This is a genomic window from Nocardia sp. NPDC004568 (assembly GCF_040609955.1).
GTDB lineage: Bacteria > Actinomycetota > Actinomycetes > Mycobacteriales > Mycobacteriaceae > Nocardia.
On the sequence record NZ_JBEXLL010000048.1, the window covers coordinates 1 to 53,008 of the forward strand.

At 69.2% G+C, this 53,008-nt stretch carries 50 protein-coding genes and 2 pseudogenes; 24 read left to right on the plus strand and 28 right to left on the minus strand.

Going from position 1 to position 53,008, the window contains the following annotated elements; translation table 11 throughout:
• Window positions 1–336 precede the first annotated feature (336 nt).
• Window positions 337–1,518, plus strand: a complete 1,182-nt coding sequence (locus ABZV91_RS20885) for a GuaB3 family IMP dehydrogenase-related protein (protein ID WP_355244089.1) — start codon at window positions 337–339, stop codon at window positions 1,516–1,518.
• A gap of 213 nt (window positions 1,519–1,731) precedes the next feature.
• Window positions 1,732–3,303 (plus strand): glutamine-hydrolyzing GMP synthase, encoded by a 1,572-nt coding sequence (guaA, locus tag ABZV91_RS20890; protein ID WP_355244092.1) that lies wholly within the window; start codon window positions 1,732–1,734, stop codon window positions 3,301–3,303.
• Between the two features lie 57 nt (window positions 3,304–3,360).
• Here guaA and ABZV91_RS20895 read toward each other — a convergent pair whose 3' ends face one another.
• Complete coding sequence (locus ABZV91_RS20895) at window positions 3,361–3,606, minus strand: hypothetical protein (RefSeq protein WP_355244095.1); 246 nt, start codon at window positions 3,604–3,606, stop codon at window positions 3,361–3,363.
• Window positions 3,599–5,182, minus strand: a complete 1,584-nt coding sequence (locus ABZV91_RS20900; protein ID WP_355244098.1) for a PspC domain-containing protein — start codon at window positions 5,180–5,182, stop codon at window positions 3,599–3,601. Before ABZV91_RS20900 ends, ABZV91_RS20895 begins: the two co-directional genes overlap by 8 nt.
• A gap of 160 nt (window positions 5,183–5,342) precedes the next feature.
• Between ABZV91_RS20900 and ABZV91_RS20905 the strand changes: the two genes are divergently transcribed.
• Entirely contained in the window at window positions 5,343–6,812 is a 1,470-nt protein-coding gene (locus tag ABZV91_RS20905) for a PspC domain-containing protein (RefSeq protein ID WP_355244100.1), read from the plus strand.
• A 586-nt stretch (window positions 6,813–7,398) separates the two neighbouring features.
• Window positions 7,399–8,055 (plus strand): response regulator transcription factor, encoded by a 657-nt coding sequence (locus tag ABZV91_RS20910; RefSeq protein WP_355244103.1) that lies wholly within the window; start codon window positions 7,399–7,401, stop codon window positions 8,053–8,055.
• Window positions 8,056–8,061: 6 nt separating this feature from the next.
• Here the strand turns inward: ABZV91_RS20910 and ABZV91_RS20915 are convergent, their stop codons facing one another.
• A complete protein-coding gene (locus ABZV91_RS20915) occupies window positions 8,062–9,219 on the minus strand; it encodes a methyltransferase (RefSeq protein ID WP_355244106.1) in 1,158 nt (385 codons plus the stop codon).
• A 169-nt stretch (window positions 9,220–9,388) separates the two neighbouring features.
• Here ABZV91_RS20915 and ABZV91_RS20920 point away from each other — a divergent pair, with 169 nt between their 5' ends.
• Both ABZV91_RS20920 and ABZV91_RS20925 read left to right on the plus strand, forming a co-directional pair.
• Complete coding sequence (locus tag ABZV91_RS20920) at window positions 9,389–10,012, plus strand: hypothetical protein (RefSeq protein WP_355244108.1); 624 nt, start codon at window positions 9,389–9,391, stop codon at window positions 10,010–10,012.
• Between the two features lie 158 nt (window positions 10,013–10,170).
• Window positions 10,171–10,701 carry a hypothetical protein gene (locus tag ABZV91_RS20925; protein ID WP_355244110.1) on the plus strand — a complete coding sequence of 177 codons (531 nt, stop codon included), beginning with the start codon at window positions 10,171–10,173 and terminating at the stop codon, window positions 10,699–10,701.
• Window positions 10,702–10,761: 60 nt separating this feature from the next.
• On the opposite strand, the gene ABZV91_RS20930 is transcribed toward ABZV91_RS20925, so the two are convergent.
• Together ABZV91_RS20930 and ABZV91_RS20935 are read right to left on the minus strand one after the other, a co-directional pair.
• Window positions 10,762–12,300 carry a DNA polymerase Y family protein gene (locus ABZV91_RS20930; RefSeq protein ID WP_355244206.1) on the minus strand — a complete coding sequence of 513 codons (1,539 nt, stop codon included), beginning with the start codon at window positions 12,298–12,300 and terminating at the stop codon, window positions 10,762–10,764.
• Between the two features lie 40 nt (window positions 12,301–12,340).
• The gene (locus ABZV91_RS20935) at window positions 12,341–13,132 is read right to left on the minus strand and encodes a hypothetical protein (RefSeq protein ID WP_355244113.1); all 792 of its coding nucleotides are present in this window, start codon (window positions 13,130–13,132) and stop codon (window positions 12,341–12,343) included.
• A 235-nt stretch (window positions 13,133–13,367) separates the two neighbouring features.
• Here ABZV91_RS20935 and ABZV91_RS20940 point away from each other — a divergent pair, with 235 nt between their 5' ends.
• The gene (locus tag ABZV91_RS20940; protein WP_355244116.1) at window positions 13,368–14,492 is read left to right on the plus strand and encodes a protein kinase; all 1,125 of its coding nucleotides are present in this window, start codon (window positions 13,368–13,370) and stop codon (window positions 14,490–14,492) included.
• Window positions 14,493–14,816: 324 nt separating this feature from the next.
• On the plus strand, window positions 14,817–15,671 hold the full coding sequence (locus ABZV91_RS20945; protein ID WP_030522203.1) for a Bax inhibitor-1/YccA family protein: 855 nt from the start codon (window positions 14,817–14,819) through the stop codon (window positions 15,669–15,671).
• Window positions 15,672–15,761: 90 nt separating this feature from the next.
• Here ABZV91_RS20945 and ABZV91_RS20950 read toward each other — a convergent pair whose 3' ends face one another.
• Window positions 15,762–16,394, minus strand: coding sequence for a PAS and ANTAR domain-containing protein (locus ABZV91_RS20950; protein WP_355244209.1), 633 nt, complete (start codon window positions 16,392–16,394; stop codon window positions 15,762–15,764).
• A 150-nt stretch (window positions 16,395–16,544) separates the two neighbouring features.
• Window positions 16,545–17,400: pseudogene (locus tag ABZV91_RS20955) on the minus strand (helix-turn-helix transcriptional regulator).
• A 2-nt stretch (window positions 17,401–17,402) separates the two neighbouring features.
• Here ABZV91_RS20955 and ABZV91_RS20960 point away from each other — a divergent pair.
• Complete coding sequence (locus tag ABZV91_RS20960) at window positions 17,403–18,314, plus strand: SDR family oxidoreductase (RefSeq protein WP_355244211.1); 912 nt, start codon at window positions 17,403–17,405, stop codon at window positions 18,312–18,314.
• A 60-nt stretch (window positions 18,315–18,374) separates the two neighbouring features.
• Here ABZV91_RS20960 and ABZV91_RS20965 read toward each other — a convergent pair whose 3' ends face one another.
• The 6 genes from ABZV91_RS20965 to ABZV91_RS20990 all read right to left on the minus strand — a co-directional run bounded on the left by ABZV91_RS20965 (window position 18,375) and on the right by ABZV91_RS20990 (window position 24,774).
• Window positions 18,375–19,118: a hypothetical protein gene (locus ABZV91_RS20965; protein ID WP_355244120.1), complete on the minus strand. Its 744-nt coding sequence runs from the start codon at window positions 19,116–19,118 to the stop codon at window positions 18,375–18,377.
• A 37-nt stretch (window positions 19,119–19,155) separates the two neighbouring features.
• A complete protein-coding gene (locus tag ABZV91_RS20970; RefSeq protein ID WP_355244123.1) occupies window positions 19,156–20,880 on the minus strand; it encodes an asparagine synthase-related protein in 1,725 nt (574 codons plus the stop codon).
• Window positions 20,881–20,887: 7 nt separating this feature from the next.
• Complete coding sequence (locus ABZV91_RS20975) at window positions 20,888–21,370, minus strand: hypothetical protein (protein ID WP_355244126.1); 483 nt, start codon at window positions 21,368–21,370, stop codon at window positions 20,888–20,890.
• A 27-nt stretch (window positions 21,371–21,397) separates the two neighbouring features.
• The gene (locus ABZV91_RS20980) at window positions 21,398–22,384 is read right to left on the minus strand and encodes a hypothetical protein (RefSeq protein WP_355244129.1); all 987 of its coding nucleotides are present in this window, start codon (window positions 22,382–22,384) and stop codon (window positions 21,398–21,400) included.
• A complete protein-coding gene (locus ABZV91_RS20985) occupies window positions 22,369–23,379 on the minus strand; it encodes a hypothetical protein (RefSeq protein ID WP_355244132.1) in 1,011 nt (336 codons plus the stop codon). The genes ABZV91_RS20980 and ABZV91_RS20985 overlap by 16 nt, the downstream gene beginning before the upstream one ends.
• Window positions 23,380–23,538: 159 nt before the next feature.
• Window positions 23,539–24,774, minus strand: coding sequence for a helix-turn-helix transcriptional regulator (locus ABZV91_RS20990; protein ID WP_355244135.1), 1,236 nt, complete (start codon window positions 24,772–24,774; stop codon window positions 23,539–23,541).
• A 170-nt stretch (window positions 24,775–24,944) separates the two neighbouring features.
• On the opposite strand from ABZV91_RS20990, the gene ABZV91_RS20995 reads away from it, so the two are divergent.
• The gene (locus ABZV91_RS20995) at window positions 24,945–25,238 is read left to right on the plus strand and encodes a hypothetical protein (RefSeq protein WP_355244138.1); all 294 of its coding nucleotides are present in this window, start codon (window positions 24,945–24,947) and stop codon (window positions 25,236–25,238) included.
• Between the two features lie 317 nt (window positions 25,239–25,555).
• Window positions 25,556–26,236, plus strand: a complete 681-nt coding sequence (locus tag ABZV91_RS21000; RefSeq protein ID WP_355244214.1) for a DNA alkylation repair protein — start codon at window positions 25,556–25,558, stop codon at window positions 26,234–26,236.
• A 14-nt stretch (window positions 26,237–26,250) separates the two neighbouring features.
• Here the strand turns inward: ABZV91_RS21000 and ABZV91_RS21005 are convergent, their stop codons facing one another.
• The 4 genes from ABZV91_RS21005 to ABZV91_RS21020 form a co-directional block, all read right to left on the minus strand.
• A complete protein-coding gene (locus tag ABZV91_RS21005; RefSeq protein WP_355244141.1) occupies window positions 26,251–26,448 on the minus strand; it encodes a hypothetical protein in 198 nt (65 codons plus the stop codon).
• 172 nt (window positions 26,449–26,620) lie between these two features.
• A complete protein-coding gene (locus ABZV91_RS21010) occupies window positions 26,621–27,838 on the minus strand; it encodes an acetyl-CoA C-acetyltransferase (RefSeq protein WP_355244143.1) in 1,218 nt (405 codons plus the stop codon).
• 87 nt (window positions 27,839–27,925) lie between these two features.
• Window positions 27,926–28,780: an SGNH/GDSL hydrolase family protein gene (locus tag ABZV91_RS21015; RefSeq protein WP_355244146.1), complete on the minus strand. Its 855-nt coding sequence runs from the start codon at window positions 28,778–28,780 to the stop codon at window positions 27,926–27,928.
• A 57-nt stretch (window positions 28,781–28,837) separates the two neighbouring features.
• A complete protein-coding gene (locus ABZV91_RS21020) occupies window positions 28,838–29,299 on the minus strand; it encodes a hypothetical protein (RefSeq protein ID WP_355244149.1) in 462 nt (153 codons plus the stop codon).
• 103 nt (window positions 29,300–29,402) lie between these two features.
• Between ABZV91_RS21020 and ABZV91_RS21025 the strand changes: the two genes are divergently transcribed.
• Together ABZV91_RS21025 and ABZV91_RS21030 are read left to right on the plus strand one after the other, a co-directional pair.
• The gene (locus ABZV91_RS21025; RefSeq protein ID WP_355244152.1) at window positions 29,403–30,794 is read left to right on the plus strand and encodes a cystathionine beta-synthase; all 1,392 of its coding nucleotides are present in this window, start codon (window positions 29,403–29,405) and stop codon (window positions 30,792–30,794) included.
• A gap of 122 nt (window positions 30,795–30,916) precedes the next feature.
• Window positions 30,917–31,963, plus strand: coding sequence for a hypothetical protein (locus ABZV91_RS21030; protein ID WP_355244155.1), 1,047 nt, complete (start codon window positions 30,917–30,919; stop codon window positions 31,961–31,963).
• A gap of 61 nt (window positions 31,964–32,024) precedes the next feature.
• Here the strand turns inward: ABZV91_RS21030 and ABZV91_RS21035 are convergent, their stop codons facing one another.
• The 4 genes from ABZV91_RS21035 to ABZV91_RS21050 all read right to left on the minus strand — a co-directional run bounded on the left by ABZV91_RS21035 (window position 32,025) and on the right by ABZV91_RS21050 (window position 34,366).
• Window positions 32,025–32,363: a DUF6401 family natural product biosynthesis protein gene (locus tag ABZV91_RS21035; protein ID WP_355244158.1), complete on the minus strand. Its 339-nt coding sequence runs from the start codon at window positions 32,361–32,363 to the stop codon at window positions 32,025–32,027.
• 81 nt (window positions 32,364–32,444) lie between these two features.
• Complete coding sequence (locus ABZV91_RS21040; RefSeq protein ID WP_355244160.1) at window positions 32,445–32,693, minus strand: hypothetical protein; 249 nt, start codon at window positions 32,691–32,693, stop codon at window positions 32,445–32,447.
• A gap of 20 nt (window positions 32,694–32,713) precedes the next feature.
• Window positions 32,714–32,965, minus strand: coding sequence for a hypothetical protein (locus tag ABZV91_RS21045; RefSeq protein WP_355244163.1), 252 nt, complete (start codon window positions 32,963–32,965; stop codon window positions 32,714–32,716).
• A 225-nt stretch (window positions 32,966–33,190) separates the two neighbouring features.
• Complete coding sequence (locus ABZV91_RS21050) at window positions 33,191–34,366, minus strand: acyl-CoA dehydrogenase family protein (protein WP_355244166.1); 1,176 nt, start codon at window positions 34,364–34,366, stop codon at window positions 33,191–33,193.
• A gap of 118 nt (window positions 34,367–34,484) precedes the next feature.
• Here ABZV91_RS21050 and ABZV91_RS21055 point away from each other — a divergent pair, with 118 nt between their 5' ends.
• A complete protein-coding gene (locus ABZV91_RS21055) occupies window positions 34,485–35,627 on the plus strand; it encodes a cystathionine gamma-synthase (RefSeq protein ID WP_355244169.1) in 1,143 nt (380 codons plus the stop codon).
• A gap of 143 nt (window positions 35,628–35,770) precedes the next feature.
• Here the strand turns inward: ABZV91_RS21055 and greA are convergent, their stop codons facing one another.
• Entirely contained in the window at window positions 35,771–36,265 is a 495-nt protein-coding gene (greA, locus tag ABZV91_RS21060) for a transcription elongation factor GreA (RefSeq protein WP_039826568.1), read from the minus strand.
• Between the two features lie 337 nt (window positions 36,266–36,602).
• Window positions 36,603–37,100 carry a DUF4307 domain-containing protein gene (locus tag ABZV91_RS21065; RefSeq protein WP_355244172.1) on the minus strand — a complete coding sequence of 166 codons (498 nt, stop codon included), beginning with the start codon at window positions 37,098–37,100 and terminating at the stop codon, window positions 36,603–36,605.
• Between the two features lie 121 nt (window positions 37,101–37,221).
• Here ABZV91_RS21065 and mca point away from each other — a divergent pair, with 121 nt between their 5' ends.
• On the plus strand, window positions 37,222–38,088 hold the full coding sequence (gene mca / locus ABZV91_RS21070; protein ID WP_355244217.1) for a mycothiol conjugate amidase Mca: 867 nt from the start codon (window positions 37,222–37,224) through the stop codon (window positions 38,086–38,088).
• The gene (locus ABZV91_RS21075; RefSeq protein ID WP_355244175.1) at window positions 38,088–38,390 is read left to right on the plus strand and encodes a hypothetical protein; all 303 of its coding nucleotides are present in this window, start codon (window positions 38,088–38,090) and stop codon (window positions 38,388–38,390) included. Before mca ends, ABZV91_RS21075 begins: the two co-directional genes overlap by 1 nt.
• Before the next feature lie 26 nt (window positions 38,391–38,416).
• On the opposite strand, the gene ABZV91_RS21080 is transcribed toward ABZV91_RS21075, so the two are convergent.
• The gene (locus ABZV91_RS21080; RefSeq protein ID WP_355244178.1) at window positions 38,417–38,815 is read right to left on the minus strand and encodes an NUDIX domain-containing protein; all 399 of its coding nucleotides are present in this window, start codon (window positions 38,813–38,815) and stop codon (window positions 38,417–38,419) included.
• Window positions 38,816–38,968: 153 nt separating this feature from the next.
• Between ABZV91_RS21080 and ABZV91_RS21085 the strand changes: the two genes are divergently transcribed.
• From ABZV91_RS21085 to ABZV91_RS21095, 3 genes and pseudogenes are all read left to right on the plus strand, one after another.
• The gene (locus tag ABZV91_RS21085) at window positions 38,969–40,159 is read left to right on the plus strand and encodes an FAD-dependent oxidoreductase (protein ID WP_355244181.1); all 1,191 of its coding nucleotides are present in this window, start codon (window positions 38,969–38,971) and stop codon (window positions 40,157–40,159) included.
• Between the two features lie 152 nt (window positions 40,160–40,311).
• Window positions 40,312–40,935 (plus strand): DUF1579 family protein, encoded by a 624-nt coding sequence (locus ABZV91_RS21090; protein WP_355244184.1) that lies wholly within the window; start codon window positions 40,312–40,314, stop codon window positions 40,933–40,935.
• Between the two features lie 236 nt (window positions 40,936–41,171).
• A pseudogene (locus tag ABZV91_RS21095) lies at window positions 41,172–43,247 on the plus strand (thioredoxin domain-containing protein).
• Between the two features lie 67 nt (window positions 43,248–43,314).
• Here ABZV91_RS21095 and ABZV91_RS21100 read toward each other — a convergent pair.
• Window positions 43,315–43,710, minus strand: a complete 396-nt coding sequence (locus ABZV91_RS21100) for a RidA family protein (protein WP_355244220.1) — start codon at window positions 43,708–43,710, stop codon at window positions 43,315–43,317.
• A gap of 129 nt (window positions 43,711–43,839) precedes the next feature.
• On the opposite strand from ABZV91_RS21100, the gene ABZV91_RS21105 reads away from it, so the two are divergent.
• Window positions 43,840–44,811, plus strand: coding sequence for a WYL domain-containing protein (locus ABZV91_RS21105; protein WP_355244187.1), 972 nt, complete (start codon window positions 43,840–43,842; stop codon window positions 44,809–44,811).
• On the opposite strand, the gene ABZV91_RS21110 is transcribed toward ABZV91_RS21105, so the two are convergent.
• Both ABZV91_RS21110 and ABZV91_RS21115 read right to left on the minus strand, forming a co-directional pair.
• Window positions 44,808–46,289: an adenylate/guanylate cyclase domain-containing protein gene (locus ABZV91_RS21110; protein WP_355244189.1), complete on the minus strand. Its 1,482-nt coding sequence runs from the start codon at window positions 46,287–46,289 to the stop codon at window positions 44,808–44,810. The genes ABZV91_RS21105 and ABZV91_RS21110 overlap by 4 nt on opposite strands.
• A gap of 158 nt (window positions 46,290–46,447) precedes the next feature.
• Entirely contained in the window at window positions 46,448–47,095 is a 648-nt protein-coding gene (locus tag ABZV91_RS21115; RefSeq protein WP_355244223.1) for a hemolysin III family protein, read from the minus strand.
• 385 nt (window positions 47,096–47,480) lie between these two features.
• Between ABZV91_RS21115 and ABZV91_RS21120 the strand changes: the two genes are divergently transcribed.
• On the plus strand, window positions 47,481–48,269 hold the full coding sequence (locus ABZV91_RS21120) for an isoprenyl transferase (RefSeq protein ID WP_355244192.1): 789 nt from the start codon (window positions 47,481–47,483) through the stop codon (window positions 48,267–48,269).
• 176 nt (window positions 48,270–48,445) lie between these two features.
• Here the strand turns inward: ABZV91_RS21120 and coaA are convergent, their stop codons facing one another.
• On the minus strand, window positions 48,446–49,378 hold the full coding sequence (gene coaA / locus ABZV91_RS21125) for a type I pantothenate kinase (protein ID WP_355244194.1): 933 nt from the start codon (window positions 49,376–49,378) through the stop codon (window positions 48,446–48,448).
• Between the two features lie 324 nt (window positions 49,379–49,702).
• Between coaA and ABZV91_RS21130 the strand changes: the two genes are divergently transcribed.
• From ABZV91_RS21130 to ABZV91_RS21140, 3 genes are all read left to right on the plus strand, one after another.
• A complete protein-coding gene (locus ABZV91_RS21130) occupies window positions 49,703–50,899 on the plus strand; it encodes a DUF885 domain-containing protein (RefSeq protein ID WP_355244197.1) in 1,197 nt (398 codons plus the stop codon).
• Window positions 50,900–51,145: 246 nt separating this feature from the next.
• Window positions 51,146–52,438 (plus strand): serine hydroxymethyltransferase, encoded by a 1,293-nt coding sequence (glyA, locus tag ABZV91_RS21135; protein ID WP_355244200.1) that lies wholly within the window; start codon window positions 51,146–51,148, stop codon window positions 52,436–52,438.
• 98 nt (window positions 52,439–52,536) lie between these two features.
• Entirely contained in the window at window positions 52,537–52,950 is a 414-nt protein-coding gene (locus tag ABZV91_RS21140) for a limonene-1,2-epoxide hydrolase family protein (RefSeq protein ID WP_355244203.1), read from the plus strand.
• Window positions 52,951–53,008: the final 58 nt, after the last annotated feature.

Sequence of the window (53,008 nt, forward strand, 5' to 3'; positions counted from 1 at the left end):
CTCCCCGCGTCCGCGCGAAGCGCAAGTCTCGAGGCCGAAACGGCGAGACCAAGGGGGCCTCGACCCCGCGCGCCGAAGGCGCGCCGAAAACACAGCCCCCGCGCACCGAAGGCGCGCCGGGAGACACTGTAAGGTTTACCTGTAATTACGCGGTTCACCAGGTGAAACCATGACATCGGCGCCTCGTTTCCCGAGGTCCACACCGGGTCGCTGCCCGTTCCGCGTTTTCGCTCTCGAAACGTAGGCGCGGCAGGCGCGGTCTCGTGAGCGCGGAACGTGTGGCGAGGGGCCGAGAACCCACGCGCGGCAGCGCGCCACCGACACAGGAGTTATTTCGTGCGCGATATGGTCGAGATCGGAATGGGTAGGACGGCTCGCCGGACCTACGAACTGGACGATATCGATATCGTTCCGTCGCGCCGGACCCGTTCGGCGAGTCAGGTCTCGCTGGCCTGGCAGCTCGACGCGTACCGGTTCGATATTCCGTTCCTGACCCACCCCACCGACGCTCTGGTCTCGCCGGAGTTCGCCGTCGAGATGGGTCGGCGCGGCGGTCTGGGCGTCATCAACGGCGAAGGTCTGTGGGCGCGGCACGCGGACGTGGCCGACAAGATCGAGCAGCTGGTGGAACTCGCGGACAAGGGTAGCTACCAGCGGGCCGTGGCCTTCCTGCAGGAACTGCACGCCGCCCCCATGCAGCCCGATCTCCTCGCCGCCGCGGTCGCACAAGTGAGGGCCGGTGGCGTCACCGTCGCGGTGCGGGTCAGCCCGCAGAACGCCCAGAGCCTGACCCCGGGTCTGTTGCAGGCCGGAATCGACCTGCTGGTGGTGCAGGGCACCATCATCTCCGCCGAACACGTGGGTGACGGTGAACCGCTGAACCTGAAGACATTCATCGCCGAACTCGATGTGCCGGTGGTGGCCGGCGGGGTGAGCGATCACCGCACCGCGCTGCACCTCATGCGAACCGGTGCCGCCGGTGTGATCGTCGGTTACGGGTCGCAGGAGGGCGCGACCACCACGGGCGAGGTTCTCGGTATCGGGGTACCGATGGCCACCGCCATCGCCGACGCCGCCGCGGCCCGCCGGGACTATCTCGACGAGACCGGCGGCCGATACGTGCACGTCATCGCCGACGGTGATATCCACACCTCCGGTGATCTGGCCAAGGCCATCGCCTGCGGTGCGGACGCCGCCATGCTCGGCGCACCGCTGGCACTGGCCACCGAGGCCCCCGGCCGGGGCTGGTACTGGCCGTCCGCGGCCGCCCACCCGTCGGTGCCGCGTGGGTCGCTGCTGTCGCTGGACGAACCGTGGGACCTCGCCGACGAACTGCTCAGCGGTCACGCGGCTCGCCCCGCCACGGTGCGTCCCAGCCTGGAACAGGTCCTCACCGGGCCCTCCGACGATCCGTTCGGCTCGCTCAACCTGGTCGGTGGCCTCCGCCGCTCGATGGCCAAGGCCGGTTACTCCGACCTGAAGGAATTCCAGAAGGTCGGATTGAGCGTCCGCGCCTGATCGTTCGTCCCGGAGCCGGAGCCCGGGCGGATCGCCGGCAGATGTCCGTCCGGTCCGGCCTCTCGATCCGCCCCGCCCGGCCATCGATCGGCCGCGGCGCGCCGGTGTGTGCACGCCCACCCCGGCGCCTGCGTGAAACGGCAGGTCGACGCGGGCCGGGCCCGGTGGTGACCGACCTCGGGCCGTCGGCGGGGCATCACTAGAATCATCCGGGTGACGCATTCCCAGAGACCCGTACTCGTTGTCGACTTCGGTGCGCAGTATGCGCAGTTGATCGCCCGCCGGGTCCGGGAGGCGAAGGTGTACTCCGAGGTGGTGCCGCATACCGCCACGGTCGCCGAGATCGCGGACAAGCAGCCGCTCGCGGTGATCCTGTCCGGCGGTCCGGCCAGTGTGTACGCCGACGGGGCGCCCTCGCTCGATCCGCGGCTGTTCGATATCGATGTGCCGGTTTTCGGGATCTGTTACGGGTTCCAGGCGATGGCCCAGGCGCTGGGCGGCACCGTGACCAACACCGGAACCCGTGAGTACGGGCGCACCGAGCTCGATATCGACGGCGGCCTGCTGCACGAGGGCCTGCCGGGCGTGCAGCCGGTGTGGATGAGCCACGGTGACGCGGTCACCGATGCGCCGGCGGGGTTCACGGTCACCGGGACGACGGTGGGCGCGCCGGTCGCGGCGTTCGAGAACCGGGCGCGGCGGCTGGCGGGTGTGCAGTACCACCCCGAGGTGCTGCACTCGCCGCACGGCCAGCAGGTGCTGAGCCGCTTTCTGCACGAGATGGCCGGAATCGCACCGACCTGGACACCGGCCAATATCGCCGAGGTCATGATCGAGCAGGTGCGCGAGCAGATCGGTGACGGGCACGCGATCTGCGGACTCTCCGGCGGAGTGGACAGCGCGGTGGCGGGCGCCCTGGTGCAACGCGCCATCGGTGACAAGCTGACCTGTGTGTTCGTCGATCACGGGCTGCTGCGCGCCGGAGAACGCGAACAGGTGCAGCGGGATTTCGTGGCCGCCACCGGAGCCCGGCTGGTGACCGTGGACGCGGTGGACAAGTTCCTGGGCGAGTTGAAGGGCGTCACCGACCCGGAGGAGAAGCGCAAGATCATCGGCCGTGAGTTCATCCGGTCCTTCGAGGACGCGGTGGGCGAGGTCGTGGGCGAACAGGCGGCCGGCGATGCGGCTCCGACGGTGGAGTTCCTGGTCCAGGGAACGCTGTACCCGGATGTGGTGGAGTCGGGCGGGGGAAGCGGCACCGCGAACATCAAATCGCATCACAATGTGGGCGGGCTGCCCGAAGACCTGGAATTCGAGCTGGTCGAACCGCTGCGTCTGCTGTTCAAGGACGAGGTCCGGGCGGTCGGCCGGGAACTCGGGTTGCCGGAGGAGATCGTCGCCCGCCAGCCGTTCCCGGGCCCGGGACTGGCGATCCGGATCATCGGTGAGGTCACCGAGGACCGATTGCGGACGCTGCGGCAGGCCGACGCCATCGCGCGCGAGGAACTGACCGCCGCCGGTCTGGACGGACAGATCTGGCAGTGCCCGGTGGTGCTGCTCGCGGATGTGCGCAGTGTCGGTGTGCAGGGCGACGGCCGCACCTATGGGCATCCCATCGTGCTGCGGCCGGTGTCGAGCGAGGACGCGATGACCGCGGACTGGACCCGCTTGCCCTATGAGGTGCTGGAACGGATCTCCACCCGGATCACCAACGAGGTGCCGGAGGTCAACCGGGTGGTCCTGGATGTGACCAGCAAGCCGCCGGGCACCATCGAGTGGGAGTGACGACGAACCGGCCGGACCTGTAGAGGTCCGGCCGGTTCCGTTCGTACGCGGGCTTTGCTAGCGGCGGCGTCTCCGGGGCGATACGACCAGTATCAGGCCGACCACGATCGCGACCGCGACGACGATCCAGCCGATCGGGACGATCGTGGTGAGGCCCCATCCGGTGGGGCCGGCCAGCGCCCAAGCGCTCAGCGCGAGCACCAGCAGGCCCACGAGGAACAATCCGGGGGAGAAACCGCCACGCCGGGCGCGCCCGCAGGCCGCGCGCCCATCGGTTCGGTCACCTGTCTGCTGTTCAGCCACGGCGCACCTCCGCATCGCCCATCCGCACGTGCACGTTCAAGTTCAGCACCGGAGCGTCCCCGCCGGGCCCGGTCAGCCCGTCGGGGCAGTTCGCCTCGCCCATCCGGACGGTGCATTCGGTGCGTACATTCATGTTCTCGGGTACCAGGACCGTCGCCTGACCCATGTGCACGTCGACATCGACGGTCCGGGCCGCGGTGAGGTCGACACCGCGTAGGTCGAGCGTGCCGGTCCCCATGGTGACCTCGTACTCCGGCCGGATCTCGGTGGCCGAGGCGGGCGCCCAGGTGCGGTCGCCCATGGTGGAGTTCTGCAGGTCCACCGGTCCGATCACCGCGGCGAGCAGTACGAAAGCCGCCAGCGGAGCGGTGACCAGCAGCAGCCCGTGGCCGCGGCGCCGGAACGAACCGACCACCAGGCCCAGCCCGATCACCGCCAGGGCGATCGCGCCGATCCGCCCCGGAGTCATCCAGTCGCTCCCCGCCACGGCCGTGGCCCCCGCGGCCGCCGCCGCCAGGACCGCGAGGCCGAGGACGACCGGGGTGAAGCGGGAACGCGGCCGCGGCTCGGCGGCCGGCGCGACCATCGTGCGGGCCGGCGCGGGTTCGGGTAGATCCCAGGCCAGCGGCGCGACACCCAGTGGATCCCAGGAGGGCGGGGTGCGGCGCTCGAACTCCGCGGTGCCGGGTTTGTTCATATCGATCGTGGGACGGGTGTTCCGGAATGTGCCCGTACCCGCGGCGGGCCGGTCCCCGGCCGGGTCGCCGGGAGTCGTCGACCCGCCGGTCGAGCTCTCGGCCCGGGCGGGCTCGCCGACCGCGGAATCGCCGCTTCCGCCACTCCGGCCGGTTCCCGTGACCCGCGCGGGACCGGAGGCCGCGTCACTGCCCTTGGTGAGCAGTGGGCGCACCGATGGCGGGGGATCGCCGGCGGATCCGGCGGCGGTGCCGCCCGACTCGGCCGCGGGCTGCGGGATGTCGGCCGGCGGGTCGGGGATATAGCGTTCCGGGAGTCTGGTGTACGGCGTGTACACGTCCGTGGGCGGCGCGTAGGGATCGACCCCGCCCTGCGGGAACACGGCGCCGGGGTACCCGGTCGTAGCGGGGTTACCCAGCGACCCCGGTTCGGCGGTGCCGGGTGGCAGCGGCGGTGGTTCGGGGGAACGCATGTGCAGCATCCACCAGCCGGCGAGCATCAGCGCCAGCGCGATGACACCGGAGCCGCCGAGCCCGATCCCCACCGGTCCCATCGTGCTCACCGCGATCGCCAGCGCCACGATCAGCACGATGGTCTTGGTCTGATTCGATGATTCCTGGTCCTTGCGGGTGAGCGACTCCGCCATGGAACCGCGGCCCCCGGGTTCCGGGAACAGTAGCCATCCAGCCAGGTAGAGCACGATTCCGGCGCCACCGAAAATGGTGGACACCACGAACGCCACCCGGACCAGCACCGGATCGATACCGTAGCGATGGCCGAAACCCGCCGCGACTCCGGCGATCGGGCCCCGCCGGGGCAGCCGAACCGGCCGGGTCTGCCACATATGCTGCAGCTGATCGCCGAAGCTCGTTCTCGTCATGGACCCCATGGTCCGCTCGGGGCGCCCGCGCGCACATCCGGGTGAACCCTGAAGTTGGACCGGAAAACCTCCTGAGCACCGTCGATGGGGAGGGCCCGAGACCGATCTCAGGGTGTTTCCCCATGGCTGCCGGTGCGGTTCCCGTGCCAGTATCGAGGGTATGTGCCCGTTCGGACCTGCCTTCTACACGCGGGGGGCCGCTGCCGGGTCCGGGGCGGTTCCCGGTGCCGATACCCCGCGTCTGGTGCGCCGTTCCGGCGGCCGGATCGTCGGCGGGGTGGCCGGCGGTGTCGCCGACCACCTCGCTGTCGACGTACTCAAGGTGCGGATGGCCTTTGTCCTGCTGTCCGCGCTGGCGGGGGCCGGGATAGTCGCCTACGGCCTGCTGTGGATCTTCACCCCCGACGGCACCGATTCGGGTCGCCCCTCCGGTACCGAGCGCCGGCAGGCGATCGGGCTGGCGTTGCTCGGACTGGGTCTGTCGGTGGCGGTGTCGTGGGCGTTCAGTGGCGCGGCGGCGCGGGTGATCGCGCCGATCGTGGTGATCGCGGTGGGCGCGGCACTGGTGTGGCGCGAATACGACGCCGACGGTCCGCGGTCGCTGGTCGGCATACCGGCGAAACCGTCGGTGGTCACCTGGTCGCGCATCATCGCGGGCGTGACGCTGGTGGTCACCGGGTTGGCCGTGGTGGTGCTGTCCCAGCTGGACTGGGGTTCGCTGGGCTCCGCGCTCCTGGCGGTCGCCGCCACCCTGATCGGAGTGGGCCTGCTGACCGTTCCGCTCGGGCTGCGGCTCATGCATTCGCTGAATGCCGAGCGTGCCGCGCGGATCCGTAACGAGGAACGCGAGGAGATCGCCTCGCACCTGCACGATTCGGTATTGCAGACGCTGGCCCTGATCCAGCGGCAGGCCGGTGACCCGCAGGAGGTGCTGCGCCTGGCGCGCAGTCAGGAGCGGGAGCTGCGCCGCTGGTTGTTCGCCGATTCGGGACCGGCCGAATCCAGTCTCGCCGCCGCGCTGCGCACCATCGCCGGCGAGGTGGAGGACCAGCACGGGGTGAAGGTCACACCCGTGACGGTGGGTGATGTGGCGATGGACGGTACGGAGAGCGGCTCCGGCCTGCCGAAGGAGCATTTCACCGCGGTGCTGGGCGCCACTCGCGAAGCCCTGGTGAATGCCGCCAAACATGCCGGGGTCTCCGATATCGACCTGTTCGCCGAGGCCGAACCACACCAGGTCAGCGTGTTCGTCCGCGACCGAGGGACGGGTTTCGACCCCGATTCGATCCCCGAGGACCGTCACGGCCTGGCACGTTCGATCCGCGCCCGGGTGGAGCGCCGCGGGGGGACGGTGGAGATCGTCTCGGAGCCCGGCCGGGGTACCGAGGTCCGCATCATCATGCCGCGAACCGATTCCGGGTCCTCGGAGGCGGAAGAGCAAGTGAACGAAGTCCGGGACGAAACCGTGGAGTCCGTCCCCGCGCAGGCCTTCCGCCGGGCCGCCGCGCCCACCCCTGCCCCCGAACCGCAGGATCTGTCCCGGGTGGACGCCACCGAGGTCGTCACCGCAGGCCTCACCCGACCGCACCGGGCCGCCTCCGATCCTGCGCGCCCGAATGGTCACCGCTGATGAACTCTGCGGTGACGGGCGCGCCGAACTGCCCGCCCCGCTGGAACCACCCACCGGCCGGCCGCGCCCGCCGGCCTCGGCCTACGCGGGCGCCAACACGCCGACCGAACTCCACGCGAAACCGGAACGCGTCGCCCCTGCCGATAGGTCGGGGGCCCGATCGCATCCGAACCGACCCAGCCGCCCTGTCGCCCGCAGCGTGGATGTACTCGTTCCTCCGGGCCGGTTCGACTTCGAACTCGGTACCTTCCCGCGGCTGTCAGCGGGCGTTCATACCGGCGCGTGCTCGCTCCGTCAGCGGCGTGGGGCAGGGAACATCTGATCGACCTTCTGGGACCGCGGCCGAAATCTCCGTCTACGGAATAGCTGCTGTGCCTGGGGACCAGACGGCACTCGACCTCGCCGCCGGCCGGGTCGGCTCCACCCGGATCTCTTCCTCCCCGCGCATCTGGAACCATGTATCGCACGGTAATCGGCACTGGTGCCCCGCCCTACCCGGCCGCCTCGCCCGGCGCCGAGTCCAGCGAGGCCCACAAAGGGTTGAGACCCTAGGGGGCCTCGACCCCGCGACGCCGCAGGCGGCGCCATGAATACAGAGAGGGTGGGCGTGCGGGTTTTTCTGGTGGACGATCACGCCGTTTTCCGTTCCGGAGTGCGGGCCGAGTTGAGCCGGGAGACGGATATGGAGGTGGTCGGGGAGGCCGGCGGCGTGGCCGAGGCCGTGGCGGGGATCAACAGCGCGAAACCCGATGTGGTGCTGCTGGATGTGCATATGCCCGACGGGGGCGGGGTGGCGGTGCTGCACGGGATCGACAGCGGTCCGGTGTGTCTGGCGTTGAGTGTGTCCGATGCCGCCGAGGATGTGATCGCGGTGATCCGTGCCGGCGCCCGGGGTTATGTGACCAAGACGATTTCCGGTGCCGAACTGGCCGACGGGATCCGCCGGGTGGCCGGCGGGGACGCGGTGTTCAGTCCGCGGCTGGCCGGTTTCGTCCTGGATTCGTTCACCGGCAGGTCTCCGGTGCCCGAGCCGCCGCTGGATCCGGAGCTGGATTCGCTGACCCCGCGTGAGCTCGAGGTATTGCGTCTGCTGGCGCGCGGTTACACCTATCGGGAGATCGCCGAGAAATTGTTCATCTCGGTGAAGACGGTGGAGACCCACGCATCGAACGTGCTCCGTAAGACTCAGCAGTCCAACCGGAACGCGCTCACGCGGTGGGCGCATCGGCGGCGTATCGACTGAGCGGCGTCAAGGGTGGGTGGGGTCGTGCAGACCACGTACCGAGCGGGTGACGGTGAATTTCCGGTTGCGGCCCATCACTTCGGTGCGGCCCACCATGCGCTCGACCACGGTGCGATGGTTGAGGTGGTTGTTGTAGACCGTCCACAGCTCGCCGCCGGGGCGCAGCACCCGGCCGGTCTGGGTGAACATCTTGATGGCCGATCCGGTGTGCACGGCGGCACCGACATGGAACGGCGGATTGCAGACGACCAGGTCGGCGCTGTTGTCCGGGGCGCCGGACATCGCGTCGTCGCGGACCACCCGGACCCGGTCGGTGACCTGGTTGGCGGCGGCGGTGGCGGTGGCGGAGGCCACCGCGGCGGCGGACTGGTCGGTGCCGACCACCGCGAGCCCCGGTCGGGACCTGGCCAGTGCCACGGCCAGTATCCCGGTTCCGCAGCCGAGGTCGACGGCGTCGCGGGCGTCGGGTTTCATCGCGCGTAGATGTTCGAGCAGGAACCGGGTGCCGATATCGAGGCGGGTACCGGCGAACGCGGCGCCGTGCGCGACCACGTCGATACCGATCTCGCCGATGTGCTCGTGCACCGGGAAACGCGGCGCGCCCACCGGTTTCGGGCCGCGGACCAGCAGAGTGCGGGATTTCTGCCGGCCGCGGCTGGCCCGCACCTCGGAAAACGATTCGGCCAGTACCTCGTTCATGGCCTTGGTCAGGTATTTGTCGCGGCCGCCGGCGAAGACGCGGACCGCGGGGTGCGCGTAGCGGGCGACGGCCTCGGCGATTTCGGCCAGACCGGCCAGCACGCGCGGTAGCCGCAGCAGGACGACGGTCGCACCGCGCAGCAGGGTCTCGTCCAGCGGGTGGGAGGTGTAACGGTCGGTGAGACCGAGGGCCCGGGCGTTGGCGGCCAGGGCGAGTTCGCCGGTGAGCAGATCCTGGTGAACCCGGATGTCGTGCAGGTCGTGGGCGGCGGCGGCACCGAGGGTGAGGGCGCCGTAACCGTCCCCGATCACCGCGACCGTTTCCCGGGCGGCCGCGGCTCCGGCGAGCGCTTCGGCTGCCTCGTCGAGAATCAGGCGGTCGGCGGCATCGACGGCGTACAGGTTGGCGGCCTCCACATCCGGATAGCGGCGCAACCGTTCCAGTAGGTCCTCCACGTCTCGCACAGGTCAAGTGTGCTAGATCGTTGCCGAGGCCCGCCGGCCGCCCCTTCGGATGGCCGGTCCGCTGCTCGCGCGCGCCCCCACGGCCCGGCCGGAGCGCGGGCTGTCCATGGCACACCGGAAAAGAGTGTGTTCCCGCAGGACAACGGCTACGCCGGTTAGCATCGGCCGCATGCGTACCGGGCGTGTTCTGGTAGTGGTGGCAATGCTGGGTCTTCTCGCGGGATGTGCCCACTCCGGCTCCACACCACCGGTTAGCTCTCCGGAGCTGGTACCGGCGGTGCCGAGTTCGGAAGTGGACACCCCGGGTCTGCCGGCGCCACCCGCGCCGCTACCGGGTGAGGCGGTGCCCGCGCCCGACGATACGGTCCCCAAACAGGCCGAGGCTTCGCCGGGAGCCGCGCTGACGGTCACCGATATCCGGCTGAGCAGGCATCCGGGTTTCGATCGCGTGGAATACGAACTCGGCGGGGAGGGCACACCGGGCTGGAGCGTGTGGTACACCGGGCGGGCGGTCCAGGACGGCAGCGGCCGGGAACTGGAGGTGGCGGGCGAATCGGTGCTCGAGGTGCGGATCACCGGATCGGCCTATCCCTTCGACAGCCGGGTGACGCCCTACTCGGGTCCCGACCCGGCCACCGATCCCGCCGTTCCCGGGATCGCCGGGGTCTACCGGACCACGGTTTTCGAAGGGGTCACGCAGTCGTTCATCGGTGTTGCCCGCGACGAGCCGGGCTTCACGGTATCCAGCGCCACCATGCCGAACCGCCTGGTCATCGATATCGCCTCCGGGTAGCGTCGGGTGCGCCCGGGTATCGGTTGATCATCAATGGCGAGGCCGGCGGGTCGAAATTCGACTCGACGCAGTACGGTTGACAGCACCGGCGGCTCAGATGTCCGGCGCGCCGGGGCGAAAATACGGGGTCGTGGGCATCCGAGGGGAGTTCAACACCTATGCGACGACTCGAACGAGCCGGTCTCGCCACCGCTGTGACCGCGCTCATCGCGGGTGGTTTCATCGCGGCCTGCTCGAACACCGTGACCGGTACCGCCCAGGTGAACCAGTCCGAGTTGCAGCTGTACACCTCCGAGGTCGCCTCGTCGTCGGCCGCGGCCTCCTCCTCGCGTGCCGCCGCCGCGGCGGCCGCCGCCACCGATGTATGCGATGCGCTACGCGACAACAACAACCCCGCGGTGGACGCGTTCAACGCCTATATCGACGCCAGTGACGCCAAGGCCCCCGATCTCGAGCCCAAGAAGCAGGCCGCGATCACCGCATTGCGCGATACCGCCGACAAGATCGATCAGAACCTGAACCCGGATGTGCCCAACGATGTCTCCACTCCGATGCGCACCTACCGCGACAATCTGAGATCACTGGCCGACCTGCTGGAACGCAATGCCTCGGTCGAAGAGGTGAACGGGCAGATCGATACGTTCAACGCGGACAAGGACGCGGCGTTCGACGCCTGCGACGGATACTGAGCGCGGCGGTCACCCGATCTCCGTAGCGTGGAAGCCCCGTCCTGCAGGGCCGGGAGGAAGTCAATCGTAGAGCCCTTCCACATACCACCGGTCGTTCTCCGCGAACAGCAGCAGACTGTGCGGACCGGGTAGTTCGACTTGCGCGCGGGCGCTGGGTGCCGATCCGGGCGACCACCACAGTTCGTCCAGTAGCCAGGGGCCGGCCCAGGCGGTGAGCCGCCAGCTGGATTTTCCCCAGCGCAGCCGCGCCGGGGGTCCGCTGAAACCGCCGCGCTCGGTGATCCGCACCGGTGCGCCGTCGGCGGATTCCAGGGTGACCGGTGGACGGTCGAGCATGATCACGGCGGGGGCGGGTTCGGGGATCCGGCCCGGCCAGGGTGGCGCCGGATCGGTGCGCGGGGCGCGTTCGTCGCCGAACGCGACCATGGTGACCCGTTCGGCCGGCCCGCGTCCGCCGCTGAGCACACCCACCTGCACCGCGTCGCCACCGAGCAGGCCCTGGACGCGGACCAGGGCGCGTAGCGCGCGTTCGTCACCCGATCCGGTATCGCCCCACAGACCCAGTTGCAGGGCGCCGGCCGGCACCACCTCCACCGGCACCAGGTGCAACAGGATGATCGGTCCGCCGGCGCGGCCGTCCGGGGGCCGGGTCAGCCAGCCGTCCAGCTGCCAGCGCACCCGGTCGGCGACGCCGTCGGCGGTCAGCGGTTCGGCACAGCGCCAGACCCGGGACAGGTTCTCGCCCGTTTCGGTTTCGGCGCGGATCTCGAGCCGGGTGCAGGCCAGCGCGGCGGCCGACAGCACCGCGGTGAGTCGGGTGGCCAGTAGCCGCCCGGCGAACGCGGCCCGATCGACCCGGTCGATGGGCGGGTCGCAGGGGAGCCGGACCTCCAGATCCGGTGCGGGCCGGCGCGGCGCCGGCGGGCGTTCCGGTAGGGCGCGGGCCGCGCGGTGCGCGAGGATCGCGTCCGTACCGAATCGGGAGGTCACCTGGGCCGGTGTCAGCTCGGCGAAATCCCCGAGCCGGCGCAGGCCCAGCCGGTGCAGCAGATCTATGAGCGCGGCCCGTTCCGCGGCCGCCGGGCCCGCTTCGGCCGCCAGCTCCGCGATCGGCAGCGGGGCCAGGAACCGGGCGTCGCCCCCCGGGGCCACGATGGCCCCGTGCCGGGCGGCGACGATCGCGGTGGGTAGTTCGTCGGCGATACCCACCCGCGCCTCCACGCCGGCGGTGGCCAGCGCGGTGAGTACCCGGCGGGTCGCGGCCTCGGCGGAACCGAAGTAGCGGACCACACCGCGGGCGGACAGGGCCAGCAGACCGGGCCGTAGCACTTCCACGCCGGAGGCGAGGGTGTCCACGGTCGCGGCGACCGGTTCGAACAGCCGGGCATCACGGTCCGGGTCCTGTTGCGCCACTACGAGTTCCGGGCAGCGGCCCTGGGCTTCGCGTTTGCGCATACCGCGGCGCACCCCGGCTTCGCGGGCGGCGGCCGAGCAGGTGACCACCCGGTTCGCGTGGAGTACCGCCACCGGTTGTTCCGGCGGCAGCCCCGCGCTCGCCGCCGCCGCGACCGCCGGCCAGTCCGGGCACCACACCGCCATGACCCGGGGGCCGCCGCGGGCGGTACCCGGTGCGGACCGGTCAGGAGGCAACCGACCGCTCCTGCCGTTCCGGTGTGCGGCCCTCGCCGGCTTCCGCGACGACCGGCGCGATCCACTCCACCCGGCCGGCGAGTGGGCGAGCGATCAGTCGGCCGCGGTGCGGTACACCGCCTTTGGCGCGGACCTCGACGTCGAGGCCGATGGAACGAATACGCCCACTGCCAGTCCCGAGCCCGGTGTAGCCGGATACCCTCGCTTCCAGGTTCAGGTCCGGAGCCGGCCAGGAGCCGCCGGTGACGATCAGGGTGGCGTTCTTGCCGCGGGCCTTCGCGGTGAGTACCCGGGTGCGGGCGGGGGGGATCGCGGCGCCACCGAGGCCGAGCACCACCAGTTCCATACCGTCGAGCAACACCGCCGCCACCTCCACCGGGTCCTGGCCCGCGTCGGCGACCACCGCGATCCGATCCAGCCGGGCACCCATCTCCGCGGCGGCGAGCAGACCGAGCCCGGGCAGCCCGACGGTGGCCGCGTGCCCGCCCGGTCCGGTGACGGCGGCGAGCAACCCGGCCAGCAACGACCCGGCGCCGGTGTAGGCCACCACACTGCCCTTGACCAGGCCACCTTCGGGCAGCAGGGGTGCCAGGGCCGTAGGTACGGGCAGGATCTCCCGTCGCAGGCCGGTCGCCGGCGCCACCGGTGCGGACAGACCGTTCTCGCCGCGTGGCGCGGCCGAGGGGCCGGGTACGCAGCCGCCGTTCGCTGCCCGGGCGCGCCGCAACTGCGCCAGCTGCCGCAGTTGGGCGCCGCTCGCCTTCGGTGGCCGTGCCGTCATACTTTCACCCACTTCCGCGACGGACGCCGGACGAACGGCCGGTCGCACCGAAGTGGCCGGCACCGATCCAGCTAACTCCTGGTTCGAACATACATTCGACAGACTATCGGCTGAAACCCGCCCCCGGAAGTACCTCCGGCGGGGTGGCGGCCCGCTGTGGTGAACGAAGTCACGTACGACGCGGTCCGGCTCCGAATCCGGCCAGCTACCACCGAATTCGGCTAGTCTCACACCCATGATCGATCGCCCCCGTCCCATCGTCGGCCCCGACTATCTGGTGGCCGGCCGATACCGCCTGCAGTCCAAGCTGGGCGGTGGCGGTATGGGAGCCGTCTGGGAGGCCCGTGACCGGCTCTTGGACCGCGAGGTCGCCATCAAGCAGGTGCTGTCCACCGCCGGTATGGACGAGGCCCAGGCCCGGCGGGTCCGTGATCAGATCGTGCACGAGGGCCGGGTCGCGGCGAAGCTGTCCCATGAGCACGCCATCGCCGTCTACGACGTGGTGATCGAGGCCGGTGAACCCTGGCTGGTGATGGAACATCTGCCCTCGCGCAGTGTGGCCCGGGCGCTCGCCCTGGTGAACGCCCTGCCGGTGATCGAGGTGGCCCAGATCGGCGCCCAGGTCGCCGACGCGCTGGCCGCCGCGCATCATGTCGGGATCGTGCACCGCGATATCAAGCCGGGCAATATCCTCGTCGCCGATCGCGGGCCCGGGGTCGGTATGGCGAAGCTGAGCGACTTCGGTATCTCCCGCAATATCACCGAGGCCGCCGACGAACCGGACGGCATGATCACCGGTACGCCCGCCTATCTGCCGCCGGAGGTCGCGCGCGGTGCCCAGCCCACCGCCGCCAGTGATGTGTTCTCCCTCGGTGCCACTCTCTACACCGCCATCGAGGGGCAGCCGCCGTTCGGGATGGACGACGACACCGGCGCCATCGTGGAGCGCGCCGCCATGGCGCAGATCATTCCGCCGAGTCGCAGCGGCGTGCTCACCCGGGCGCTGCTGCACATGATGGAACCGGCCCCGCAGCGTCGCCCCACCATGGCCGAGGCGCGGGACGAGATCCTCGCCGCCGCTTTCGGTCCCGGCGCCGCGAGCAATATCCTCGGCGCCCCGGTGCGGACCGAGGACGGCACCATCCCCGCCTGGGCGGCCCGCAACTCCGCCGCCGGCCTGCGCAGTCCGCGCTCCGGCCCGCTGCCCCGGCGCGCGCAGCCCCAGCCGCCACGCCCCGCCGCGGTCGCGGTTCCCGCCCCGCGACCCGGCCCGCGACAGCTGAGCCCGACCGTGGCCGTCACCATCGGACTGCTGATCGGACTGCTCATCATCATCGTGATCCTCGTGATGGTGATGTAGCGCACCTCGCGGCGGAGACGTACGCTCCCGAGACGGCGTCCCGGTGATAGGCGAGTCCCCCGGATAATGGGGTTCGACACCCTGTGAGCAGCCGGTATCGGCATCCGGCGAGGTCGTGCGCGGCAGCCACCGCCGACCGGTATCCCGGTCCGGGGTCCATCCGGGCCCGACCGGCGGTAAGGTCCGGTTTGTCTGTCTTGTCGTCTCGCCCGGGAACTCCACCGGGGGTCGTGATCGTTGGACGGACAGTTGGATATCGAGTAACAGCTCGAGCCGACGGTCGTGCTCCGGTATGGCCAACGAACTCCGAGAAAGGGATTTGCGGTGCGCGCCACAAGCAATCCGGTATTCAAGAATCTGCCGCGGCAGGAAACCGGCTACGCGAGCTTCGGCTCGGCTGCCGCCGGCGCGGGACAGCTGGGCTACCAGTACGGCAACCAGCAGCAGTACCCGCAGCAGTATCAGCAGCCCTACCCGCAGGCGCCGACCCGGTCGCTGACCATCGACGATGTGGTCACCAAGACCGGTATCACGCTGGGTGTCCTCGCGCTGTCCGCGCTGGTCACCTACCTGTTGACCAGTGCGAACAACGGCCTCGCGCCGCTGTTCGTCATCGGCGGCGGTCTCATCGGCCTGGTCCTGGTACTGGTCGCCACCTTCGGCAACAAGGCCGACAACCCGGCGCTGGTGCTCTCCTACGCGGTCGCCGAAGGCGTCTTCGTCGGCGCCCTGTCGTTCATGTTCACCGATATCAGCTTCGGTGGCGCGGGCGGCGCGGGCATGATCGGCCAGGCCATCCTGGGCACCTTCGGTGTGTTCGCCGGCATGCTCGTCGTCTACAAGACCGGCGCCATCCGGGTCACCCCGCGATTCACCCGCATGCTGATCGGCGCCATGATCGGCATCCTGGTGCTGGTGGTCGGCAACCTGATCGCGAGTTTCTTCACCGACGGCGGCTTCGGCCTGCGTGACGGCGGCCCGATCGCCATCATCTTCAGCCTGGTCGTCATCGCCATCGCCGCGTTCAGCTTCCTGCTGGACTTCGACGCCGCCGACCAGCTCATCCGCGCCCAGGCCCCGCCGAAGGCCGCCTGGGGTGTGGCCCTGGGCCTCACGGTCACCCTGGTCTGGCTCTACGTGGAGATCCTGCGCCTGCTGAGCTACTTCCAGAGCGACTAGTAGCGACCGCGTCCGCATGAAAACGGCCCCCACTCCGGTGGGGGCCGTTTCGTGTCCGAGCGGTCGTACTGCGATATCGAACCCGTGAGTTCACGGGCGCTCAGGGCCGGATCGTTCGTGGATTGTGAGCAGGAGATGGTCGAACCGGGTCCGGGTGGATGTTTCGGCACCGCCGAACTCGACCACCGCGGCGACCAGTTCGGCGGCCAGATCGCGGAGTTTGGTGTTGGTCTCCTGCGACCGCCAGATCAGCACCCGGAAGGCCTGTTCGGCCGAGATCCCGTAGATCGTCATCACCGCGCCCTTGGCCTGCTCGATCAGCTCCCGCGCCGCGACCATCCCGGGTATCGCGGTGTCCAGGGCGTCCTGGCGCTCTTCGCCGAGAGTGTCGGTGATGTCGATGAAATAGCCGGTGGTGCCGGTCACCGCGCCGGTGTCATCGAGCATCTGATCCCCGACGACCAGTACGTGGTGTACCTGGCCGGCGGTATCGATGAGGCGGTGGCGGCTGCTGAACGGCGCACCCGTGCTCACCACCATCGCCAACGTATCGGCGACCCCGCCGCGGTCCTCGGGATGCTTGTGCGCCAGCAGCAACTCGGTGGTCGGTTCCACCTCACCCGGCGCGTAGCCGTGCAGGGCCGCGACCTCGTCGGACCACTCCCAGCGCTGTTCGGCCAGCCAGAAGCGGAAACTGCCCGTGCGCCGCGGCACCGGGACCATCGGCTCCGGGTCCTGTGAAACACTTTCCTTCCTCACCCGCTCATTCTCCTGTATGTCGCCGCTGGGCGAGAACACGATCGACGAGCTGTCCGCCGATGTACAGCATGTGTACAGAACGCGAACCGTTCGCCGGCCGCACCGCGCGTCCGCTCACCCGGCCGGAGGCACCCCCGGGGCGATCCGCTGGGCGCCGATGACGGAGAGAAGCTGGAGTTTCTCGTAGCTCTCGCTGCCGGGGACAGCGGTGTAGACGAGGAGCAGGTGGGACTGCTCGGGGTCGAGGAGTGTCTGGCAGGTCAGTTCGAGGGCGCCGACCTCCGGGTGCGCGTAGCGTTTGACACCGTTGTAGTGGATGCCGATCTCGTGCCGGTCCCAGACGGTGCGGAATTCTTCGCTGCGGTCGAGCAGGAGGTCCATGAGGTGAGCGGCGCGTGATCCGGGCCCCCGGAGGGTGACCATCTTGCGTAGCCCGGCGGCGAAGACGCGAGAGTGCAGTGCGTGGTCGTCCGGGTGGTACAGGGCCCGGGTGGCGGGGTCGGTGAACCACCGGTAGCCGATGCTGCGGGCCGGACCGTGTAGCGGGTGGTATCGCCCGTGAGGGCCACACCGAGCGGGGTCTGCCGGAGTGTTCGCCGAGTTCGGTCACGATCTCGGTGGGTGTGTCGGGAAGCCGGTCGAAGATGCGCAGCAGTCCGGGGCCGATGTGCTCGCTGGTGGCGCCCCGCGGGGGCGGGTTGTGCCCGGAGAGGCGGAACAGGTGGTCGCGTTCGTCGAGGGACAGGTACAGGCCCTGTGCGATCGAGGCGATCATCTGCTCGGACGGGTGCGGTCCGCGTGCCCGCTCCAGCCGGCTGTAGTAGTCGGTGGAGATGTGGCAGAGCGTGGCGACCTCCTCGCGGCGCAGACCGGCGGTTCTACGCCGTTGCCCGCGTAGGAGACCGATGTCTTCGGGCTGCAGCGACTCCCGGCGGCGGAGGAACTCGGCGAGCCCCGCTCGATCGATCACGGCTGCTTCCTCCTTATCGGTCCGGTGCTGTTCAGTCTGCCCGGACTGCCGCCCGGCTACCTGGGATCGTCGTGATGCCCGTCCGCAATCCGCGCAAGGGCGAAGCGGCGGTCGCGAAGATCGAACGGCGGCATCCGGGAGCGGTTGTGTCCCTGCGGGACCTCGACCTGTCGTCACTGGACTCGGTCGCCGCACTGGGGGACACCCTGCGCGGCGAGAACCGGCCGATCCACATTCTGGTCAACAACGCCGGGGTGATGACGCCACCGGACCGGCAGACCACCGCCGACGGCTTCGAGTTGCAGTTCGGCAGCAACCACCTGGGGCACTTCGCCCTCGTCGCCCACCTGTTGCCCCTGCTGCGCGCGGGACGCGCGCGCGTCACCTCGCAGATCAGTGTCGCCGCGAACGAGAACGCCATCAACTGGGACGATCTGAACTGGGAACGGTCCTACCGGGGGCGCCACGCGTACAGCCAGTCCAAGATCGCTTTCGGCCTGTTCGGGCTGGAACTGGATCGGCGGAGCCGGGCCGCGGGCTGGGGGATCACCAGCAACCTCTCCCATCCCGGCGTCGTCCCGACCAGCCTGCTGGCCGCGCGTCCCGAAGTCGGCCGCGCTCGGGACACCCTCGCCGTGCGTGCCATCCGCGCGCTGTCCCGGCGCGGCATCCTCTTCGGGACGGTCGATACCGCCCTGCTCCCGGCCCTGGTGGCCGCGACCGCACCGGACGCGCGTGGCGCCCGCCTCTACGGTCCCAGCGGTTTCCGGCACCTGTCCGGCCCGCCCGCCGAACAGGCCCTCTACTCCCGGCTGCGCAGCGTGGACGACGCCGAACGCATCTGGCAGATCTCCGAGCAGCTCACCCACACCTCCTTCCCGGCCGTCGAGCCGGCTCGGCCGGGCTCGGGGTAATCGGTGCGACGATCGGCGTGCCGTCGTCGTAGCGCGCCTCGGTCGAGTTCCGCCGGCCGCTCAGAATTCGCCGGGCGTGAGGTCGGTGCAGGTGGCGGCGTCCGGTAGTTCCCCTGCCAGGAACACGGTCTGGGCCATCATCTTGTAGCCCGCCATTCCTTCGCGCAGTACCTCGATCGACTCCTCCGGGTGCACCGAATCGATCACCGCGTTCGGGCCGACGGCATTGAACTGGTGGCTGACGCCGCGGGGGATCTGCATATCCACGAACGAGCACGGCGGCACGATCAGGTTGTAGCGGGTGCGGTGCACGCCGGGTGGGGTGTCGGGCAGGTCGTCGGTGAAGCATTCCGGCCGGAAAGGCGTCACCCCGGGGACATCGGTGACGACGAAGGGGGACAGCGCGCCGACCCGGATATGGGTGCCGGGGCCGGTCATCATGCGGACGAAGCGCAGCCCGGTGTGCAGGTGCATCCGCGAGCAGATGCCGCGTTCGGCGGCGTCGTAGAAATCCATGAGGTAGCGATCGGCGAAGAAGCCTTCGAAAGGGGTCTCCAGCAGGTAGACGTCGCCTTCTTCGAAGGTCTGCGCGCGCACGATGCCCTGGGCGTCGGGTGTGCTCGCCGCCCGGGTGGCCTTGGCGGTCCGGACGATCCGCGCGAACGCGTCCACCACGACCCCGGCCACCTCGGGCGCGAACCGCGCCACCGGTGTCACGACATTGCGGCCCGCGTCCCGGAATTCGGCGAGGTCGTGGATCTCGTTCTCGTCGTCGGCATGGTTCTTGATGCGGGGTTCGGTCATCGGGCTGACTCCTCGGTACCGGACGTGCGGACGGCGGTCACGGCCCCACGTCGAACGAACGAAGCCATAATTCCAGCGACAGCACCAGCCACAGCTTGCCGCCCTGCCGGGGCAGCAGGGCCCCCTCGCCGCGCAACCAGGCGCGTACGGTGTCCTGCCGGAAGAGGCCGCGATCGCGCGCGGCGCGGCCGAGCAGCAGGTCGTGGACCGGATCGCGGAGCGGGCCGGCGAGCCACTGCTGCACCGGTACCCGCATCCCGCTCTTGGGGCGGTCGACGATCGTGGACGGCAGCAGATCGCGCACGGCCTCCTTGAGGATCCATTTCTCGCGGGTGCCGGCGAGTTTCGCGGTGGGCGGGACGGCGAAGGAGTGATCGACGACGGCGCGGTCGAACAGTGGGGCGCGGCCTTCGATCCCGCTGGCGGCGGTCAGGCGCTCCACCTTGGTCAGGATGTGGTGGGCGCCCTTGGTGCGCAGGTTGGTGTGCAGTAACTGGTTGAGCAGGCCGGTCATCCGGCCCTGGCGCAGGTAGGGAGCAACGTGTTCGATCGGGGACGGTGCCGCTTCCAGCGCGGACAGTGTCTCCGGGGTCAGCAGGGCGGGCAGATCGCCGTAGCATTTGCGGTAGCTGTCCAGGTACGCGCGGGCGCGGGCATCGGGATCGGGGTCGGTGCGGGACAGTTCGGAGATCAGCATCGCCAGGTTCTTGGGGCCGCCGAAAACCGGATCGCCACCCTCGCCGTTGAGCGCGACGCGGATTCCGTCGGCGGCGACGGCTTCGGCGAGCATGAGGTTCGGCACGGTGAGCGGATCGCCGACCGGACAGTCCAGCAGGCCCACCGTATCCGCCAGCCGGGCGGCGACGGTCGCGCCGGGCACCGTGAGCACGCGGTGCGCGGTACCGCAGTGTGTCGCGACGAGACCGGAGTAGCCGAGTTCGTTCGGAACGGCGTCGCCGAAACCGATCGAATAGGTGTGTACGGCCTGATCGTGCGATTTCGCGGCGAGCGCGGTGACCAGACTGCTGTCGATCCCGCCGGACAGCAGCACACCGACCGGCTCACCGGCCGGAAGCCGCCGGGCCACAGCGTCTTCCAGTAGCGCACGAAGCCTCAGGACGTGCTCGTCGACCGGCCGCGCGTCCGTGGTCTCGCGCGGCTCCCAGAACGTGTGCTCCGCGGAGGAGCTGTCCGGGCGCAGCCGCACACAGCGGCCGGGGAGGACCTCGTGGATATCGCGCAGGAGGGTTTCGCGCCCGGGCAGGTAGGCGAAGGTGAGGAAGGAACGCACCGCGGGTAGGTGCAGCCCGGTGCGCAGGGCGGGCCAGCGGCTCAGCGTACGTAACGAGGTCGCGGCGGCCCAGCCCGCCGCCGAACGGGCGTGGAAGAGGGTGCGGGCGCCCAGATGGTCGCGCGCGAGCACCAGGTCGGGCCCATCGACGATGGCGAGGGCGAACATGCCCTCGGCGGCGGCGAGGCCCGCGGTGCCCAGCCGGGCGTAGCAGTGCAGAAGCAGTTCACCGTCGGGCCGGTCGGGTCGTGGGGCCGCCGCGCCGAGGCGGGCGCGTAACCGGTCGGCGTTGAACAGCGTGACCTCGCCGACGGCGGTCAACTCGCCGGCGACGAAGGGCCCGCGCGCGGTACCCGGCTCGTCGAGCAGACCCAGGGCGTGCCCGTCGCGGGCAGTGACCGGCTCGGCGCCGACGGCCCGCAGATGGCCGGACGGATCGTCGCCGGTCAGGAACGCACACCATCGAGACATTCAGCACTCACCCGAAATCGTCGTCGTCACCGTATCCGTCGCCCCAGTCGCCGTAGTCGCCGTCGGCCTCGCCGCCACCGCCGCCGGACTGCGCCGCCTGGTTGCGCAGTTCCTCTTCCTCTTCCGGGCTCAGCGATATCGGCGGCATCACCAGCGCGCCGAGCAGGGCGCCACCCGCGACACCGGCCAGGATCGTGCCGAGCCTGCCGTTGAAGGACGAGCGATTGACCGTCAGCACGCCGTCGCTCCACAGGGTCCGGCCGTAACCGGATTCGCGTCCGTAGCGGATCGAGCCGTCGCGTCGGGTGCGTTTGACGATCCGGCGGCCCAGCGGTTCGTCGATCCCGGAATCACCCCGGTCGTCCTGCCAGGTGACGGTGTCGCCCGGGCCGCGTCGCCGCCACTCCTGCCTGCCGTCGGCGTAGCGCCGGTGCACGGTGTCGTCGGCGAGCAGCTCATCGGTATAGGCGAGCTGCTGGTATCGGGCCACAGTGGCCTCCTCTCGTGCGACGGGTGCTCAGGCGGCGGGCCAGGTCAGGAACCCGCTGCGGCGAGCGTGTCGCAACCGGGTCGATGGCGGTGGCGGGGTGCGTACGCCGCGGACCAGGCGATGTACCGAGCGCAGCAGGACGGCGGGATGGACCGCCTCGAGTTCGACGATCCGGCCGCGCCGCAACCAGGCCTGTTCCCGCTCGTCCAGGAAGCCGGGCCCGGGCTCGCCGCCCGGATGGTCCGCGGCCGGCAGGGGCCCACCGCCGGCCACTTCCGGCGGCCCGACCGCCCCCGAACCCCGCGGCACCGATCCGCGGCCATCGAAAACCGGGCCCGGGGCATCCGGCGCCGAGGGGACCCCCGGGGGTCCTCCCGGATCGACCGGGGGACCGTCGAGGTGGAACAGGTGCAGTCCCATGGCCTGCCGGGGCCGCAGCCCCAGCGGAACCACGCGCACCCCCGCGGGTATCCCGGCGAGTTCGCCCGCGCGGGCGGGAAAAGCGAGACCCGCCGCCCCCGCCTGGTGCAGCACGTGGACGCACCCCCCGCCGCGCGCCAGCATGGCTGCCACGCCGGAGTCCAGTGGCAGTTCGGCCGCGCTGAGCACCGGTGTCGCGGATTCCATCGGTAGACCGTTGGCACGCAGCATCTGCGCGACGCTGTGCGATTCGCAGAGGAGCAGGCGCGGCAGACCGTAGTCGAACAGGTCGGGTTCGGGAGTATGCGCTCCCGGGGGCACGGTCCGGGCCGGCGCCGGTGCGAGCAGCCCCGGGACCCCGCCGTGCCGGGTCAGCGCGGTGTGGAAGGCGGCGAAGGACAACGGCGCCGGCACGGTGAACGCGATCCGGCGCGGGAGCCGGGGCATCGGGGCGAGCAGCCGGCAGAGTTCGTAGTAGAGCTGGCGTTCGGTGAACCGGAGGCCGCTCGGTGCCGCGGCTCCGGCCGCCGCGATCGGTAGCAGCCGGTCGAGAACCCGCTGCGTCCACCGGGCCGGCGTCACCCGCTCGGCCATGTCAGAAAGCCGATCTCGCGGGCCCGCCGCCGGTCCGGATCGGCGGCCTCCGGTACTCGTTCGACACCGCGCGCCACCACGCCCAGCAGCTGCGCGGGCGGCAGCGCAGCGGCCGGTGACCACCAGCCGCCGGCCAGCCAATCCCGCTCGGCGGCGGACCCGGCAGCCCACTCGGGTACGGGCGGTGCCGCCGGATCCGGCAGCTCCCGTAACCGCACCGCCGACCGGGCCGCGAGCACCGACCTCGCGGAGAGCCCGATCAGTACCGCGCGGGAGCCCAACGCGTCCCGGGCGCGGGCACCGAATCCGATGCCGGGCAGGCCGGCGTCGTGCAACACGAGTACCGGCACCTGCGGCGGTAGCCGGTCCACGCGATCGGCCAGTGCCATCCCCCACACCTCGGCGGCGTTGTTGGTGGCGAGACAGGCGAGTACCGAGCGGTCGCCGCACAGCAGGGCCAGTCGTGGTCGCGGCACCGCGGGCAGCGGAATGTTCTCGGCCACCAGACCCGGCGGTGGTCCGCCGTATATGTGTGCCCAGCGGTCGAGCACCTCGGTGCGGAATCGGTGCGGCTCCACCGGGATCCGCACCGTGGTCCGCCGCCGGAACCACGGTTTCGCGAACGTCAGCAGCAGCGGGACCACGATCAGCAGAAGCAGCCCGGTGGCGATTCCCGGTAACGCCGGGACGGCACCGCTGACCACACAGATGAACCCGCCCACCACGATGATCCCGCACGACCAACCGAGCGCGGCGTGGTAACCGCGGTCCACCCTCGGCACATCCCGCCGCGTGGCCGCGTACCACAGCTGAGTGGGTGTGTAGCGCAGATCGCCCCCGTCACTCAGCTTTTCGGCCAGGCGGCGCATCCGCAGATCGTGCATCCGCGCCGGGCTCTCCTTGGGCTCCAGCGCGAATTCCCGCCGGCACGCCGGACACCGCCGTCCGGTGCGCTCGCGGCGCAACAGACTCTTCGCGCAATGCGGGCAGATCACCTGTCCAATGGTCGTCGATCGGCCGAGATCGCGCGAGGGGTATGCGCTTCGAATTCAAGACGACCTGGGCGTTCGGCGCCTCCGGCCCACCGAATTCACCGACCGGCAATCGGTGGTTCCACGACGATCGCCGGGTACATCGACAGCGGTGCCTGGTACTCACGCCGCCGGGGCGATCCCGACCCGTTCGCACAGGTCGTTTACATCGGCGCGCATACCCGAAGGTGGATTCTCCCTCAGCGTGTGCAGAATCTGACGGGCATAACCGTTGTAGCGGATTGTTTCCGGAGCCGTGCGCGCCGACTTGTCCAGCAATGCCAGTGCGGCGACCGACTCCTCTCGCTGGAAATGGGCTCGGGCAACCTCGATGAAATGCCTGCTGCGACGGGGGACCGAGATGATCTGATCGGCATCGAACGCATGCGCGGACCGCACCGCCTCGCCCGGTCTGCGCAATTCGACTCCCAGCGTCGTCGCGTGCGCGGACATCACCGGCACCGAAAAAGAGGTCTGTACATGCCGATAGTCCGGGCCGAGGGATCGCGCCGTCAGATCGGCTTTCTCCCAGTTCGCCCAGGCGTCGCCATATCGGCCACGGCGAGCGTGCACATAGGCGACCTCCGCGTACAGGGCACCGTGGATGCCGCGCCAATCATCCGGAGTTTCGTCGCGATCCAGGTACGGGTCCAGCTGCTCGGCGGCGGTGCGGGCCAGCGCGATCGCCTCTTCCCAGCGGCCCGAGTCACGTAATGCCTGGGTCATCGCCCACGCTCCGCACGCGATCACGTAGGGATCGTCCGCGGCGTATCCCTCGGACAGGGCGCGGTCGGCCACCAGCCAGACCAGTTCCGTCGCGGGTTGATACGCCACATAGAAATCGGCCAGCTGGTAGACGCCGGCAAGTACACGGCGGGCCTGCCTACGGCCGGTTCCCTCGATCCGTGCCGCATTCTGGGCGTCTTTGATCAGATCAGGTAGGAGCGCGCCGAGTTGAGTTCGATGGTCCGGGCTGGAATGGCGAATGGTCCAGGCGTGCCGCAGTCGTTCTTCGAGGTGGCGGATGTTCGGCGGAGATGTCGGTGGGGCCAGGCGGTAATCGGTCAGGGCCGATTGCACACTGGACAGAGCGCTGTGCTGTTCACCGGCGAATACCGAGACCGGAACGGCGTGTCCGTTGCCGGTCAGTTGGGCGAGATCGTCCAGTTCCAGTGCTCGCGCGATCCGCAGCAGCATCGGTAGCCGAGGCGGTTGTAAGCGGCCGTTCTCGACGGCTTTGAGCCATTCGGTCGATCGACCCAGCAGTCCGGCGAGAACAGGCCGGGACATACCGGCCCTCTCTCGCAATCTTTTGATTCTGATACCGACTGGTGTATTCACACCGGAATTGATCGCCACCGCAGCCCCTTTCGCTGGTGATCCTGTGTTCCAAGCGTAGCGGGGAGGGGTACGAACCGTACCCCTGGAACAGCAGACAGGTTCTTACCTTTGTCCGGCCGTCCGATCGAAACGTTGCCGTAGAAGAGCGGGCGGGCCGCGTGCCACTGCGACTACGAGATGAGGTCCTGATGCGTAAGGAGTCACCGTCCCTGCCCACCCGCGCTCCGCATAATCTCGCCATGGCCGCCACGCTACGGCTGTGGCAGGCGGGCCGTCACTGGGTCACCGACGATCCGGTGATTCTGCGCCGGTTGGCGGAGGGGCTTCGAGCGCTACCCGTAGACCAGCCCACCGCGCACTGCCGCTCGCGGGAACCGATCCGCGGCTACGCGCACGCACACCAGGTGATGGACGTGCACGCCGCGCACCGCTGCCCGCGCTACGCGGCGGCTGCCGAGTACGCCGCCGAGGCGCGCGGGTGACTTCTGGCAGGCGCGCGGTCGTGCTGTGCCGGCCGGGCTGCGACAGTACGCAGATCGAGCGGCTGTCCCGGGCGCATGGTCTCCGGGTGGTCTACACGGTGTACACCGACACCGGGCCGGAACTCGCGGCGCGGATCGCCGTCCAGTACGCGCTCGACCACGCTGCCGAAGTGGTCGTGATCCCGCACCTCAGTGCACGGGAGGCCGAGGAAACACCGGCTTGGCGCGCGGTCGGATGGATCGCCGATCTGGTTACGGGGACCGCGGGCGCATCCGGTTCTAGGCTGTATCCCGCAGCCGACAGGCAGGAGACCGAGGTGGCCCCCACGACGCCGACCGAGACGAGCGTGGCCGAAGTGTTGGCCGAGCTGGCGGATCTCGAGGACCCGAAGATCCGCGCGGTGAACGAGAAGCACGGTGACGATCACGGCGTGAACCTCACCCGGCTGCGCGCGGTCGCGAAACGACTGAAGACCCAGCAGGAACTCGCGCGCGGACTGTGGGAGACCGGTGACACCTCGGCGCGGCTGCTGGCGCTGTTGATCTGCCGCCCGAAAGCGTTCGGTCGCGACGAACTGGACGCCATGCTGCGTGACGCGCGGACGCCCAAGGTGCACGACTGGCTCGTGAACTATGTGGTGAAGAAGAACCCGCACACCGAAGAACTGCGTCTGGCCTGGTTCGATGATCCGGACCCGGTGGTGGCGAGCGCCGGGTGGGGGTTGACCGCCGAACGTGTGACGAAGGATCCCGAGGGGCTCGACCTGCCCGGATTGCTCGACACCATCGAAGCGGAGATGAAGGAGGCCCCGGGCCGCCTGCAATGGGCGATGAACACCTGCCTGGCCCAGATCGGTATCGAGCACCCCGAGTATCGCGCCCGGGCGATCGATATCGGTGAGCGCCTGAAGGTCCTCGAGGACTACCCGACTTCCCCGGGCTGCACATCGCCGTTCGCGCCCGTCTGGATCACCGGGATGGTGCGTCGGCAGCAGTAGTGACCGGGTGTCCGTCAGACCTCGGCCATCTGGACCACAGTCTTGCCGTCGGGTAGTCGGATCACGTTGTGCACGAAAAATGATGTATCGCGGAGGAACAACACCTCGTCGGGGGTGCCGTAGTGGCCGTAGTCGCGTCCGGTCCTGCTGACCATGTGGAATTCCACATTGGAACCTCGGGTGATCGAGGCCTGGCCATAGGTGCGATCCAACCCCCCGTCGATACGGCCCGCCCACCGGTTTTTCCCGTTTCGGCCCCTGTGCTCGAGGCCGAAACCTACTGTGGCATATCCGTCGCCGGCACGGCGGACGAACTCGACCGGAGGGCCGCCCCGTGTCCGGGGCCACGAAGTCCCCGGCCTGCGCGGCCGGGGACGCCGCGACTCAGCTCAAGCGCTCGATGATCATCGCCATGCCCTGCCCGCCGCCGACACACATGGTCTCCAGGCCGAACTGCTTGTCGTGGGTCTGGAGGTTGTTGATGAGCGTGGCGGTGATGCGGGCGCCGGTCATACCGAACGGGTGGCCCAGCGCGATGGCGCCGCCGGAGACATTCAGTTTGTCCAGGTCCATGCCCAGTTCCCGGGCCGAACCGAGGACCTGCACCGCGAAGGCCTCGTTGATCTCGTAGAGGTCGATATCGCCGATGGTCTTACCGGCCAGCTTCAGTGCCTTGCGCACCGCTTCGATCGGGCCCAGGCCCATGATCTCGGGGGAGAGGCCGGAGACACCGGTGGACACGATCCGGGCCAGCGGGGTCAGGCCCAGCTCCTTCGCCTTGGTATCGCTCATGACGACCAGGGCCGCGGCGCCGTCGTTGAGCGGGCAGGCGTTACCGGCGGTGACCGTGCCGTCGGGACGGAAGACCGGCTTGAGCTGGGAGATCTTCTCGTAGGTGGTGCCGGGGCGGGGGCCGTCGTCGGTGGAGACGACGGTGCCGTCGGGCAGGGTCACCGGAGTGATCTCGCGTTCGAAGAAACCGGCTTTGATGGCCTCCTCGGCCCGGTTCTGCGACCGCACGCCCCAGTGGTCCTGGTCCTCGCGGGAGATCCCGGTGAACGAGGCGACGTTCTCCGCGGTCTGGCCCATCGCGATGTAGACGTCGGGGATGTTGTCGTCCTCGCGTGGGTCGTGCCAGCCGACCCCGCCCTGCGCGGACGTGGCGGTGCGCTCTTCGGCGGTGGCGAACAGCGGATTGTGGGTGTCGGGCCAACCGTCTGCGGTGCCCTTCGGGAAGCGGGAGACGGTTTCCACGCCGGCGGAGATGAACGCGTGGCCCTCGCCGGCCTTGATGGCGTGGAACGCCATGCGGGTGGTCTGCAGCGAGGAGGAACAGTAGCGGTTCACCGTGGTGCCGGGCATGTAGTCGTAGCCCAGCTGGGTGGCGACGACCTTGGCGATATTGAACCCGGATTCGCCGGCGGGCTGGCCGCAGCCGAGCATCAGATCATCGATATCGGCGGGCGACAGGGCGGGGACCTTGTCCAGTGCGGCGCGCACCATCTGCGCGGCCAGGTCGTCGGGCCGCATGCTCACGAGCGACCCCTTGTTGGCCCGGCCGATGGGGGAGCGAGCAACGGAAACGATGACGGCCTCTGGCATGAGGACTCCTTTGTCGGGGAGCGTGCGCGGCCGGGCCGAACACTACTCGCGGGTACGATCCCTTCGAATCTACGTCGCGCCCGGCTACTAGGAAATATCCGCTGCGGCCATATCCCGTTCAGCGAGCGCTCTCATCAATTCGGGCAGCAGATGGGTGGCCGCCAATGCGTAACCGTCGGCGGAGGGATGGAAACCGTCCGCGGAGAACAACTGCTCCGGAGCGGCGCGGAAATCCTTGGCGAGCAGGTCGCCCATGGCGACGGTGCGACCGCCGGCCGCCCTGGTGGCCGCGGTCTGGGCCCGGGCCAGCCGGATGCTCCATCGGTGCACCACCGAGCGCAGCGGTTCCGGGATGGCGGTGACGCTGCCCAGATCCGGGCAGGTGCCGACCACGACGACGCTGCCCGCCCCGTGCAACCGGCCGACCGCCGCGCCGAGGCGTTCGGCGGACCGCCCGATCGAATGCTTCTTGGTGACATCGTTCGCGCCGACCAGCACGACCGCCGCGTCCGGTGGCGGACCCGCCACGAACATGGCGTCCACCTGCCCGGCCAGCCCTTTGGAGGTGGCGCCGGAAATCGCCTTGGTGCTCAACCGGACGCGCCGGCCGGTGGCGTCGGCCAGACCGTGCGCGATGCGGACGCCCGGCACCTCCGCGGCGCTGCGGCAGCCCAGACCGGCGGCGGTGGAGTCACCGAAGCTCATCAGGTGCAGGTCGGCGTGTCTACCGGTGCGCCAGGATTCGTACCCGAGCGGTGAGTAGATGCCGTCGGCCTCCGGGGGCTTGGAGGTGTCGCGGCCGATCATGCCGCGCGCCGTGCCCGCCTGGGTGGTGAGCAGCCGGTAGGCGGCCCAGGATGCGGTACCCGCCCCGGAGCCGAGCAGGACCGTGGCGGCGCCGGCCACCGCGGCAGTCCGCCATCCGATCGGAGTCTCGCCCATGGCCGGAATTTTACGAGCGGCAACGTTCTCGTGCGACCGTGCGCGCCGGGACGGATATCAGGCCGGGACGACGAAACTGCCGTACGCCGGGATGCTCGCGTGGTTCGTGGTCACCACGACGTCCACCCGGCCGGGCCCGGTGTCCTGGAACAGCGAGTACTGGATGCTGCCGTAGATACCGGTCACCACGTTGTTCACGTAGGTGCCGGTGGCCCCGGTGTCGAGGTTGCGCCAGGTCACGGTGGTCAGGACCTCGCACAGCGGCGCCAGCGGGTGCGCGCCCGGCCCGATGCCGGCGACCGGGTTCGCCCGGACGTTCACCACCGCGCGGCCCGGCCACTGCGTACTGGTATCGGCCCAGGTGCGGATACTCGTGCCGCACAGTCCGCCGTAGGTCAGCGTCGGGACATCGGGGAACGCGATGGTGGCGGCGCCGGCCGTGGCCCCGGACGCGGTGACCAGCGCGAAGGCGGACCCGGCCAGGAGCGCGGTGGCACGTGCGAGCTTCGGCAGCCTCATAGGTCCCAGATAGTAGAGGCTCGGCAGTCGCTCCGCCGGATTTGCGCGGTGGGGTGGCGGACCACACGAAGCCCCCCGGCAACGTCTCTGCAACGATGGGGGTATGCGCATTGCGGATCATGTCGTGGACCTCATCGGCAACACCCCGCTGGTCCGGTTGAACTCGGTGGTGCCCGCGGGTGCCGGGCTGGTGGCCGCCAAGATCGAGTATCTGAACCCGGGCGGCAGCTCCAAGGACCGTATCGCGGTGAAGATGATCGAGGCCGCGGAGAAGTCCGGGCAGCTGCGTCCCGGCGGGACCATCGTCGAGCCGACTTCGGGTAATACCGGTGTCGGCCTGGCGCTGGTGGCCCAGCAGCGCGGCTACCACTGTGTCTTCGTCTGCCCGGACAAGGTCAGCGAGGACAAGCGCAATGTGCTGCGCGCCTACGGCGCCGAAGTGGTGGTCTGCCCGACGGCGGTGCCGCCGGAGCACCCCGACAGCTACTACAGCGTCTCCGACCGGCTGGTCGATGAGATCGAGGGCGCCTGGAAACCGGACCAGTACTCCAATCCCGGCGGTCCGGACAGTCACTACGAGACCACCGGGCCGGAGATCTGGCGCGATACCGACGGCACGGTGACCCATTTCGTCGCCGGTGTCGGCACCGGCGGCACCATCACCGGCGTCGGCCGCTACCTCAAAGAGGTATCGGGCGGCAAGGTGAAGGTCATCGGCGCCGATCCGGAGGGATCGGTGTACTCCGGCGGTACCGGGCGCCCGTATCTGGTCGAGGGGGTCGGCGAGGATTTCTGGCCCTCGGCCTACGATCCGGCGATCCCGGACGAGATCATCGCCGTCTCCGACGCGGATTCCTTCGATATGACCCGGCGCCTGGCCCGCGAGGAAGGTTTGCTGGTCGGCGGTTCGTGCGGGATGGCCGTGGTAGCGGCCCTCGAGGTGGCCCGGCGCGAGCCGGATGCCGTCGTGGTGGTGTTGCTTCCCGACGGCGGGCGCGGCTATCTGTCCAAGATCTTCAACGACCGGTGGATGAGCTCCTACGGGTTCCTGCGCACCCCGCTCGACGGAGCGACCGCGGAAGTGCTGGTCGGTGATGTGCTGCGCGGTAAGTCCGGCGAACTGCCGGATCTGGTGCACACCCATCCCTCGGAAACCCTGCGCGACGCCATCGAGATCCTGCGGGAGTACGGCGTGTCGCAGATGCCGGTCGTCGGCGCGGAGCCGCCGGTGATGGCGGGCGAGGTGGCCGGCAGCGTCTCCGAGCGCGACCTGCTCTCGGCGGTGTTCACGGGCCGCGCGAACCTCACCGATTCGGTGGCCCAGCACATGAGCCCGTCGTTCCCGCTGATCGGCTCGGGCGAGCCGATCTCGGCGGCCACCAAGGCGCTGTCGGATACCGATGCGCTGATGGTGGTGGAGGACGGGAAGCCGGTCGGCGTGATCACCCGCCACGATCTGCTGGGATTCGTCAGCACCGATCGCGTGGCACATTAGCAATTATTCCGCAATCACAGGTTCAACCTGCTCTACCGGGGTATAACGTGGCCTAGTGCCGTTCGTGGCAAACGCCGCGTCCGATCGGAGAGCGAAGGGAAGGGCTTGTGCAAACCTCAAGTTTGGCAATCGATTTCCAGCAGGGTTTCTCTGACGCGTGGAGCTCGGTCGCGACATTCGTACCCAAGCTCATCGGCTTCATGGTCATCCTGGTCGTCGGTTGGATCATCGCCAAGGTGGTCGAGAAGATCGTCGACAAAGTGCTCGAACGGGTGGGTTTCGATCGGCTCGTCGAGCGGGGCGGAATCCAGCGGATGCTGGAGCGTAGTAAATACGACGCGTCCGACCTCCTCGGCAGGCTGGCCTTCTACGCGATCCTGCTGATCGCACTGCAGATGGGCTTCGGGGTCTTCGGCCCCAACCCGGTCAGCAATCTGATCAACGGAATCGTCGCCTGGCTGCCCAGGGCGGCGGTGGCCATCCTGATCGTGGTGGTCGCGGGCGCCATCGCGCACGCGGTGAGCGATCTGGTGCGCAACGCGCTCGGCGGGCTGAGTTACGGCCCGATGATCGGCCGGATCGCGGCGGTGTTCATCTGGGGTATCGGTATCGTCGCCGCGCTGAACCAGATCGGGGTGGCCACCACGGTCACCACGCCGGTGCTGATCGCGGTTCTCGCCACCCTGGGCGGCATCCTGGTCGTCGGTGTCGGCGGTGGTCTGGTGCGGCCGATGCAGCAGCGCTGGGAGGGCTGGCTGAGCGGGCTCGAGGAGGAGATGCCGGCCGTACGCGGCCACGCCGAGGCCTACCAGCGCGGCCGGGAGGACGCGTCGCGGGAACGCGAGCGGATCGGTGCCGAGCAGGCGGGACGCGGTGCCGCCGCCGGACGCGACCCGGAGCAGTGGGATGAACCGCAGCCCGCGCACGGTGGCGGAATCCGTCGCGAACCGGACGAGTCCGGCGGTTACGGCCAGCAGATGTCCGGTGGCCAGTACCGGCAGTACGGCAATCCGTACCGCGGCGGCCAAGCGCCTTACGGAGGCGGCGGCCAAGCGCCTTACGGAGGCGGCGGCCAAGCGCCTTACGGCGGCGCCGGTCGATCGCCCTATGGCGGTGGCGACGAGGGCGGCCGGTCTCCCTACGGTGGCGATCCGCGCCATCTGCGCTGAGCCGCGCTCTTCCGACCCTCTTCCGCCGTGTACCGGAGTTCCGGTACACGGCGGAAGTCGGTTATCGGGCCGAGTGCCCCGCCTGGAGGCAGGCTCCGGCCAGCCGCAGGTGCAGCCATTCGGCGGTGGCCCAGTCGGCGGGCTCGGTGACAGGCGTTGTCCGGTCGTCCAACAGGCCCCGCATGTATCCGGCCAGCAGGACGACCGGGGAGATCCGCTCGGCCATATCGATTCCGAGGTCGAGGATGTCGCGGACGGCGGCCGCGTGCTGATCGAGTTGCGCGGACAGGCCCGGCAGCGCGGCGGCTGCCGCGAGAGCCGGCGCCCCATGGGTCCGCTGGATGCCCTCCAGATAGCGGCGGGCGGAGCTTTCGAACACACGAGGACCCAGGGCGAACATAACCCGATGGTAACAACGCGCCGTCATTTATCGAACTGTGATATATCGCGCATTCGCGCAGGTCGTGATCCTGTCCGTAGCTCAGGCCCGGCGCGGGACCGGCTCGGTGCCGGCCACCGGCTCGGTCCATTCGTCGGCCAGTAGCGCCAGCCGATACCACGCCGCGTGCACTCGGTCGTCGGAAACACATCCGGCGTGGTGAAGTAGATGGTCGGCGTGCGCATGCGCGGCCGCCATGCGATCGATCGTGGCGCCGAGGGAATCGTCGTGCCGGTGCCGGGGCCGCCGCCCGGACAGCTCGGTGCTGATCCAGTGGTCGATCAGCGCCACGAGTTCGGCACGGCGGCAATCTATTCCGGCAGTCGCAGCGGATCGCCGTGCCGGCGGCGATGCAGATCCGTCAGGGCGGTCGCCCAGGTGAGCAGCGGCTGACCGGCTTCGCGGCCCCTGGCTCCGGTGAACGCGGCCACCAACTCGCGCTGATCGGGTAGTCGACAGGGGGTGGCGCGTTCGCGCGAATTCCGCGCGGCCTCGACTCCGGGGGCGGATTTCGCCGGGGTGGACGGTCGCCGATTGCCCGGCCCGGACGTCTGGGAATTCATCACGCACCTCCCTGTACCGCGCCCGGGCGTTCTCGGATCCGCGCCGGGTGCGAATATCAGAGTGCGCTGCCGGACCGGCTCATGGGTGACACCGAGATGGCTCACCGATGACGGTTGGTAACAATGTCCTCCGCTCGCGCGGGACACAGTGTGAGGCAGTGTATTTCCCGACAACGGAATGTGGCCGTGCGTGAAATGGCGCGTGGTTCCGATGCGCTCGTGTCCTCAGCGGAAAGCGGACGCGTCGGTGAGCGCCTTGCCGAGCACCAGCTGATGGACCTCCGCGGTGCCCTCGTAGGTGAGGACCGATTCGAGGTTGTTCGCGTGCCGCAGCACCGGGTAGTCGAGGGTGATGCCGTTGGCGCCCAATATGGTGCGGCATTCCCGGGCGATGGCGAGGGCTTCGCGGGTGCTGTTCAGTTTGCCCGCGCTCACCTGCTCCGGAGTCAATTCGCCGCGATCCTTGAGCCGGCCCAGATGCAGTGCCAACAGCTGGCCCTTGCCCAATTCCAGCGCCATATCCGCCAATTTCGCCTGGGTGAGTTGATAGGCGGCCAGGGGTTTCTCGAAAACCTGGCGGGTGCGCGAATATTCGACGGTCGCGCTCAAACAGTCGCGCGCGGCACCGAGAGCGCCGAAGATTATCCCGAACCGTGCCTCACCGAGGCAGGACAGCGGACCCGACAGCCCGGACGCACCCGGCAGTACCGCGTCGGCGGGCAGCCGTACCTCGTCGAAATCGAGTTCGGCCGTGATCGAGGCACGCAACGAGAGCTTCCCCTTCATTTCCCGGGCCGTGAACCCGGGCGTACCCGCGGGCACCAGGAAACCGCGCACGACATTCTTTCCGCCGGTCTCGACCTGAGCCCACACCACGGCGATATCGGCCACCGACCCGTTGGTGATCCACATCTTCGATCCGTTGAGAACCCAGTCGGCGCCGTCGCGGCGGGCCCGTGTGCGCATCCCGCCCGGGTTGGAACCGAAATCCGGTTCGGTGAGACCGAAACAGCCGATCATATGCCCGGCCGCCATATCCGGTAGCCATCGCTGCTTCTGTTCCTCGGAGCCGTATTTGTGCAACGCGGTCATCGCCAGCGATCCCTGGACCGACACCAGCGACCGGAGTCCGGAGTCGGCCGCCTCCAATTCCTGGCAGGCCAGCCCGTACGCGGTGGCCGGCAGGCCGGCGCAGCCGTAACCGTCCAGATGCATCCCGAAGACACCCAGCTTTCCGAGCTCCGGCGCGATTTCGCGCACCGGGAATTCCCCGGCCTCGAACCACTCCGCGATATGCGGCCGGATATGCCGCTCGGTGAAGGCCGCAACGGTCGCGCGGATCTCCCGTTCCTCCCCGGTCAGCAGTGAATCGGTGGCGAACAGTTCGGCGACGGTCAGCATGGCCTCAGGGTAATCGCCGGCGCTCGTCGCCCGGACGGTTCGGACCGGCGCGCGAGCCTGCTCACACGTCGGCCGCCCGGCGTGCGGCCGCGGCGCCTCCGACCTCTAGGGTGGGGGTATGAGCGAACTGGGATTCACCACCAGGGCTGTGCACGCCGGTTACGATCCCGACCCCCGGACCGGTGCGGTCAACGTGCCCATCTACGCCAGTTCCACCTTCGCCCAGGACGGGGTGGGTGGATTGCGGGACGGATACGAATACGCCCGCACCGGCAACCCCACCCGCACGGTGCTGGAGGCCAATCTGGCGTCCCTCGAAGTCGGCCGCTACGGCCGGGCATTCGCCTCGGGGATGGCCGCCACCGACTGCGCGCTGCGCGCGATGTTGCGGCCGGGCGACCATATCGTCATTCCCGACGACGCCTACGGCGGTACCTTCCGGCTGATCGACAAGGTGTTCACCGAATGGGGAATCGAACATTCCCCGGCCGCGATCACCGATATCGACGCGATGCGCGCCGCGATCCGCCCGAACACGAAACTCATCTGGGTGGAGTCGCCCACCAATCCGCTGCTCAATATCGGCGATATCCCGGCGCTGGCCGATATCGCGCACACGTCCGGCGCCAAATTGGTCGTCGACAACACCTTCGCCACCCCGTACCTGCAGCAGCCGCTGCTGCTCGGCGCCGATGTCGTGGTGCATTCGACCACGAAGTATCTGGGTGGGCATTCCGATGTCATCGGCGGCGCGCTGATCACCGACGACGCCCAGCTCGACTCGGCCTTCGCCTTCCTGCAGAACGGCGCCGGCGCGGTCCCCGGTCCCTTCGACGCCTACCTCACGATGCGCGGCACCAAAACGCTCGCTCTGCGGATGGACCGGCACTGCGACAATGCCGAGACCCTGGCCGAATTCCTGTCCCGGAATCCCGCGATCAGCCATGTGATCTACCCGGGGCTGCCCGAGCATCCCGGCCACGCCGTCGCCGACAAACAGATGCGGCGGTTCGGCGGCATGATCTCGGTGCGACTGGCCGGTGGCCCCGACGCCGCCCGCGATCTGTGCTCGCGGACGAAGGTGTTCACGCTCGCCGAATCGCTGGGTGGGATCGAGTCGCTGATCGAGCATCCGGCGGCCATGACCCATGCCTCTACAGCAGGGTCGCTTTTGGAAGTGCCCGGTGATCTGGTAAGGCTTTCAGTGGGAATCGAGGACATCAGCGACCTGCTGGCCGACCTCGAACAGGCCCTGAGCTGACCCCGCCGGGGCACCACCGAGCATTCGGGAGAACACGCAGGACATGAACGAGCGGCCGTATCCGGGAAAGAAAACGGATGCGGCCGCTCGCGTCGTCATACGGTCCGGTCGTGGCGGGGTGCGCCACGACCGGACCGGTGGTCTCAGCTGTGGTACGGCTCGGCGCTGACCAGCGTCACCTTCATGAGGTTGCCGTTGGGCAAGGTGTATTCGCGGGTCTCGCCGACCTTCGCGTCGATCAGCGCCCCGCCGAGCGGGGAGCTGGGCGAGTAGGTCTCGAGGTCGGGGTTGCCCAGGCCCTCTTCGCGGGTCGCGATGAGGAAGGTCTCGGTATCGGACTCGTCACCGTCGTAGTAGACCTTCACCACGGACCCCGGCAGGGCGACCCCGGACTTGGTGGGGGCCACGCCGACCTTGGCGTTGTTCAGCAGTTCCTGCAGCTGCCGGATCCGGGCCTCCTGCTGGCCCTGTTCCTCGCGCGCCGCGTGGTAGCCGCCGTTCTCCTTGAGGTCGCCTTCCTCGCGACGCTCGTTGATCTCGGCGGCGATGACCGGACGATTGGCGATGAGCGCGTCGAGTTCGCTCTTGAGCCTGTCGTGCGACTCCGGGGTCAGCCAGGTCACTTGGGTCTCAGTCATCTCGATCACTCCCTAGTAGTTGTCCCCGGCAGGCCGGGATTCCTGATCACTGCGGCACGGCCCACCCGCAGGCAGGCATGCTTCAGCAGACGGCTATCGCGATCTGCGGGAAGTTCGAAGAACCCCGACAGTCCGACTCCGGGACCCTCCCCGGCTGTCGACCGCGCTGGCCGCCAATGCAGCAAACACGGCTCCGAGCCCCGGAACCGTGTGTCAGGCCATTTTAGCATGATTCACAAAGATGCAGGTCGGACGAGTTTTTACCAGCGGGTCAACGGTGCTCGGCCTCTCTCCACGACTCAGGCGATACCCGCGGGGGCCGAGTCCTAACCCGGACTCACTCGGTTTTCAGGTACCCCGGCACCCGGTCGGTGCAGGTGTAGATCGCCGCGGAGGCCGGTCGTTCGGAGGCGGCCACGACCGTCGACAGCCGCACCGTCTTCTCGCCCGCCGTGGGCTGCACCAGCACCTCGCGCCGGCCGACCTCGGTGAGATCGCGCGACATGGCCCGCACCAGGCACACCACCGGTTTCGACGGGTCGGCACGGGTGAGTCTGATCTGTACCTCGACCGAGGAATCGTCGAGCACGGTGTAGCCGAGTTCCTCGGATTCGATGTCCTCCGGTCCGAACTTCGCCCAGCCCAGATAGGCGACCCCGATCCCGGCGAGCACCACCACGGCAGTGAGCGCCACAGCGAGCAGCCGGCGGTCCGGCCGCGCGGCGCGCCGACCGTAGCGGTCGGCGTAGCGATCCCGCGCCGACTCGGCGGCGTCCGGAGAGGCCGCCGCGGCAGCGGGGGAGTCCGGGCGCCGTTCCGGCGTGGGCTCGGTCATGATCGCGTGCTCCCGGGGGGTAGGTCGGAACAGAATCGGTCCAGATGGAACTATAGGTAATGAAGTCCGAACACCCGCGACCGAGAGCGACGGTGAACGAGAAGTGAGTGGCCTTCGCCTCATGGCGGTGCACGCCCACCCCGACGATGAGTCCAGTAAAGGCGGTGCGACCACCGCACGGTACGCCGACGAGGGACATGACGTCCTCGTCGTGACCCTGACCGGCGGGGAACGCGGCAGCATCCTCAACCCGGCCATGGACACACCCGGGGTGCTGGAGCGGATGGACGAGATCCGGCGCGAGGAGATGGCGGCCGCGGCCGCCGCGCTGGGCGTCCGCCAGACCTGGCTGGGTTTCATCGACTCGGGACTGCCCGAAGGCGACCCGCTGCCACCGGTGCCGGAGGGCTCCTTCGCGCTGGTTCCGCTCGAAGAGGCCACCGAGGCGCTGGTGCGGGTGGTCCGCGAGTTCAAGCCGCACGTCATGACCACCTATGACGAAATGGGCGGCTACCCGCATCCGGACCATATCCGGTGCCATGAGGTATCGGTGGCCGCGTTCGAGGCCGCCGGTGATCCGGAGCGGTTCCCCGACGCCGGTGAGCCGTGGACACCGCTCAAGCTGTACTACGACCACGGCTTCACGATCCGGCGGATGGAAGTGTTCGCCGAGGAGTACGAGAAGCTGGGCGAACCGTTTCCGCTGCAGGAGTGGCTGGACCGGTCACGCAAGTACGCGGTGGAACGGGGCGACATCATGGCTCGGGTCACCACCCAGGTCGAATGCGGCAAGTACTTCCCGCGCCGCGACGACGCGCTGCGAGCCCACGCCACCCAGGTCGATCCGAACGGCGCGTTCTTCGCCATTCCGCTGGAGATGCAGCAGCGGTTGTGGCCGACCGAGGAGTTCGAACTGGCGCGTACCCGGGTCAGCACCGATATCCCCGAGACCGATCTGTTCGCCGGCATCACCGACGAGTACCGCTGATGTGGGCGACCGCACTTCCGGTAACGGCGACCGCGCTGCTCGCGCAGACGCCCGGTACGCCGACCGGCCCGGAGTTCGGTAAGGCGTCCCCGCTCGGGCTGGCGATCGTGCTGATCCTGCTGGCGGGGACGTTCCTACTGGTCCGTTCGATGAACAAACATCTGAAGAACCTGCCGGAAACCTTCGAACCCGAACATCCGGAACCGGACCAGGAAGCCGACGAGGGGACCGAGCCCGGGGTAGCGCGGCGGGCCGAGTCGACCCCGAACGCTGCTGCCGAGGAACACGACCGCCCAGTGTGACGCACCGCGACCGGGTGGTCGCACGGCTACCAGTCGATCAGGTCCAGCCGGTGCAGATGCTCGAAAACGAGCAGTGAGCCGGGTGCGACCTCGGGCATGGCGGCGTACTCCCCACCGGTGAAGTAGCGGAACTCGGCGATCTCGCCGAGTGGGCTCGGCTCGGCGGTGACCTCGGCCAGGAAACAGGTCATGTGCAGCTGAGTCCCCGCCGTGTGCCCGTACGCGTCGGCCTCGAAGACGCCGAGTTCGCTCACCTCGGTGACACCGACGCCGAGCTCCTCACGGACCTCCCGGTGCAGCGCCTGCAGTGGACTCTCCCCCGGATCGATCTTCCCGCCCGCCATGTAGAAAACGGTTTTGCCGGTCGAACGGGTCTGGATCAGGCGACGGTCGCGGATATGGGCCAGGGCGGCGGTTCTGATCACGGCTACACCGTAGGAGTCCGCGCGGGCGCCGGGCCCGGCAGGGCGGCGGGACCTGCCGCTGGGCCCCGGGGGAGTGATCTGCGTCACGCGGTGTCAGGAATCCCGGCTCTCCGCTGTCTTGTTCACGAGCCCCTCGGAGCGAAGGAGACCCCCATGAGCAAGAACACCGATGTGGTCGTCGTAGGCGGCGGATACGCCGGCGTGATGGCGGCCAACCGTTTGACGCAGCGCGACGACGTGACGGTGACCGTGATCAACCCGCGCTCGGTCTTCGTCCCACGACTGCGTCTGCACCAGTTGGTGGGCGGCACCCACGACGCGGTCGTCGACTACAAGGACATCCTGGCCGAGCGCGTCCGGCTGGTGGTCGCCAGTGTGGCGCGGATCGACGCGGCGGGTCGCACGGTGACCACGGGCGAGGGCGACACGATCGGCTACGACTACCTGATCTACGCGGTCGGCAGCGGTATCGGCGGTCGGCAGGTACCGGGCGCGGCCGAGTTCGCCTACCCGGTGGCGACGCTGGAGGCAGCCCAACAGCTGCGCACGGTGCTCTTCGATACCCCCATGACGGCGCCGGTGACGGTGATCGGCGGCGGCCCGACCGGTATCGAGACCGCCGCGGAACTGGCCGAGCAGGGCCGCAGCGTGACCCTGATCTGTGGCGAGGTGCTTGGTCCGTACCTGCATCCCAAGGCCCGGCGCACGGCCCGCAAGTACTTCGCCGGGCTGGGGGTGACCGTCCTGGAAGGCCCCGGCGCGACGGTCACGGCGGTGACCCCCGACGCCGTCGAACTCGGCGACGACCGGACGCTGGCGAGTGCGGTCACGATCTGGACAGCCGGCTTCGGCGTTCCCGGCCTGGCCGCCCGGAGTGGGTTGCGCACCGACGCCGCCGGGCGCCTGCTCACCGACGAGACGCTGACCAGCATCGACGACGAACGCATTGTCGCGGCGGGGGATTCCTCGGCCCCGTCGGATCTGCCGCTGCGGATGAGCGCCTACACCGCGTACTGCCTGGGGGCGCACGCCGCCGACACACTGCTGCACCGCATCGCGGGTGAACCCCCCACCCCGATCGACCTGGCCTTCCCCGCCATGTGCCTCAGTTTCGGCCGGAACGCCGGGATCTATCAGCTCGGCCACAAGGACGAGACCGCCATGCGGCTGTACTTCAGCGGGTTCCTGGGTAAAAAGCTCAAGGAGTTCGCGTGCGAGGCAGGTATCAACCATATGGCGACCGAAGCGCGCAAGCCCGGTTCGCACCACTGGTTCAAGGACGGCAAACACCGGCCACAGCTGCTGGAGGCCCAGCGTGACAACACGGCGGCACCGGTCGCGTAGGGACGCGCGGATCACCGTGGCCACTGAGCGGCCGGGGCACGCAGGAGGCCCACGCACTCCATAAACACCCAGGAGGAGCACACACTCTGTAGGATCTTGCCGATCCCGCCCTGAACACAGGAACGCCTATGCCACCGAACAAATTTCGCAGCTTGCTGGCGCCAGTACTGCTCACCGTCGCCCTGCTGGGCACCGCATGTGGCAGCGCTGACACTGCCTCGGAGGCGGACACATCCTCCGCTGCTGCGTCGAGCGTACCGATCCCGGAGCATGAGCATGCCGGTCACGCCCGCCTCGACCAGCTGGTCGGCGAATGGACCGTGGAGAAGTCGACCTTCGTGGCGGGTGGAACACCGGAGAATCCTCTGCGCGGACGCGACATGGTCTCCCGATGGCGCTGGATCAGCAAGACCGGCAACAACTATCTGCAGGAAGAGGTCGAGGGCAAGCTGGGCGACCAGCCCTACTATCGGTTCGGTCTGCTCGGCTACTCGCCGCTCGACGACCGGTACGAGTGGACGACCGTCGACAGTGTGACACCCATGACGATGTCTTACCGGGGCGCGAAGGGCAGCGCGGCCTCGCCGGACATCTCGATGTCCGGCGAATTCACCGACCCCGGTGTGTTGGGTGCGCAGAACGTCGGTAAACCCACCCCTATGCGAACTGTAATACGGCTGGAATCATCGGATCGGGTGGTGCTGGAGCTCTACTTCACGCCACCGAACGCCGCGGAAATGCTCGCCGACCGCGTTGTCCTCACCCGCTACACCTGATACCGGACTGCGTCTCGATGTCAGGAGCCCCCCGCGGCGTCTTCCGGCGGGCGTCGCCGCATATTCCGTTCCGGGCTGCTGATACGCAGGGTGGCAGGTGGCGGGCCCGGAGACCGACCGGCGCCACCGACCGATGAGCGCGACGACTCGGTGCCGGTACGGTCGGGGGAGTCGGCATCGGTGCGAGCGGCGTGTGGGCGTCCCCTCGGGTCACAGCCCTGTGGAAGAGTGGAGGAATGAATCGACTCGGTAGCGCGACATCGCCCTACCTCCAGCAGCATGCAACCAATCCGGTCGATTGGTTCGAGTGGGGAGAGGAGGCGATGGCAGAAGCAACCAGGCGGGACGTGCCCATTCTTCTTTCGGTGGGGTACGCATCCTGCCATTGGTAGCTTCGGCCAAAATACTGGTGTCATGTGATGGCCTACGAATCGTTCGCCGACGAGGCCACGGCCGCGCAGATGAACGCCGACTTCGTGTGCATCAAAGTGGACCGGGAGGAACGCCCGGACCTGGACGCGGTGTACATGAACGCCACCGTCGCGATGACCGGCCAGGGCGGCTGGCCGATGACCTGTTTCCTCACCCCGGCGGGGGAACCGTTCTACTGCGGCACCTACTACCCGAAGGTGCCACGCGGCGGGATGCCGTCGTTCACCCAGCTGCTCACCGCGATCACCGATACCTGGCGTAATCGCCGCGCCGATGTGGACACGGCGTCCGAGCAGGTGGCCGCGGCCCTGCGCGAACAGGCCGGCGGTATCCCGAAATCCGAACTCACCGTCACCACCGAACTGCTCGACCACGCCGTGGCCGCGGTGCTCCGCGATTTCGACGAGGCCCACGGCGGCTTCGGCGGCGCGCCGAAGTTCCCACCCGCCGCGCTGCTGGAGGGCTTGCTGCGCAGCTGGGAACGCACCGGCGATCCGGCGGTGCGGACCGTGGTGGACCGCACCGCGGAGGCCATGGCCCGTGGTGGTATCTACGACCAGCTGCGCGGCGGGTTCGCCCGGTATTCGGTGGACGCGGCCTGGGTCGTCCCGCATTTCGAGAAGATGCTCTACGACAACGCGCAACTGCTGCGGTTCTACGCGCATCTGGCGCGCCGGAGTCCGGCGGATCCGCTACCGCGCCGGATCACCGAGGAGATCGTGCAGTTCCTGCTGGACGATCTGGCCACCGGGCACGGCCTGGCCTCCGCCCTGGACGCCGATACCCATGTCGAAGCGGGCAAGCCCGGTGTGGAAGGCGCCACCTACGTCTGGAACCCCGCCGAGCTGGTCGGCGAACTCGGTCCCATCGACGGCGCCTGGGCCGCCGAGGTTTTCGGGGTCACCACCGGCGGCAATTTCGAACAGGGCTGCTCGGTACTCACCCGCCGCACCGATCCGGAGGACAGCGAGCGGTTCGAACGCGCCCGCACCGCGTTGCGCGCCGCCCGCCAGCGCCGGCCCCAGCCCGAACGCGACGACAAGGCGGTGACCGCCTGGAACTGTATGGCGATCACCGCGCTCTGCGAGGCCGCCGGGGCACTCGACCGGCGCGACTGGTTCGACGCCGCCTACGACCTCGCGCGGGTGCTGCTGGACCTGCACGTCGTCGACGGCCGGGTGGTGCGCGCCTCGCTCGGCGGTGTCGCCGGTAGCGCGCCCGGCGTGCTCGAGGATTACGCGTGGCTGGCCACCGCCCTGCTGGCGCTGCACCAGTACTCGGGTTCGGCCGGCTGGCTTCCGGATATCCACCGCATCCTGGACTCCGCCATCACGCATTTCGCCGACCCGGACGAGCCCGGTAGCTGGTTCGACACCGCGGACGACGCCGAATCCCTGATCGCCCGCCCGCGCGACCCCATCGACGGCGCCACCCCGGCCGGGGCATCCGTCCTGGCCGAAGCCCTGCTGACCGCCTCCGCTGTCGTCGAACCCGACCGCGCCGCGCGCTACCGGGAACTGGCCGAGCACACCCTTGCCCGCGGCGCGGTGGTGCTGGCGAAGGCGCCGCGCTCGGCCGGTCAGTGGCTGACCGTGGCCGAGGCCGCGCTCCAGGGCCCGCTGCAGATCGCCATCTCCACCACCGGCTACCGGCCGGTGGGCGATGCCGAACTGCTGGAGGTCGCGCGGGCCTACGCACCCGGTGGCGCGGTCGTCGTGCGGGCCGATGTGGACACCGTCCCGCTGCTCATCGACCGGCCTTCGATCGAGGGCACCGCGGCGGCCTATGTGTGCCGGGGATCGGTGTGCGACCTGCCGGTGACGACACCGGATGCCCTGCGCGCCGCCCTGGCCGGGCCCGCGGTGTCCGGTCGGCGGTAGGCGTCCCGCACGCCTACCGCCGGCGAGCACGCACCGGGCGGTAGCCGCGCGGGTGCGGTAGGCGAGATCAGTCGACGGCGGTCCCCTCGAGCTCCACCAGAAGACCGGGGATCGCCAGCCGGGTGACGCCGAGCATCGAGGTGGCCGGCGCCACGCCGGATGCGCCCAGCCGCGCGGCGAGCACGCCGTAGTGCTGGAAGAGCAGATCGACGTCGGTGGTGTAGACAGTGAGCCGTACCAGGTCGGCCAGGGACATGCCGGCATCAGCGAGCACGGCCGTCAAGTTGTCGAGGCTCGAGGCCAGCTGGCCCGCCATGTCACCGGCATGCTGCGGTGTGCCGTCGCCGCTCATCGCGGTCTGTCCCGAGCAGTACAGGGTCCGGGCGTGACCGGAGACGAGTTCACCCTGGTTGAACCCCATCTCCTTCGACCATGTCACCGGGTTGACCGCCGTTCGTTCCACTGCCACATCAGCTCCATTCGATTCGGTGCGATACGTACGTCCCGCGGCGCGGTGGCCGTGGTCCGTCGTGGTGGTAAGCGTGCCGATAAATCACGACACCCTGTGTCGTGTATTCGGTAGGGTTTTCGCGTGCGGGCCGACCGGTTGGTGTCACTGGTGTTGCTGCTGCGCCGAGGCGGTCGGCTGACCGCCGCCGAGCTGGCCGAAGAGCTGGAAGTGTCCACCCGCACCGTGCTGCGTGATATCGAGGCGCTGTCCGCGGCCGGTGTCCCGGTCTACGCCGAACGCGGCCGGCACGGCGGCTTCGCGTTGCTACCCGGGTTCCGGACCGAGCTCACCGGGTTGAACCACGACGAGGCGCTCGCCCTCCTGATCGCCGGTGCGCGGCGCGGCGCGCAGGCTTTCGGGCTCGGTTCGGCGCTCGCTTCGGCCATGCTCAAGGTGGTCGACGCGCTACCCGGGAGCTACCGGAACACCGCGGCCGATGTGGCCGAACGATTGCTCATCGACCCGGACGCCGACCTGCTGTCGCGCCGGCTGGTGACCGACGAGGTGCCCGGCGGCGTATCGGCCGAGGTCCGGCGGGCGGTCCTCGCCGGACACAAGCTGCGTATCCACTACGCGGCTGTAGACCGGGCCCCGCAGTGGCGCACAGTGGATCCGATCGGCCTGGTCACGGTGCGCGACCAGGGTTATCTGCTGGCCACGAGATCCGGCGCGGAACGCACCTACCGGCTGTCGCGAGTGTTGGCGGCGCAAGTACTCCCGGAACCGGCCGAGCGCGCGGAGCGGGTCGATCTGCGCCGGGCCTGGCAGGAACACAGCGTCCGATTCCGGACCGGCGGCGACCGGATCGCCGTATCGGTCCGGGTGAACCCGGCGCGCCGCGCGGAGCTGGTGGGCACCGCGCTGGCCGTACACAGCGAGGCGGCCGACGCGGACGGCTGGTTGCGGATGGAGGTGACCTTCCAGGACGCGCGGCACGCCGAATGGGCGCTGTGGCAGCTCACCACGGACGCGGAAGTCCTGGCACCACCGTCGTTGCGCACGTGCCTGCGCGATCGTGCCGCCGCGATCGTCGCCCGCTACGGGGCGCCCTAACTGTCAGCGGGTGCGTCGTCTTCGCGGTCGGTCCACGACGGGGTCGGTGCGTCGATACCGCGCAACGCGACGGATCCGTACTTCACCCATTCCGCGCGCTCGCTCGCCGCGGCGGCGTCGACGACACTCTGGGAGACCAGAATCCGCCGCGGTACTTCCTTGGCGCGGCTGGTGAGCCGGGCCGCCGCGTTCACCGCGTCCCCGATCACCGTGTACTCCCGCCGGGTGTCGGTGCCGATATCCCCGGCGAACACCCGGCCGCGCGCCACTCCGATGCCGATATCGAGTTCGCCCGCCGCCAGGACCTCGTCGCGGATCCGGCGGGCGGCGCGCAGGGCCGGCGTCGCGTTGTCGGTCAGTGCGATCGGGGCGCCGAAGATACACAGCGCCGCGTCACCCTCGAACTTGTTCACCAGCCCGTCGTTGTCCTCGGCCGCGGCGACCACGGTGGCCATGAGCCGGTTCAGTTTGGCCACGAACTCCCGCGGGTGGAGACCGGTGGAGATCGCCACCGACCCGGTGACGTCCACGAACAGTGCCGAGACCTCCCGCACGTCACCGGTGAGGTCGATCCCCCCGGCGAGTGCCCGCTCGGCCACTTCCTCGCCCACGTGCCGGCCGAACACATCCCGCATGCGCAACCGTTCGCGCAGGTTCACCGACATCTCGTTCACCGAATGCTCCAAGCGGCCGATCTCGCTGGCGCTGCCCACCGACACCCGCACATCCAGGTCGCCCCGGGTGATCCGGTCCACCGCTATCCGCAGCGTCCGCAGTGGTGAGGCCACGGCCCGGGTCAGCGCCCAGGTGGCCAGCACCCCGACGATCAGGCTGATGGCGGCGAGATAGATACCGGTCCGGATCCGGTGTTCCATGGAGGTGGCCGGATCGGCGAGCACCACGATCAGCGCGCTGAGTGGCATGGCGCCCGATACCGCCCAGGCCAGCGCCACCCGGACGAATACCGACGAACTCCAGTGCATGGTCGCGCCGAGTACACCGGCCACGATCGGCACCACGGGGCGGATCACCCGGTCCACGATCAGGTAGGTGAGACCGGCCGATTCGAGTCCACCGATCGTGAACATCGCGAGCAGGACGGTGAGATCCTGCTCGGTGGTGAGACCGGCCAGCAGGACCGCCGACAGCACCACCCCGGGCGCCCACATCACCAGTGAGCGCACGGTGATGGCGAGCGGCAGGTGCAGAATCCGCCGCGCCTCCTCGGGGGTCGGTGTGCGGGAACTGTCCAGCCAGGCGAAATAGCTCATCCGATCGCGCACGGCCAGTGCGACGCCCAACAGCGAGGCGACGAGCGGATAGACGGTGACCAGCATCAGCCCGCTCAGCTGGTCGGCGCCCACGCGACCCGGGAAGCCGATGAGTACCAGCTGGGTCACGATGACCGCGAGACCGCTGAGATGGGCGGCGATGACGACCGACGCCAGCCCCCAGCGGGCGAGGACTGTCCACTGCATCAGCCGGGTGACCCTCCCGGCCCGGGGCCGGGATCCGACGCTGTAGGCCATCGGCGGGTTACCCGCGGTGGCCGCTGGAGCGCGGGCGGCCGGAATCGGAGGACACGACTCAGCAGCCTAATCGACGTAGCTGGTCAGCGGTCCGGGAACGAGCCCGCTCAACGCAGCAGTACCAGCCAGACCGCCACGTAATGGCAGAGTGCGGCCACCACGGTGGCCGCGTGGAAGAACTCGTGGTGACCGAAGGTGCTCGGCCACGGGTTGGGCCAGCGGGTCGCGTAGAGCACCGCGCCGATGCTGTAGGCCAGTCCACCGGCGACCAGCAGCAGGACCGCGGGCAGGCCAGCCGACCGATAGAGTTCCCCGCCCACCGGCACCACCGCCCAGCCGAGCAGCAGATACAACGGCACTCCCACCCATCGCGGGGCGAGCGGCCACAGCAGTTTCAGGGCGACCCCGGCCACCGCACCCGTCCACACCACCGCGAGCAGGATCGGCCCGGTCGGAGCGGGTAGGGCGAGCAGCGCGAACGGCGTGTAGGTGCCCGCGATGAACAGGAAGATCATCGAGTGGTCCGCGCGTTTCATCCGGATCCGGGCCTGGACCGTCTGCCAGGTGATGCGGTGATAGGTGGCGCTGATCCCGAACAGCGCGCAGATGGTGAGCCCGTAGATCAGGGTCGCGACGACCGCAGTCGCCGAGACGGTGGCCGCCGCCGCGACCAGCGCGATGACCGCCACCGCGGCGATACCGGTGGCCCAGGTGTGGATCCAGCCGCGCATCCGGGGTTTGACCAGCGCGACCAGCGAGTCGGCCGGGTTGGGGACCGGATCGTCGTTGTTCGGGCCGGTCGGCGGGTCGAGCGCGGCGCCGGCGAGAGTGCCGGTGGGCTCCAGGTCGCCGGGGTACGGGGGACCGCCGGGGGACGGGTCGGACACGTTGCCTCCTGGCTCGAGTGCGCACTGTTCGGCTTCCGATGGCAGCGCGCCGGCCCGCCGCTGGTGTGGGCCGGCGGAGATCTCCGCGGTCCGCGGGGAGCCGATACTGAACTCGTGGGTAACCTACGGCGGCGTAGGTTGCCCTCGGTGGCCACTGTACCGCGTCACCCGCCGATACGGGCCGTCTCCGCCCGGCCGTGACCGCCACCGCTTTCCGCCGCGACTGCGGACCCGGAGCGGAAAAGGCGTACTGTTGTTCGTCGTGGAATTTCCGAGTCGGCTGCGGGGCTTTCCCTATCGCATCTACGAGGCCCGCCTGGCCAAGAAGCTTGCGGATAAACAGCATCCGCGCCATGTGGCGGTGGTGTGCGACGGCAACCGCCGCTGGGCCCGGGAGAACGGGTTCACCGATATCACCCACGGGCACCGTGTCGGCGCACTCAAAGTCGCCGAACTGGTCAGCTGGTGCGAAGCCGAAGGAATCGAGCTCGTCACCGTCTACCTGCTCTCCACCGAAAATCTCAGCCGTGGCCAAGAAGAACTGGAAACCCTCTTCGAAGTCATCACCGATGTCGTCGAGGAACTCGCCGACCCCGAACAGAACTGGCGAGTCCGTATCGTCGGCACCCTCGACGGGCTACCCGAACTGGTCGCCAAACGTATGCGGACCGCCACCGAACGCACCCGCGAACGCACCGGCACCCACGTCAATGTCGCCATCGGTTACGGCGGCCGCCAGGAGATCGCCGACGCCGTCCGCCAACTGGTCCGCCAGGAGATATCGGCCGGCGAAACCGGCGAGGACCTGGTCCAGTCCATTACGGTCAGCGCCATCGGACAGCACCTCTACACCTCCGGTCAACCCGACCCCGACCTGGTGATCCGCACATCCGGCGAACAGCGGCTCTCCGGCTTCCTGCTCTGGCAGAGCGCCTACTCCGAGATCTGGTTCACCGAGGTCTACTGGCCCGAGTTCCGCCGCGTCGACTTCCTCCGCGCGCTGCGCGACTACGCCGCCCGCCACCGCCGCTACGGGACTTGAGGCCCCGACCGTCCTACCGGGCCGAGGCCCGTCTCGCCGTTTCGGCCTCGAAGCGCATGCGATGTGCGGTGAGCCGCCCACGGAGTGCGACCGTCGAGCACCTCCGGCCGAGGCTCGAGGCCGAAACGGCGAGACCGAGGGGCTCGACCCCGCGGCGCCGCCGAGAACACAGTGGATCACAACTTCCGCAACCGCAACCGGTTGATCGTATGGTCGGAGTCCTTCCGCAGGACCAGGGTCGCGCGGGGGCGGGTGGGCAGGATGTTCTCCACCAGATTCGGGCGGTTGGTGGAGTTCCAGATATCCTTCGCCGCGGCCGTCGCCTCGGCGTCGGTGAATTTCGCGTAGTGATGGAAATGGGCCTTGGGATCGGCGAACCCGGTGGCCCGCAGGCTCAGGAACCGTCGTACGTACCAGGTTTCGATATCTTCGATCCGCGCGTCGACATAGATGGAAAAATCGAACAGATCCGAGACCATCAGCCGCGGTCCCGTCTGTAATACGTTCAACCCCTCGACGATGAGGATATCCGGCTGGCGTACACAGTGGAATTCGCCGGGGACGATGTCGTAGGAGATATGTGAATAGACCGGCGCGCATACTTCCTCGGCGCCCGATTTCACTTCGGTGACGAAGCGCAGCAGTTTGCGGCGGTCGTAACTCTCCGGGAAGCCTTTACGGTGCATGAGCCCACGGCGGGTGAGTTCCGCCGTGGGGTACAGGAATCCGTCGGTGGTCACCAGATCGACCCGGGGATGATGATCCCAACGGGCCAGCAGTGCCTGTAGCACGCGGGCCGTGGTGGATTTGCCGACCGCCACGCTGCCGGCCACCCCGATGACGAAGGGGACCTGTTTGTCCGGATGCGATTCACCGAGGAAGGTGGCGGTGGCCGCGAACAAGCGCTGTCTGGCCGCCACTTGCAGGTGGATCAATCGGGCCAGCGGCAGATAGACCTCGGCGACTTCCTCCAGGTCGATCTGTTCGCCCAGACCCCGCAGTCCGATCAATTCCTCTTCGGTGAGCACCAGCGGAGTCGATTTGCGCAGTTCCCGCCACCGTTTCCGGTCGAATTCCACATACGGACTCGGCTCGCTCGCCTTGGCCATCTACTCAGCGCTCCACTCTGCCGGACACTCGTGCTCGCGGTGCCTCGCGCGTGGGATTCCGCCGCTGCGGCTGTCGCGACCCCGGCAGGTCCGGCGCTCTGGCTGTGCCCTCATGGCTGAATTCTGCCCCTCGGTGGGGAGTGACGGGATCGGGGGGTCCATTACTGTTGTGTATAACAAGTGCTGCCCGTGGTAACAGTGATGCGCGGCCGTTGCCCATCGGGCGAACCCGCCGCCGGGCAGCGCCGCACCGCCCGGTCGTACGTTGCCTTCGCTGCGCCGTACGCGGATCGCGGCGGCGCGTCGCCCGTTAGGGTCGATGCCATGGAAGCCCATCCCCTGGTGATCGAATACCTGCGTCTCGGTCTGGCATTCGACCGGATCGAAGAGGGATTCGTCGACGCCTACACGGCCGACCCGCGGCTGCGACAGGAAGTCGAGAACGCGCCGAAGCCCGAACCCCGGGAACTGGCGCGGACGGCCGCGCGGCTGCGTGCGGAACTGCCGAACGCCGGCCTCGGCGCCGCGCGGACCGAGTTCCTCGATGTGCATCTGCGGGCGCTGGAATGTTCGGGTCGTAAATTCGCCGGGGACGATATCGGTTTCGTCGACGAGGTCCGCGCCTACTTCGATGTCGAGATCGCGCCCGGTGATCCCGCCGACTACCAGGAGGCGCACCGCAAGATCGACGAGGTCCTGGGCGGATCGGGTCCGCTGATGGAGCGGATGGCGGCCCATCGCAAGGCCGACGAGATCCCGCCGGAGAAGCTCGAGGCCTGCGTCGAAGCGTTCTCCGGCGCACTGCGCGAACTGGTCCGCGCCAGGTATCCGCTGCCCGACCACGAACACGTGACCTACGAGGTCGTCGGCGACAAGCCGTGGTCCGGTTTCAACTACTACCTCGGCAACTACCGTTCGACGGTCGCGATCAACTCCGATCTGCGCCAGCACATGGCGAATCTGCCCCGGCTCATCTCGCACGAGTCCTACCCGGGGCACCACACCGAGCACTGCCGCAAAGAAGCCGGGCTGGTGGCCGCCGGGCAGGCCGAGCAGACGATCTTCCTGGTCAACACGCCGCAGTGCCTGATGGCCGAAGGGCTGGCGGATCTGGCGTTGCGTTCGATCGTCGGGCCCGGCTGGGGCCGGTGGGCCCAGGAGATCTACGCCGATCTGGGACTGCGGTTCGACGGTGAACGCGCCGAACGTCTCGCCGAGGCCTCCGGTCAGCTGCTCGGGGTCCGGCAGGATGCCGCGCTCATGCTGCACGACCAGGGCAAGGACGCCGACGATGTGGCCGCCTTCCTGGAACGCTGGTCGCTCACCACCCCCGACCGGGCCCGCCAGTCGCTGCGCTTCCTGTCCGCACCGCTGTGGCGGGCCTATATCAGTACCTACGTGGAGGGCTATCGCCTGCTGGGCGGCTGGCTCGACCGCGCCACCGACGAGGACGACCGCGCCGACCGCTTCCGCCGTCTGCTGGACGAACCCCTCATTCCCTCCGCCCTGCGCGCAGCCTGACCGGGGCACCGGGCTCACGGCGTGTCCGTGAGCACCGGCAGGGCCGAGGGCGACCGTGACCGCCCTTGTGGACCTCGGCGTCCCTCTCCCGTTCTCTCCGGATGGCCGGCCGTCGGGGCGGGTCCGGCCGTGGTTTCGGAGCGACCGAGCGCCGGAAGGGAGAACCGGAGCCATACGGGCCTCGGCCCGCCCCGCCGAAGACGGGGCAGATAAACCCGGCCCGGAGGTGGCTCATACACTGGCGTGGTGACGCAGACGACCGCCTCTGTCAATACCCAGTCTCTCGGTGAGCTCGACCCCGAACTCGCCACCGCGATGGCGGGTGAGCTCGCCCGGGAACGCGACACCCTGGAAATGATCGCGTCGGAGAACTTCGTGCCGCGCGCGGTACTGCAGGCGCAGGGCAGTGTGCTCACCAACAAGTACGCCGAGGGTTATCCCGGTCGTCGCTACTACGGCGGCTGCGAACACGTCGACGTGGTCGAGAACCTCGCCCGGGAACGCGCCAAGGCCTTGTTCGGCGCCGATTTCGCGAATGTGCAGCCGCATTCCGGCGCGCAGGCCAACGCCGCGGTACTGATGTCGCTGCTCGATCCGGGCGACCGCCTGCTCGGCCTGGACCTGGCCCACGGCGGCCACCTCACCCACGGCATGCGGCTGAACTTCTCCGGCAAGCTCTACGACGTCCACTCCTACGGGGTCTCCAAGGAAGACCACCGGGTCGATATGGACAACGTACGGACGATCGCGCGGGAGGCGCGGCCCAAGGTGATCGTCGCCGGATGGTCGGCGTACCCGCGGCATCAGGATTTCGCGGCGTTCCGGGAGATCGCCGACGAGGTGGGCGCCTACCTGTGGGTCGATATGGCGCATTTCGCCGGACTGGTCGCCGCCGGACTGCACCCCTCCCCGGTACCGCACGCCGACGTGGTCTCCTCCACCGTCCACAAAACCCTCGGCGGCCCCCGCTCGGGCCTCATCCTGGCGAAGCAGGACTACGCCAAGAAGCTCAACAGCTCGGTGTTCCCCGGGCAGCAGGGCGGCCCGCTGATGCACGTCATCGCCGCGAAAGCGGTCGCGTTCAAGATCGCCGGCACCCCCGAGTTCGCCGAACGCCAGCAGCGCACCCTGACCGGCGCCGAGATCCTCGCCGAACGCCTCACCGGCGCCGACGTCGCGGGTAAGGGCATCAGCGTCCTCACCGGCGGCACCGACGTCCACCTGGTCCTGGTCGACCTGCGCAACTCCGACCTCGACGGCCAGCAGGGCGAGGATCTGCTGCACGAGGTCGGCATCACGGTCAACCGCAACGCCGTCCCCTTCGACCCCCGCCCCCCGATGGTCACCTCCGGCCTGCGCATCGGCACCGCCGCGCTGGCCACCCGCGGCTTCGGCGACACCGAGTTCACCGAGGTCGCCGATATCATCGCCACCGCCCTTGCCGGCGGCGCCGACCTGGACGCCCTGCGCGGCCGGGTCAAGAAACTTGCCAACGACTTCCCGCTCTACCAGGGCCTGGAGGACTGGAACCTGCTGTAATCCGGCGCGCGGGCGGGTGATGCGGCGAGCGGTTCGAACGGTGAGATGTCGACCCCGTGCCGAAGGCGCGCGAATAAACACTGACCTACCCTCGAATGATGGATACCGATCTGAATCAGGACGCGGTCACCACGGTCCGCGAATTCTTCACCGCGATGGAGATCGGCGCGCTCGACGAGGCGCTGGAACTGGTGCATCCGGATATCGTCTGGAAGAACACCTCGCTGCCGGATGTGCGCGGGGCCCGGCGGGTCGGGAAGTTGCTACGGGGCCTGGACCGGGAGCAGTTCGGTTTCTCGGCGCAGATGCACCATATCGCCGCGGACGGGTCGGTGGTGCTCACCGACCGTACCGATGTGCTGCGGTTCGGGCCGGTGCGTATCTCGTTCTGGGTGATGGGGACCTTCGAGCTGCGTGACGGCCGGATCGTGCTGTGGCACGACCATTTCAGCTGGGAGAATTTCTTGCGCGGCACCGCGGTGGGGGTCGTGAAGGCGCTGCTCGGCCGCTGACCCGCCGATGGCGATGTCGCGGACGCCGTTCGAGAGCGCCGTGGCGCGAGATCGGAAG

What these genes read in the sequence shown, in the direction of transcription:
- ABZV91_RS20900 (WP_355244098.1), bottom strand. Translation starts at nt 5,182, where the DNA reads ATGACGAGAACGAGCTTCGGCGATCAGCTGCAGCATATGTGGCAGACC.
- ABZV91_RS20905 (WP_355244100.1), top strand. Translation starts at nt 5,343, where the DNA reads ATGTGCCCGTTCGGACCTGCCTTCTACACGCGGGGGGCCGCTGCCGGG.
- ABZV91_RS20910 (WP_355244103.1), top strand. Translation starts at nt 7,399, where the DNA reads ATGAATACAGAGAGGGTGGGCGTGCGGGTTTTTCTGGTGGACGATCAC.
- ABZV91_RS20920 (WP_355244108.1), top strand. Translation starts at nt 9,389, where the DNA reads ATGCGTACCGGGCGTGTTCTGGTAGTGGTGGCAATGCTGGGTCTTCTC.
- ABZV91_RS20925 (WP_355244110.1), top strand. Translation starts at nt 10,171, where the DNA reads ATGCGACGACTCGAACGAGCCGGTCTCGCCACCGCTGTGACCGCGCTC.
- ABZV91_RS20930 (WP_355244206.1), bottom strand. Translation starts at nt 12,300, where the DNA reads ATGGCGGTGTGGTGCCCGGACTGGCCGGCGGTCGCGGCGGCGGCGAGC.
- ABZV91_RS20935 (WP_355244113.1), bottom strand. Translation starts at nt 13,132, where the DNA reads ATGACGGCACGGCCACCGAAGGCGAGCGGCGCCCAACTGCGGCAGCTG.
- ABZV91_RS20940 (WP_355244116.1), top strand. Translation starts at nt 13,368, where the DNA reads ATGATCGATCGCCCCCGTCCCATCGTCGGCCCCGACTATCTGGTGGCC.
- ABZV91_RS20950 (WP_355244209.1), bottom strand. Translation starts at nt 16,394, where the DNA reads ATGGTCCCGGTGCCGCGGCGCACGGGCAGTTTCCGCTTCTGGCTGGCC.
- ABZV91_RS20965 (WP_355244120.1), bottom strand. Translation starts at nt 19,118, where the DNA reads ATGACCGAACCCCGCATCAAGAACCATGCCGACGACGAGAACGAGATC.
- ABZV91_RS20970 (WP_355244123.1), bottom strand. Translation starts at nt 20,880, where the DNA reads ATGTCTCGATGGTGTGCGTTCCTGACCGGCGACGATCCGTCCGGCCAT.
- ABZV91_RS20980 (WP_355244129.1), bottom strand. Translation starts at nt 22,384, where the DNA reads ATGGCCGAGCGGGTGACGCCGGCCCGGTGGACGCAGCGGGTTCTCGAC.
- ABZV91_RS20995 (WP_355244138.1), top strand. Translation starts at nt 24,945, where the DNA reads ATGCGTAAGGAGTCACCGTCCCTGCCCACCCGCGCTCCGCATAATCTC.
- ABZV91_RS21010 (WP_355244143.1), bottom strand. Translation starts at nt 27,838, where the DNA reads ATGCCAGAGGCCGTCATCGTTTCCGTTGCTCGCTCCCCCATCGGCCGG.
- ABZV91_RS21015 (WP_355244146.1), bottom strand. Translation starts at nt 28,780, where the DNA reads ATGGGCGAGACTCCGATCGGATGGCGGACTGCCGCGGTGGCCGGCGCC.
- ABZV91_RS21020 (WP_355244149.1), bottom strand. Translation starts at nt 29,299, where the DNA reads ATGAGGCTGCCGAAGCTCGCACGTGCCACCGCGCTCCTGGCCGGGTCC.
- ABZV91_RS21025 (WP_355244152.1), top strand. Translation starts at nt 29,403, where the DNA reads ATGCGCATTGCGGATCATGTCGTGGACCTCATCGGCAACACCCCGCTG.
- ABZV91_RS21035 (WP_355244158.1), bottom strand. Translation starts at nt 32,363, where the DNA reads ATGTTCGCCCTGGGTCCTCGTGTGTTCGAAAGCTCCGCCCGCCGCTAT.
- ABZV91_RS21045 (WP_355244163.1), bottom strand. Translation starts at nt 32,965, where the DNA reads ATGAATTCCCAGACGTCCGGGCCGGGCAATCGGCGACCGTCCACCCCG.
- ABZV91_RS21050 (WP_355244166.1), bottom strand. Translation starts at nt 34,366, where the DNA reads ATGCTGACCGTCGCCGAACTGTTCGCCACCGATTCACTGCTGACCGGG.
- ABZV91_RS21055 (WP_355244169.1), top strand. Translation starts at nt 34,485, where the DNA reads ATGAGCGAACTGGGATTCACCACCAGGGCTGTGCACGCCGGTTACGAT.
- greA (WP_039826568.1), bottom strand. Translation starts at nt 36,265, where the DNA reads ATGACTGAGACCCAAGTGACCTGGCTGACCCCGGAGTCGCACGACAGG.
- ABZV91_RS21065 (WP_355244172.1), bottom strand. Translation starts at nt 37,100, where the DNA reads ATGACCGAGCCCACGCCGGAACGGCGCCCGGACTCCCCCGCTGCCGCG.
- mca (WP_355244217.1), top strand. Translation starts at nt 37,222, where the DNA reads ATGGCGGTGCACGCCCACCCCGACGATGAGTCCAGTAAAGGCGGTGCG.
- ABZV91_RS21075 (WP_355244175.1), top strand. Translation starts at nt 38,088, where the DNA reads ATGTGGGCGACCGCACTTCCGGTAACGGCGACCGCGCTGCTCGCGCAG.
- ABZV91_RS21085 (WP_355244181.1), top strand. Translation starts at nt 38,969, where the DNA reads ATGAGCAAGAACACCGATGTGGTCGTCGTAGGCGGCGGATACGCCGGC.
- ABZV91_RS21110 (WP_355244189.1), bottom strand. Translation starts at nt 46,289, where the DNA reads ATGCAGTGGACAGTCCTCGCCCGCTGGGGGCTGGCGTCGGTCGTCATC.
- coaA (WP_355244194.1), bottom strand. Translation starts at nt 49,378, where the DNA reads ATGGCCAAGGCGAGCGAGCCGAGTCCGTATGTGGAATTCGACCGGAAA.
- ABZV91_RS21130 (WP_355244197.1), top strand. Translation starts at nt 49,703, where the DNA reads ATGGAAGCCCATCCCCTGGTGATCGAATACCTGCGTCTCGGTCTGGCA.
- ABZV91_RS21140 (WP_355244203.1), top strand. Translation starts at nt 52,537, where the DNA reads ATGGATACCGATCTGAATCAGGACGCGGTCACCACGGTCCGCGAATTC.